This window comes from Campylobacter sp. RM16190, from assembly GCF_012978835.1.
Classification (GTDB): Bacteria; Campylobacterota; Campylobacteria; order Campylobacterales; family Campylobacteraceae; genus Campylobacter_A.
On the sequence record NZ_LIWS01000011.1, the window covers coordinates 1 to 45,103 of the forward strand.

Genomic DNA, 45,103 nt, shown 5'->3' on the forward strand with positions numbered 1-45,103 from the left:
CTTTTATAATCCTTTACAATTCAATAGTTTGGTTTTTTACAAATGCCGATATTATCGCTATTATCTTCTTTTTAGCTTAAGCATAGCTTAATAGAAATGATAATAAACCATTATATATGTATTTTAAAAAACTATATAAATTTTTTAATTTTTTGTGTCATTTTTTGATATTTTCAGAATCACTATAATTAGATGTAATTCAAAAATTACAAGAGGTGAAAAATGAAAAAATTTCAAGAGATCGATCAATGGATCGAAAAACAAAATAACAAGAAAAATATAATTCTGCGTCTACCAATACCCGGATACGACAGATTCAAGCTAGAAATTTCTCCAAAGCAGAAGAAGACGATAAGGCTATACAGGTACGAAAATGAAAAAGTACGCTATATGAAAATAGGTGAATATCCTTATATGAAGTTTGAAACAGCATATAGAAAAGGAATAGAAATTTTAAATCAGCTAGAAGAAACGGGATATATAATAAAGCAAGTGATTACTTTACAAGAAGCTTATAAAAAATTTCTTGTGTATGCTCAAGATATTCTAAAATTCAAAGCCGGCACTTTACGAAGTTATCAAATAAGGGTATCTAAACATATACTACCCTTAGAAATAGCATTAAAACCAATCGATGATATTGAATTAAACGAGCTAAAATTTGATATTTTCAATAAACTTGAGAAATATCCTGCCACAAATGTTAAACTCTTTTACATACTACAAAATATTTTTCTATTCGCCAAAAAGCAAGGATATATCAAAGAAAATATTTTAGAAAATTTTAACTTTTCAAAACACTACGAAACTCCATCCAGAAGAAACTCAAAACATCATCAAAAGATTATAAATCAAGTTAATCTTGAAAATTTTTTAAAATCTGTAGCAAATTCAAAAAACAACATTAGAAAAAAGATACTTATATTTTTTGCGCTTGAGACTGCTTTGAGATCGATGAACCTATTTAATCTTAAATGGTCGGATATAAATTTTGACGATAGTTACATTTATATACCTAAAAATAGAATGAAGACAGAGAAGCGAACTGAAAATTCAAGACAAAACTTTATTTTACCCATCTCTAAAATAATGTTAAAAATTCTCAAAGAATTAAAAAGGCTTCAAAAGCATGAAGGCATATATATATTTTCAGGAATTGCAGATCAGCAGATTAACTATTTTCTAACAAAAATATCAGGTATCACAAAACACGGACTAAGAGGAACCTTTAAAACTTTTGCTATGAAAAAACAAATGGAGCATCGAATTCCAAATTATATTATCGAAATGTACTTGTATCATATTCCAGTAATGACGGATGTAGAAGCTGCATATCTCGAACTTAGATACGACGATCATGAAATTCAAGATATGCTATATGCGCTATGCAATTGGTGGGATCAATATTTAATCTCCTTATATGACTTTTCAAAAATTATATAGGAGATAAAAATAAGAAAGTAATAAACAGAAACTAAAAAGAGTTGGATGTCTTTTAGCACTGGACGCTCAAGAAATCATCAAACAAAATATTTTAAAATAACCCATAAGCTTTGAAAAATTTAGCTGTTTTATAATAAAGATATCTAAAAAGGAGCTAAAAGCCTGAAAACAAGAGTATTAAAAAACTCATTTTGTGAAGCAAAATTAAAACATGGATAATCAAAAATAACGATATAAAAACCACAGATAGTGACAGTGTTCTTTAGTCATAGTAGTTATAATAAATCTTAACTTCAAGACATGGCCACTCTTTGTTCTATATATTAGAGCACTTTTTGGGCCAAGAGACTCTATCGCTCTCAAGCAAGAGACCGCCGCTACACTCATCGCCTTTGGCGATATCGTTGCTCCCCCGCTGGCACTATTGCCTGCTACGCAGCCAAAGTAGCAGGGGCTCGCCGCTGGCTAAATATCGAACTTTTCCCCGTTTCCCTGCCGGGACATCGTAGCGCTTTCTCCAAAAACGATCAAGGGCGTCGCTTTTTTGACAAAAAGCTCGTGGATAGCCTTGCGGCTACCCTTGACATTTTTATCGAGAGCACAACTCGCCCGGTTGCAGGAAACGAGAAAAAATCCGATATATTTCTCTTGCCTTGTGAGCTCAGGGCTTTGATTGGGGTATGTTTTATATCCTTTTGTTTTTTGTGTGTTGAGAGAGAAAGGCCACTCTTGATGGTTAGAGTCATGTTTTGTGTGGAGAAGCTTGATTTCCCAACTCTCTTTCTGTCGCCGGGGTATGGGGTGCAAACCCCATAGATGCCTAGTTGAGCGGACACGTAGTGGCCGTGAGCCTAGAAGCCCATTGTTGGATTGGTTTGTGGAGCTTGCTTTTTCTTGAGAGCTTCTATGCCCATATCTTTCATTTTAGGGGTCATAGAGCGTTCTTTTCTTTCAAGTTGATGTATTGCTCTTGATTAGCCTTCTCAAGCTCTTCTTTTTGTTTTTGAAGCTCAGCTATCTCTCTGAATTTTTGATGCTTTATATGCGGCCTAGTTGAGCCTTTTACACCCTTTACGGCTTTGCCCTTGAAAGCTTCTGCTGCAAGATCTTGAAGGTCTGTACCGTATTTGGCCACTTCTATTTTTGACTTTAATCTTGGGATAGCCTTTTTTTTGAAATCATACCGGATCGATATAACTTGGTAGTGCACTGTGGTTTCATCACGATGACAGGCTACCCAAAAATCATTATTGCCGTATTTGTTCGATAGCATCACAATAAATTTCTCAACTTCGGCCTCATAATCCTTTGAGTTTATGTAGTCGGTTTCCTCTTGGGTTAGATTTCGATCCATATCTTCTCGTTGAATCCCGAAAGAGATCAAGTGTTCCTCAAAAAGAGTGGAATTTCTCCTTGGTGTTTTTTTGGCCTTTTGAGTCGGTTTGGCTCTCATAGCTTTCTTTAATAATATTCACTTTATCGTCGATTAGTCCGTCAGAAAAATTCTTATCAAAATTCGGAAAGGGGTAATCCCTATGATAAGCTTTATTTTCGCTTACGTTTAAATGATAGAATTTGTTAATATCGGGCTTTCTCGTTTTTAGATATTGTATCCTTTGGGTCGATATTGGCTCTCTAAAATTATGGCGCATACGATTTTTTGCTCCTTGTGAAGTGAGCCTCTCTGATCTTACAGAAACAGTGATAATCATGATATACCTCCGAAACTAATTATAGCCGGCCGCCTGCAAGGCCACACAACTTGTCAGCGACAAGTGGTAGTGTGTTTCGCTTTGTGCGAAACATAGCTGCCAAAAACAGCTTAAACTATGCTTACACTATCAAAGGCCTAGCGGGGGTACTCCCTCGCTTGAGCCGGGATGAAATGAGGTTAGACTTATGTTGATATAAGTATTTGGCTATATATATGTTGGCATAAACAATTATATATAGAATGGTGCATATAGATATATGAATAGATGTGTAATGAAATGAATAATTGTGTATAGAATGCTGCGTTTAATTACATAAACATATTTATAATAGTATTAATAGTGGTGTATATGTATATATAATGGTATGTAGGTGTATACAGTAGAGGGAATGGTGCAAAGTTTAAACTTCAAAATAATTTTTACCGCTATTATGTGGCAAATGCACAAAACAGTATCAAGTGCTTTAAACCTTTAAATTTAAGATTTTATTTATAAAAACTTCTGCTTTGTTTTTTAATGTAGTTTACCTGTCTTTTGAATAATTAAATTTTGATAGGAGTGATTTAAATTTGAATATATCATAGCTTAAACCTTTCTAATTAGCTTAAAAAGGTTTAAGCAAAAAATATTCCTTTGGAGTAAGTGTTTATAACAGCATATCCTTTCTGCTTTTTGCAACGGCTTGCAAGATGCCAAATATGCTTTTTCCGTTATCGAATTCACGCTTTATAAATTCATATAGCTCTCTTAGTTCACGTTGAAGCTTTTTAATATCTCTATAGAATTTTTAGCATCTTCATCAGATAACACTACATTAAATCTCTCTTGCAAGGCAAGTTTAGCCCACTGAGCTTTCAACTCATCTATGCTAAGATCAGAGTCAAGCAGTTTTATACTATCGGTGTTTTTAAAATACATATAAGCCAACAATCAACAGATAGTAGTTTTTATTTAACCCTCTTTTGTTGTTTTTGCTTTAATAGGCTGAACATCCAGTTGCTCTTTTGATTCAAAAGAAAAAGACGAAGAATTTTTCACATCATTAAATGTTAAAAATTCCTTAATTTTTACTAAATTATCACGTTTTATGCCAATAAATACTAAAAATAAATCAATAATGCCCCATAAAAATATTATAAAATATAGTATAATCGAGAAGACCTGATATTCCACATCAAGATGTCCTTGCCCAATACCGAAGTAAATTATCCACATGAGAATAAATAGGGAAAGCTTAAGCACTCCTAGCCCCATGTTACCTTTATAGAATCTATCTACGCCCATAAAACCAAACAATAACCCAAAAATCAATCCTATCCATGAAGATTTCAACTTAAGACTATCCATAGATTGACTTAAGTCTTTTATTGCTTTATCAGATGCATCATCTAGCATAACTTTTAGCATATACCTATCTTTTGATGAAATTTTTTCCGACAACCCCATAAATAGCATATTTCTCATTTTTTTCCTTTTTCTTTAGATTGGATTATGCAATTATACCTAAAAATTATTCAAAACGAATAATAAATATTTATTCAACCTGAAAGATTATTAAAAACATAATATTGGCAAAAAAGCTCGTTTTTATTTTTATTACTCAAAGCAACTACAACTAAATAATTTTGCAAAATTTTTAAAGCGCCTAAAAGATTATGTTAGTTACTTAATTATGCATATCCGGACTAAAAGACATCTTTTAAAAATTTTCCAACATAGATGCCTAAATAATTAACTATATTTTTAATTATAAATTAATCCATTAAAAAGATTATTTATTAATAACAAATAATCTTATAATATAATTATGCTATAAGAATAAAAATATATAATTATAGAATAAATTTTAAACAAAAGGAGAATTTATGAGCAGACTTTTTGGCATACTTGCCTTTGTCTTTATAGTTACAGCTACTAGCCTATATGCAGGAAAGGGCAGCTTAATATAGTTGGCAAGACATATCCCTTGTCGGAGATGACGGAAAAAGAAAAAGATGCCATATCGTATCTGGCTATGGATATGGGTAAGAATACACTACAGGCTTATTTTGATATATCAGGTAAGAAAGACTATCTTGTGGACACAGGCGAATGTGCCGTATTTATAGACCGAAATCCAAAAGGCACTACTTCACGAACAGCCCCCTTAACAGCTATTCTGGATGAAGGAGAACATGAAGTATTAGTCGTTTATGTTTTTGACCAATATTTCTATTTAATGGGAGCGCAGAAAGTCTTTGTAGGAGCCGATACTATCTCGACCATAAGCATAAACGCTACAGATCTTATATTGACCGAAAAAGGCAGAGAGAGGCAAAAACAACTAAAATCTCAAAAAGAAAAATCTAACAATGATAACGGCATCTCCAAAAAGCATAAAGCGTATATGTCTAAATTTTATAGGGACGACACTAAAGGCGTAGTCATAGATCCTACCTTTAAACTTATGTGGCAAGATAGAGATAAAGTGCATATCGCCGACTATAAAGGAGCCAAAAGCTACTGCGAAAAGCTATCTTACGCAGGATATTCGGACTGGAGACTACCTACTATAAAAGAGTTGCAAAGCATAGTAGATTACAGCAAGCACAGCCCTGCTTTAAATAGAGCCTTTAAGTATTATAGCGCCGATAATACTTACTGCTGGTCATCTACCATCGACGCCATGGACTCGTCTAACGCGTGGGACATTTACTTTAGTAACGGCAGCGCAGGCGGCGACAGCTTGTCCCTTAACAATTGCGTTCGTTGCGTCCGGCAGATGGATTGATATTTGATTTTTTGGAGTTAGTTTATGAAGTATGAAATTTGCCTATATTTAAAGCGACTATTGAGCTATGCGCATATATAGAAACTATAAGGCTTAGATCTTGGAAACAAAAGTAGAGCTGTATTATATCATATACTGGTAAGAAAACGAGTGATAAACAACTATAAGTTTAAAAAGGCCAAATATCTATCTAGGTATAAAAACCTTAAAGACAAGATGAATATAGAGGAGATAAAGAAATTTTTAGCTATCCAAGCGTCGTTTTTAACTCATATAAAATGGGCGAATTCTTATAATTTAAAAAACAAGGTGGGTTATATAGATGAGTATAGCCCCAAGATAAAAGCCATAACAAGCTTTATAGATATATGAAAGGAAAAGTTATGAAAAAACAAATATGCGCTTTACTATGCTTGGTGGGAGTTTTAAATGCTGCTGAGCCGCTAGAGGCTCAGTGTAGCAGGGATGATAGTAAGGATATAGTAGTATGCAAAGACGTCATACACGGAACTTTGATCTGGCAAGACGGTAACGAAGATATAAAAAAAGAATGGAAGGAGGCTAAGGAGTATTGCAAGAATTTAAATTACGCAGGATATACCGACTGGAGACTGCCTACCAAGACGGAGCTACTGAGTATAGTTGACTACACTAGGCATAGTCCTGCTATAAACAAAGCCTTTAAAAACGGTAAAAGTGGTTGGTGCTGGTCATCCACTCTCGGCGCTTGGGACTCGTCTCGTGCGTGGTTTGTTGACTTTAGTCTCGGCTACTCAGACAGCTTCAGCTTGTCCGCTAGCAGTTGCGTTCGTTGCGTCCGGCAGTAAATTCGGACTTTGGTTTTTTAGTGCTTTGATAAGCTAGTTATTTATATAAAATTGAAAAGGATTTAAGATGAACTTTTCTAAAGAAGAGATAGTAAAGATATATGAAATTTTTAGTAGAGTGGTTGATTGTAACGGAAATTTGAAGGTGTTTAAGAGTATTGATAGTATAGACATGCAAAAACCATTGCTATGCCTAGAATGGTCAGAAGAGAAAAAGCTGATAAAAAGAGCTTGTAATGAGAGTCAAAAAGGTATAAATATAACCTTGGAAGATTGCAGCAATAGCAATAGGACAGGAAAGAAAGATAAAACAAAAAATCCAATACTATCTATTTGCATTAGATACAATAATGAGATGCCAATAAAATGGAATGATTTTAAAATTGCACATAGTGTTCAAGAACCGAAGCTAACGGAATGTATGGAAACACATTTTTCCATTTTACTAAATGAGTATCAAAATTATTTTAATCAAAATGATTTTGAAATTTTATACAAAGCATTTAAAGATATTTTATATGTCGTAAAATATGATTTAGAAATAAATATTAACGATATATATAGCAAAGGCCCAACTATTTTATACTTAAATACATTTAAAAACCTTATAGATTATTTCAAAAAAGGAGAATTGGATTTTATTATAGCGATTAAAAAAGATGAAATAAGACCTATTAGTGACAGTGAAGATAATGGATTAAATGGCAAACTTAAACAATGCTTTGATTTATATAAAAAGTTATGCAGAATTTGTAACGATATCGATATAAAACAATATAAAGAAATTTTAGAAGAAATTGAGAATTCAGAAGAGTTGCAGCAAGATGCTAAAATGCATATAAAATATGCATACGTCTTAAAATCACTTACTCAAAACTGTGCCAAAAATATTATCTACTACGGAACTCCTGGAACAGGGAAGACGAAATTCGTTAAAGATTGCCTTGATATATTAGATCCAAGCAGAGAGAGAACTAAATGGATACAGTTTCATAGCAATTTCGAGTATGAGGACTTTATAGACGGTATTAAGCCTACGGGCGTTTCTCAGAGCGGAAATTTAGTGCTTGAGATGCAAAACGGGGCGTTTAAAGAGTTTTGTATAGAAGTCGCAAAAGAGAACAAAAAAAGAAAAGAAAATAGTCTTGATCTTGAGCCGTATTTCTTTATAGTAGACGAGATAAACAGAGCAAATGTCGCTGCTGTATTTGGCGAGACCCTATCTATGCTTGAAGATAGCTATAGATGCGAAAAAGCCGCTATAAGGATTAAAAATTCTACTTTTATAGAAAATTTAGCCAAAAATAATAGCTCTAAAGCTGATGAGCTAAGTGTAGTTTGGGAAAATAACCAATCAAAATTCTATATCCCTGAAAATATCTACTTCATAGGTATGATGAACGATGTGGATAAAAGCATAGACTGCTTCGACCTCGCACTTAGAAGACGTTTTAAGTGGGCGTTGATGAAATGTGATTATGATAGTTTAAATGATATCGAGGCAAAGTATAGCGGATATAAAGCGAAGTGTGAGAGTTTGAATGACTATATTACTAAAGAAACTTATAAAGATGCTCAAGGCAACTCTAAAAATGACGGCTTGAATCTAGGTAGAGCTTATGAGATAGGACACTCTTATTTTTTAAAAAGAGATAATATGCAAGAAAAAGAAATTTGGGATCACTATATAGAGCCTATTTTAAGAGAGTATATTAGAAGCCGGTTTGGAGAAGACGAGATAGAATCAAAGCTACAAACAGCAGAAAAAATTTATACGGCATAATAAATGTATCAAGATAATAGTTATTATAAACCTGACGAGTCTTGTTTAAAAAAGTCACTTGGGGATAAGAATTTATTAATCCCAAGTGATTTAATCAAAGCTAGATCCGATGTCATATACCTAAACTCGCCTACAGATAAATTTCAAAGTAAAGCAGGCGATAAAGGCGAAGAGAACTATATACTTAAAAAATCCGATGAAGGGTTTTTAACCGGCAATTACATAGGCGAATTTGTTTATAACGCTCAAGAGATAAAGATAGGCTCTAGATACGGTAATGTTCTTTTAAAAGAGATGCTAACAAGCGTTAGCTCGTCTTTGTTTCAAAATATAGAAATTTCATCATCAAGATCTAATCTAAAAGAGTGCTCAGGCTCAAATATAAATATAGAGCAGATACTTTATATAGCTTTTATAAAGTATCTAAAGCGCGCTAAGCTAAATGGATTTCCGAAAATCTATGAAAAAGTAGCACGCAGAAATTCTAGCTTCAGCGGTAGCTTGGATATAAAAAAATTGATAAAAAAAGATCTACCCTTTACAGGCAAAATTTCATCCAAAAAGAGCGGGCAAGTAAGTGAAGGGCTAGTAGGCGACGTGCTATTAAAGGCTTACGGCATAGTTATTAAAAAATATCCTAAGTTTTTATATATGGATATGAGCTTAAACAAATTTTTACTATCAAATTCAAGCGGCAATCCAATCGAAATAAAAGATATAAATAGAACTTTAAACTCAAAGTCTCTTCTAAATCCTATGTACCAAAATTACAAAACAGCCCTAAAGCTAGCTAAAAATATAATCTTGAAAGATAAATTTAGCACTCTTGGCGAGGGTAACAACGAAACAAAAAGCTCGGTAAAAAATTTAAATTTCGGATACTTGCTATATGTCCCCGAACTGTTTGAAAACTATGTGGAAAAATTGATTAAAGAAACGCTTAGCGAGATAAAAGACGAAAAATTTAAACTGCAAACTCAAAAAATTAGCGAATGCGGCAAATACAGGGCTGATTTTATAGTATATCAAAAAGAGACCGATAAAATCGTTTTAGATGCTAAGTATAGACATTTTTACAATGGATACTTAGATAATGAGGACTGTCAAAATTTAAATCAAATAAAACGATATATGAGAACTTATAAAACAAATATAGGGGTCTTGATATACGCTATAAGCAATTTAAAAAATTTAATAAGACCAAATAATAATAAAAAAACTATCTTTATACTAAATATCTTAGATGATAATCTTGAAATAGACGATAGATTTAAAGAAAATTTAAAACACATAATAAATCAACACAAAAAGGAGAAGTTGTGAAAAGATTTACAACAATAGTTTTGGCTTGCTTCATAGCAAGCTCTCATTCGTATGCCGTTAATTTAGGTAAATTAGTAGATGAGGCTTTAGGCTTTATGGATACAGCTGCAAAAGCTGGTGCAAGAACAAAAGATGAATTGAAAAAATTACAAGACCAATATTACCTACCCGAGCCGCTAAAAGGAAGCGAATACAAAAGAGTTTTTAAGCAGTATGATGAGGAATTCGACGATGATGACTGGCAAAACCATAAATTTGAAAAAGTAGCCAATATACAGCTAAAATACTGCAAGATGGGGCTGGCCGATGCTTGCGGGGACTTGGGAGAGGCTTTTATGCTATCTGGAGTCGGAGTAACAAGAGATGCAAATAGGGCTATAAGATATATCGAGTATGCCGTTAAAAACTCTCCCTACGAAGGTATTGGGAACTACTACTTATATACTCTTAAGATAGCAAAAGAGTTAAAAAACTACGATGATGCAAGCACCATAAGATACGTGCAAAATTTATTTAAACAAAAACGCTCAGAGTGCGAATCGGACAAAGCTAGCACCGACTCTTGTTTTGAAGCCATAGTTATTTTAAGAATTCTTCCAAGAGATATGTTCGGACTTACAAAAGAGCAGTCTGTAGATGCAGTTGTGGCGCTAGGCGAGAAAGATATCTTGACAAACGGAACTAAACACTCAAAGTTATTTAAAATGGTTGAAGCTTACGAAGAGCTAAAAAAGTAAATCCGGCATAAAGGAAAATAATGAAGACTTTTATAATAATAGCGGCTTTAGTAGCGGGTGCTTTTATAGCGGATAAAACTACTCCTAGCTACGACAGACATCTTGAGTATATAGGAAGTGTGGTGCTTGCCAATACTAAATCAAAAGATTTAGTTGAGTTTGGCATGAATATACTAGGCACGGGATTTAATGTCGCCAAACACACGGGTTGCGGGCGTGTCGGCTTTGGCCAACTTAATATTTATAGCTATTGTGAATACGATGATGGGAAAATCAAAATTAATACTTTTGGTATATTTGATAAGGTATTTGTAACCAAGTGAGTGTCATGTTTGAATTTTAATAAAATACGATTTTACAATACGAACCGTATCTTATAATTCAAGAGATCAACCATATCAAAAGCAAAACCTCTCGCAAACAAATGGTATTCGTGAGGGGTTTCATAAAACAATACAACAATAATTTTAGTGGTTGCTCTTAGAGCAAAGACATATAACACTATAAGAACCGCAATATGACTTAGATTATTGTTAAAAAATAAAGACATATCAAGTAAAGAATTGCCAAGGGTGAGATGCTTTAAAAAACAAAGCACCTCCGCCCGGTATCAAGATAATATAGACTATAAACTATCGCGGTCGCAAGATAGAGTGTCATAATATATGACAAATTTTATAGGAGAAATTGTCTTGTGTCGGATGAAGTTTAGATTTGCATATCTTAATAGAGTCTAAAAATTATTTTATTTCTTTTACAATCCTATCGACTTAATAGAGTTGATAGTCATCTCTTTATTTTTTTCTAAAGTCTCTATGATTTTTTGTAATAAAGGCGTAGAGGCATATTCGCATAACTCAATTAGCTTAATTACCATATCTTTTTTATCTCCGGATACACTGTCGTCCGATTTTTTTATGAAATTTTTAAAAAATTCAAGACAGTTGTCATCGTCTAAAAACAACTCCTGTTCGCTTACATCAAGAGCTTTTGCCATAGCCGGTATTAAATCAGCCTTTATCTCTCTAGTTCCGTTTAGATAGTTATATATGGTAGGCAAAGAAGGATGAGCGCCCGTGCTTTTTAAGGTCGGCTCGAATTCTATAAATTTGGCTGCAAAGTCTTTCTTTTTCATATTTTTCTGTTTTAAAATTTTATTTATTCTCTCGTGTATAAGCATTTTATTTCCTGGAGGAGTATTTTGAATAGATTATATTAATTAAAATTATGCTTAAAGGATTTAATTATTCTATATAGATAATTAAAGAGAAAAATTATACCAAGGATGTAGTTTATTAAGAGAGCTTGAGAAATTTGATTTTTAATGAGTTGCTAAAAAGCTTATATATTAAACTCTTTGTAAAACAATAAAAAAGAATATTGATTTACAAAGTTGATGCAAGGAGTATGCTGATAAAAATTTATTTTATGATGGTATTTTGATTTTTATTAAAGCTACTATATACAGTAAGAGACAAAAAGATTCAATTAAACCTTTAATTGAATCTTAAAAATTCTCAACAAGTATTATTTTTCAATGGCTATTATAAAATCATCATTTAAATATTGTCTTATTTTACTAAAAGGTAACTCTATATAGTCATCCAAAGACTTTGGAGAGTAATAGTCTATCGAAATCGGATCTATTTTTAAACTATGTTTTTTTACAAGAAATCCATCTTTGATATTATTAAGCTTAAATGGAGGTTTAAATAAACTATCTTCATGAAATTTATGATCTCCGGTTAATAAATATTCCTCTAGAAATTTTAAAAATCCTTTTTTATCTTTCATAATATTATCTATAGTAAGCTTTGTGCCGTTTAAAAAATGAGCATATTTAACATACGGACCGACACTGCCGCCTGTTTCACTAAGCCTATATTCTTCAAAAATGATTACATCGCCTATTATATCACTGAGTAATCTGGTTAATTTGTGTTCGCTAAAAGATGTATATTCACATCCCCCTCCTTGCTGTAAGTTGCGTTCAAAACTATTTAATTTATCTAAACTATATGTATAAAAATTTGGCAAAGGAGTAAAATTACTATCTAAGGCTATTATTTCACTGAGGCTATAACTGCATTGGTCGCTATTAATCTTAGCAATGTGATAATAAACAGGAATATGCACGCTATCATCTAGTGGCACACACTGACTGCTGTTCATATCGTTTAAGCTGTAAAGAATTCCATTTTTTATATTTAGACATATCTTTTGTATTTTTTCATGACTATATGGGATATATGCCATACTGCTACCTTTATCGTTTTTACATACTATTAAGTTTTCTTTTTGTTCTACATTGCACCAATAGCTATTATCCGATATAATAAGCTTATAGTAATCCGATTCAAAGTTTTTCCAGAAAAAATATAAATTTTTAAATTTAGAACTAGTATATATTTGCTGACTACTCTTTTTGGTATCAAATACCATTTCTTTCATATCAAAATTATTTGCAAAAGCAAATCCTATAAAAAATAAAAGCAATAACTTTATTCGCATGTTAATCCTTGTGGTAATTTAATTTTTGTTTTTTAGCGCAATATAAATAATGTATTTATATTTTTGATTATTATACTATATGCATAATAATATTTGCTTTATTTTGAATCGATTTTATGCATTTGATCGATAAGTGCTCCAATCAAAACAAAATTGCAATATATCCTTTGAAATTAATGTTTTTTAATTTAAATTGAATGTGTATAAAGCATTTTCATATACACTTGTTTTTGGCAATATTTCAAAATATGCTTAAAAACTCATTTAAAATAGTTTTTAAGCACCAAAAACGTAAATAATAGAATATAATTAAAAAGTATTAACATACTGCAGCCAAAGATGAGCGTATCTTAAAAGGATAACGGCTCATCATATGCAATAAGCATAGGATGCTTTCCTGTCCTTATTGCTTCTTGTACTCTACGCAACTCAAGGATTAAATACTGCTTTACCGAAAGATTATTTAGGTCTTTTGTGAGCATCTTATCAATAATCCAATCAATTCTTCCGCATATTAAATCATCTATTTGTATTTTTTTCATTTTAAATCCTTTCTATATTTTTATGATTTGCTTTAATGTCTATTAACTAAAGTTTTTATAAATCAGCAGTCGCTGTCAAATGTTATAACTTCTGAATGAAAGCCCGTATTATCTTCTAAAGGATATCCATGAGGGTTACAAATCACTTTTGTTTTTCTATCTAACATATTATAGTTGCATGCCGTATGCACGTGACCATGCGCCCATATATCTGGGAAAATTTTATTTTTAGTTAAATAGCCAGTAAGGTTTGTGCTAAAAAAGTAATCTGAAATATCATACCATGTGTTACTTATAGAGTGGTATATATCGCAGCTTTTCATACTGGGTGCATGATGAGTTATTGCTACGAATTTATAATTACCTGGCTTTGTTAAATATGCTTCTTTTAAGCTTTTCAGGGATTTATAGTGCTCTTTTAGTGCCAACTCGGGGGTTAAACCTTTTGATAACCTATAGTCACTCATAAATCTTAATGCTTCCCTCATAACTACTGGATTTGCACGATTAAAATCTGTCCAAAGAGTAGCTCCCCAAATTCTTACTTTATATTCTTTAATATCAACAAACTCATTTTCAAGAATATGGATATTGTGGCTCTCTTTAAAATAGCTTTTTAATTTAAAAATTGCATCCGGATAACTAGAATTATAAAACTCATGATTACCTACCACTATAAATACAGGCTTTTTAGTATAGGCAAATTTTTGTATAAAACTCTCATATATGTCTTTATTTCTAACTTCGGCAATATCTCCGGGCAGAATAAAAGCATCGTAGAGACTAGGGTCTATTTTTAAATAGCCCAAAGGGTTTTTTATTGCATATTTTCCCCAAAAATCGATATGAAAATCACTACCTATATATAAATTCATTACTTTACCTTTTATATCTTTTGCGTCTTTATAATTATTTTTCTTACTATATTTTGACTGTATAAAGTATTGACAAAAACACTCCAAACACGCACCCACTCACAAATTTTATTAAATCACTTCTTTTTTTATCGTAACTAATTAATTTCATGTAATCAACATTATCTTTTAGTAAATAAACAGATATCAATGCAGTTATAGACATCTTTGTCATTAACTCCATCCTCACGTGATCCCTATAGCTAAAATATTCCAAAAACGCTTCTTCGCTATCAAGTTTTTCTTTATCTACTTTATCCAAATCAATGTATTGCATCATTGCATCATATATATCTTGTGAATTATCAAAAGGTCTCTTGGAATGTAAATTTGAAAAATCTAATTTAGACTCAGCTTTCATTTTATCAACCTTTCTATAAAGAGCATTCTGCTTCTATTTTAAAATATTTTGCTATAAAGTCTATGTTTAAACCAACCTCTTTTATGTTGTTGTTTTCTATATTCAATAGATTTATCCTTCCTATTTCAAGCAAATCAATATCGATTTGAACTATGTGCCCTTTGTACTTCTTTCCAAATAGCCTGTTATGAATATTATTCATATCCTCATACTCCATCTGGGCTTGATTCATCTCTTGCTCACTTATGTATATAGGTGTTAGTTTTACTCTCCCATCATCAGTAATACATTCAAATTTATCAAGCCCTTCGCACTCTATCTCTTTCCCGGCTATAGTGCACTCTACTTTGTTTTTCATAAAGTATCTGTTGGTTAAATTTCCAATCAAAGACTCATACTCATTAATTCCGACAACAGACTTAAGCAAGAACGGATTTTGAAAGGCAAGTATAAGCTCTACTCTGTTTTCTCTTAATATGCTCTCTTCAAGCTCACTATATCTATTGATGATTTTGGCCGCCTCGTCTAGAAATACCGAAATGCTTATTTTTTTATCCTCTTGTTTTCTATTGGTAAGCATAGGCAAAAAGCTTGACAGTATCATATTCAAAGCCCCTTTATCGCAATAACTTGCATCAAAAACCACTATCTTGCCCTTATTTAGCATAGACACTATAGAACCATTACTAGCATTTAATGAAAGATTATTCATGATTGATAAAAAAGGAGTCATCATCATTGAGTAGTTTCTAAAATCACTTTTTAATCTATCTTCCGAACCGCTGTCTTCATATTTAAATCTTTTAACACTATCCAAGAAGTCATTTATCTTTTTTACAAGTATTATAATAAGCCCTTTTATTTCATGATTTGTATTCATATTTGTATTTAGTTTTGATCTCAAAAAGGATATTTCCTCTAGTTTGTCTATAAATTCACGCATGGCGGTAATATCTTGAGACAAATTTAATATAGTTGAAAAAGTGGGCGGATATCTGTTTGAAACATTGTCTAATCTATTTTTAAAGCCAAAGCTAAGTGCATCTCTCATACTTTCTACTCTTAAACTACAAGTATAAATTGCCTTTAACACTTCAAATGTTTTAGTGGCTATATTAGAGCCAAATTCAGCCCAGAAGTTTCCATTTTCACTTTGCATATATGAAATAATTGAATTTTTAAAATCTCTAGACCTCATATCCGCCATTAAATTTATAGGCTCTTCTATTATAGAGCCTATACATACTATATCTTTGATTCTGTCGGCTCTTTTAGCAAGAGCTTTAACTCTTAAATGCTCACATCCCTTATAGTCTATAATAAATATAGAGTGTCCTTTTTGAATACGATCTAATAAATTTGGATATATTAGACCGGTTGTTTTTCCACATCCTGTCTCTCCAATAATAGCAGCGTGCGTAAAATCGCAAGGGATAATAATATTAGCTTGTTTGCTAATTTCATTTATGTTGGATTTATTTAAATCATCTGTTCTAAAAAAGCCTATCGCGTTCATCACATCTCCTTTGTAAATTGATGACGAAATAGTATTTAAATTCTTCAACAACTTTGTTGATACCCAAGATATCGCTACTTTTGTATTTTTAGATATAAAAATTTATGAGATGCTTTTAAAAAAGATACTTAGATTGCGTTAAAAAATTAAATTATGTTTTGATTTTTTATCTGTTGATTGGTTCGAATTAATATTTAGAATCAAGTTTTTTATATATTTCTTAAAGAGGGAATAAACCCTCTTTACAGTAAGCTAAAATGATATATTATCTACAGGAGCTTCTTTTATCGTTTTTTTAAATGATTTAGAAATTTGCTTTATGATTTTATCTTTTTTTCTTTTTGCCTCCATCTTTTTTTCCATCAGTTCAATCTCAGCATCCCTTTCTTTTGCCAAATCTTCATCAATCATATAAATATTGTCTTCTTTATGTTTACATTTATTATTGTCATTGTTGCACTTGCTTGATTCATCAGATGCTTTGTCCGTTTCTCTTTCAGGCCCTATAACCATTACATCTTTTTGTTCAGACATCTCCCTAATGCGATACTTTCTTGAATTTATAGTTTCTAAAAGTAAGGGAGATAAAAGATCCATTACTAAAAGATCACCATTCTCATCATACGCTAAAGCTATTTTTTGTTTTAGTAAAAAAATGATAGTGCTTTGTGGTGAAATAGAAGTTCTTGTGGTGGAGGATACAGATGAAACCAAGCCCATAATATTCTTGTTGATATTAAGAATATTGTCACATTGATCATTCATTTCTTTTTTTAAATCTATAATATATTGTCTAGTATTTTTAACAATATCTAATTCAGACACATCGCTTTCTTGAAAAAACGTATCTATAGAAGCATTAAACAAAGCTATATTCGTATCATTTTTATTTGAGCATATTTTTTTAATTGTATCTCTAGAGTTCTTGTTAAGGTGGCGAAAGATTAAGTATCCAATACCTCCATGCTTAACCATTGCAAAGTAGCCATTTAAAATCCATTTTTTCAGATTTTCATTTCTCATACTTACATCATATACTTTTGGTAAGGTTTGTATTGAATGTGGCGTATTAAGAGTATAATTTTTTATTGCATTGCCTACTTTTTTACTTAAATTTTCTACGGCCTTATCAGGTTCGATGCCTTTTTTAATCTCCTCAAAAAACTCCTCTATCTCTTTTTGATAATCTTTAAAAAAACGATCATTTTCATTTTGTATAAAGATGTTTTGATATAAATCCACATATACTGCTATTAGCATATTCATAGTTTTTTCATGGTATGTTTCCTGCTTGTTCATAATTTCTCCTTTTAATGATTTTTGCTTCCGCTTTAATTATACTAAATTTTCTCAACACCTTTGTTGAGAAAATTTAGTATAAATACGCAAAGCTTTATTTTCAGGCAAATAAAGCTTTTAAAAGCATATTGTTGCCAGTGGTTTTTTTGATATGTGGATGTTAATGATAAGTATAAAATTGTTTGTATTAAAAATAAAAATTTAAGTACACTTTAAATTCTGTAGATGTAGAATCATCTCTACCTTTATATTCCACACAAATAAAACTTCCACAAAGCAATTAGTATTTATATTTTAAAAGGATATTGGATGAACAGCAATATATTCTTTACATCCGATCTACATTTCGGGCATAAGAGCGTATTAAATTTCTGCCCTTGCTTTAGGAATTTTAGGTCGGTCGATGAGATGGATCATAGGCTAATAGAGCTATGGAACTATACTATAGGTGTAAACGATGAAGTTTATAACCTCGGTGATTTCTCTTTTTATAGGGATATTGAAAAGACAATATCTATTTCAAAGAGATTAAACGGTAAGCATACTCTAATTTTAGGCAATCATGATGAGTTAATAAAAGAGAATAGGGATGAGCTTTTAAAGATGAGTAAATTTGACGGCAACAGACTATTTGAGGATATATTGGACTATAAAGAGTTGGCTTTTAAATTTAAAGATGATGGTTATAGGCTAGTGCTGTTTCACTATCCTATATTAGAGTGGAACAAAGGTCATTATGGCTCTATATTGCTTTACGGGCATGTGCATGATAGCATATCGCCTTTAAAAGGTAGAGCTTTAAACGTAGGATATGATTTACATGGCAAGATACTTCATCTAAGAGATATCATATCCTATACAAAAGATCTGCCTCCGTTTGAGCATCAAGCCGATAAGAAGTTGGGTGCTAATGACACAATAGCTAATAGAGAGATAAAAATAAGAGACATATTAAGGGCAAACAACAGATGAGTTTAGGTGTTAAAATAGTTTTAAACGAAGAGAAGATACTTAGAGAAGGCATCTATGATATAAATGAGATGAAAGAGGTGATAGAGAGAAATGCCATTAAGCTAGGCTTTAACAAAATAGGTGAATTAACCTATATGGCTCCAGATGACAATCAGGCTCTTGCAAAAGTAGGATTACTTTGCCATCGCGGTCTAATGAAATGTGATTGGTTTATTCATAACATATCTGAATGGACTCTAATTGATACTAAATATGGCGATATTGATCTAATTAAAAAAATGAAGATGAGAGGAGAGTTATAATGGCTATTAGAGCTCTTAAATTTTTAGCTTAGGGGATTGTAATATGTTTGGTACTAAAATCGTTTTAAATGAAGAAAAGATACTTAGAGAGGGTATCTATGATCTAGATGAGATGAAAGAGGTAATTGAAAGAAATGCCATGCAATTAGGTTTTAATAAAACGGGAGAACTAACATATATGATTCCCGATAGCAGTAAAGCTTTATCAAAAGTAGCCTTATTATGTCACAAAGGCCTAATGGAGTGCGATTGGTTTATTCATAACATATCTGAATGGACTCTAATTGACACAAGAGATGGCAATATTGATCTCATTAAAAAGATGAAGATGAGAGGTCAACTGTGAGTGATAAGCTAAAAATAGAGTATATCGATGAGGATAGATATAAAAGAATATTTGTATTTGGAGATCTACACGGCTCACTGCATCTTTTTGATGAGATGATAAAAAAGATATCATTAAGCAAGGATGATTTAGTAATCATTCTTGGTGATAGCTGTGATAGAGGAGAAAATTCGATAGGTTTATATATGAGATATCTTGAGATGATTAAGAATGGCTATAGCATAAAACATATAAGGGGCAATCACGAGGATATGTTTTTGAAAGGATATTTCTATGATGAGAATTGGACTTATGATTTATGGTGGGAGAATGGAGGTAGAAAGGTACTTGATGAGCTAAAAAAGAAAGGCTATGAGAAAGAGGATACAGAATTCATCCGTGAGTACATAGAGAGTATGCCTCATATCATAAGCTCAAAGAGCTATCTATTTGTGCATGCGTGATATGATTGTGAAATAGATGAAAAAGAGCAAGACCCTGAATGTCTGATGTGGGATCGAAGTAATTTCTGGCTAGCAAACAATACCGGTAAAGAGATATACTACGGGCATACTCCAAGCAGGGATAATAAGATAAAAGTAAGAGAGAATGGCTGCTACGGTATGGATGTGGGGCTGTGTTTTTTGATAACTTAGCGATAATGGAGGTAAAGAGTAAGGAGATAATAGATTTGGAGAGAGAGATAAGGGAGAAGTGTTAAGAATTTGATTATTTATTTTTTCTTAACATTCTCTTTATTTTTTGCCTGATTTATGCAGATACATTTAAAGATAATTTTGCAAGTATATTTACTTGATAGTATAATTTAGTTCACACACTATATCTCTTAATATTTTATATTCTCTCAGTATATAAATAAAAAAGCTTGCATGTCTATTTGTTTATGTAGTAAAAATTACTAAAATGATATTTTTTATAGAAATTTGGGCGGATACTTATTGAGCTATAAAGCATAAGATAAACATAAAAAGCATGCGGATTGTTATTATCCACTTTGCTACAAACTTATTAGTGCAATTTATTGCAGTTGACACAATAGCTTCCGTAAAGTTAGTTATCTATCTACTCCAATTTTCAATAGTTATAAAATCGATATAGTTAAAGTCTTTTTCATTATTTGTAACAAGAGTTAGGTTATTAGCTATTGCAATTGAGGCTATTTGCATATCTATCTCGCCGACTTTTCTATTTTTATCTTTTGCTTGTTTGCGAACTTTTGCGTAAATTTTGGCACACTCATAATCAAAATCCACTATATTAAAATGACCTATAAACTCATTAACAAGAGTTAAATTTTGCTCTTTATAGGTTGAGTTTTCTACTCCGTAAAGCATCTCGGCTACGCTTAAAGATGAGATAAAAACTTTTGATCTGTCTTGCTTTAAAAGATTATCTAGGATATTTTTAAAATAAGGTTCTTTTTGAGATATAAGATAGCTGCAAATATTAGTATCTAGTAAAAACATTATTTAAATCCTAACTCTCGCTCTTGTGGTTCCAATCGCTCCGGTATCTTTAACTTAAGATTACTCTCTTTAATGCTTTTAAGAGTCTTAAGAAGTCCGCTCCACTCATCTTGTTTTAATACTGGTGTTAAAGTAATTTCTTTTTGTGTTTGAGTAATAATAAACTCTTTTATGCCATCTAAATTTATAGATTTTGGTATACGTATAGCCATAGAACCACCACTCTTAAAAATCTTTGCTGTTTGCATTGGCTTTCCTTTAATATATATTTCTAAAAGTATATATATTGTAATATAAAAATTTGATTAAATAGATTAATGATCTTATTTTGCAATGTTAAGTTAAAAAAATAAACACCCAAAGTTAAACCTTGGGTGTTTATTTGCTATGCAGCATTTGAATTAATGGGTTTATACTATTTTCTATTATTCGCTAAGACATTTGCCACTAAAGATATAAGCGTATTTATTTGAATTTCTTGGCAGTGCCAGAAATTTACTAATACAAATAATTAAGGTCATATCTCTTTTTTTATAAAAATTCTTCCATCAAGAACTGATTTATACGCCCCATCTCGTCTCGAATTATTTACGCTTTTGGCTACTTTTCGCAGATTATCGTAGTGTTTTTTATTTTTAGAGAAGATGTTTTAATCCATAAGAGCGATATTTAGAACTCTGTCTTAGTCCATACTACCTATACATATAAATTCGATTATGTTGTCCATTATAGGTTTTCTTTTAAAAATGAAACCATATACTAGCCTTGCCTTGCCATTCTATAGAAGGCTTTATCGGTATCATAAATCTCATCTACCTCTCATTATTCCTCTGCTTTGATTTTTCTAATCAAGGATTAGCCTTACTCTGCGTATTGCAATTTTAGTTAATAGTGAAATAAGAGATAAAAGAGATAACTATTTCCTCTTTTTGCCTCTATTTTTTTGAAAAAGTGGGTCGTTTTCTATCTCTTTTTTGATTCTATTCTCGTATTCGTAGTATTTTTCGGTTTTAGGTATTTTTCCTTGCTTCATCAAAAGTAAGGTTAAGTCGAAATCTTTGTCCTCACTTGTCATCCAGATGAACTCTATTACGTAATCTGTTATTGCTTTTGAGTTAAAGAGAAAGCGATATACGAATCTGCCCATATTAACTAAAGCATCAGGACCATCTTTAAGCCAATAATTTTCACCATCGAAGGTCTTGAAATCAAGTTCTTCTGCTTTATTCTTTATGACTTTCTTTACTTTGTCTAAATCATAAATATCATCTTTGATTAATCTTTCCTCGTCTAAAACAAGCCTTATTCCTCTTTTTGCAGTATAGTTGTTCTCTACGAATTTATTAAATTCTATCTCTTTTTTAATTCTATTCTCGTATTCGTAGTATTTTTCGGTTTTAGGTATCTTTCCTTGCTTCATTAGAAGTAAGGTTAGGTCAAAATCCTTATCCTCACTAGTCATCCAAATAAACTCTTTTACGTAATCCGTTATCGCTTTAGAGCTAAATAAAAAACGATACACGAATCTGCCCATATTAACTAAAGCATCAGGACCATCTTTAAGCCAATAGTTTTCACCATCGAAAGTCTTAAAATCAAGCTCTTCCGCTTTATTCTTTATGACCTTCTTTACTTTAACTAAATCGTAAATGCCTTCCTTAACCAATCTTTCTTCATCTAAAACAAGCCTTACTCCGCGCTTGGCATTGTATTTAGGTACTTCTATTTCATTTTTGTTTTCGGATATACTCATAGTACTTCTCTGTCTTATGCATCTTTCCATACTTCATTAAAAGCAGTGTCAGATCAAAATCTCCATCCTCGCTAGTTAGCCAGACAAACTCTTTAACATTATCTGTAACTGCTTTAAGATTGAATAAGAAGTGGTATACGAATAGTGCCATATCCGCTAAGGCTCGAGGGCTATCCTTAAGCCAATAGGTTTCTCCGTCAAAGGGTTTAAAATTAAGCTCTATTGCTTTTTGATCAATTTCTTTATAAATCTCTTCTAAATCATAGAACCCCTCTTGTTCTATCTTTTTTTCGTCTAGAATAAGCTTTACTCCACGTCTAGCGGTATAATTATTTTTTACGAATTTATCGAATTCTATCTCTTTTTTAATTCTGTTCTCATATTCGTAGTATTTTTCCGTTTTAGGGATTTTTCCTTGCTTCATTAAAAGCAGTGTCAAATCAAAGTCTTTATCTACACTGGTTAGCCATATAAATTCTTTTACGTTGTCGGTAACAGCTTTAAAATTAAACAAGAAGTGATATACAAAGTGTGCCATATCTGCTAAGGCTCGAGGGCTATCAATTAATCTATAAGTTATGTTGTCAAATGTTCTAAAATTAAATTCTTCCGCTTTTTCTTCTATCGCCTCTTGTATTTCATCCCAGTCATAGATACCCTCTCTAAGTATCTTTTCCTTGTCTAGTACTAGCTTAACTCCGCGAGAATCCATTTTAAATCTCCTTGTTGTTCGCAGTGGATTTAAATCTCCGCTTTTGAGGATGATGCCTGATTTTGACTTTGGGGATGCTGAAGCTAGTTTCTATTTTTTAAATACTATACTGCTCGTCATACTCACTGCCTTGGTATTTATTAGTTAATTGTTCTAAACTATTGATTTTTCATAAATTTTTAAAGGATTGTGAAAGTTGTTTTAAGCTTTTAAATTTATTTTTAAAAAAATGCTAAAGAGGGAATGAAATTTTGGCATATTTTAGATAACTAATAAAAGGATTGATTTGTATATTCAATCATCTCTACATTATTCAGGGGGTAAAAGCAAGTTCACTAAATTTGTATCTCACGCACTAAAATCCTATATATTGTGAGTCTTTTGTAGCAGAGTGGACGTAGTCATAATGTAGATAAAGTGGCATTAAACGACTATAGTATGACCATTTACTATTTTGGAAATGCTATCTTAAATAGCACAGAAAATATAGAGTGATTACGCAAAAACGATTATATAAGCTTGGAGCGATACGGCGGAGATAAGAGCGTGCATAACGCTATCTTAACGGCTAAAGGGCTTATAGTGCTTAATCAAACTCCTTCAAATTTAAAAGAGAGCGAAACGATACTAACTAAACTTAAAAAGGCGGTATCCATTTCAAGCGAAGAGGCTATAAAATCGGTTACTAATAGCATATTAAGCCTAGCTGTCGGGGCTTTAAAGTGAAATAACGGCGCGGGTTTTATCTTGTTTTAATTAATAAGTGTGTATATTTATGTGTATAAATAAGGAAATTAAATGGGAAGCTTGGATAAACTTATATCAAAACTAGCGAATAATCCAAAAAATGCAAGCTTTGAAGATTTGCAAAGAATTTTAATAAATTTCGGCTGGGAATTAGAGCATGCAAGAGGCTCGCACCATAAATTTAAAAAAGACAAAGATAGCATAATAATCCCTAGACATAAGCCTATAAAAGAGGTTTACACTCTTGCTGTTTTAGAAAAAATAGGAGCTAAAAAATGAAAAAAGACCTTGAATACTATCTAAATTTGCCTTATACCATAACCGTTAAAAGACTTGATGACGGCGATTATTACGCGCAATATGCCGATTTAGGGCTTACTAAAAACAACCTAATGGCAGGATGGGGAGAGAGTGAAGCGGAGGCGATAAAAGAGCTTAAAGAGGCTTTTGCGTGCTATGTAGAGGGCGCTTTAAAAAGCGGAGAAAGCATATATGAGCCTATAAAAGAAGATGTAAAAGTGCGCATAAATTTAACCATGCCTAAATCAGTTTTAGAGGCAATCGATCGCGTAAGCTCAAACCGCTCTAAATTTTTAACAGATGCGGCAAATTTAAAGCTAGCTAGCATTTAATAGTCGGACTAGTTTAATTACTAGCCCAAGTATATCTATCTCTGAGTTTGTTAAGCTTATAATCTCCAAACTCTATGATTTTATCATGCATTAGTCTTCCTACTACAACAGATGGTAAAACATCTATATTTTTTGCAAATTTCTTAATGTTGTCAGCAGAAAAATCCTGTTCTTTTAAAAAAATTGTATATTCTTTTTTAGGGATTAGAAAATCGCTCGAAAACTCATTAGCTTCCGCTTCTTGTTTTGTATCGTCAACATCATTCTCCAAAAAAATATCTCTTTTTTTATGCAATAAAATATGTCCAACTTCATGGAAAAAGCTAAACCAAAAAATATCACTATAACTTCCTCTTAGAGTCATGGATAATATCGCCTTTTTACCATCATCAACCCAAAATGTAGCCCCATGTATTTTTGTTTTTTTAAAATTAGGAAGCCATACAAAAGCAATCCCGCAAGATGCTAATATATCCTTAATTAAAGACAAAGCCTTATTAATATCCTCTTTAGCCATAATCCCTTTTATTTGAGGCAAGCTGTCCTTTAGTTTTTTCTTATCAAATGGCTCTGTTTTTATTTCTTTAGCTTTTATTGTGCTAGCTTGCATCCAAGAAGCAATTGCTTCAGGAGAGATATTTGAATAATCTTTTGCAACTCTAAAAGCCGGATTATATGTGCTTATACCGTTTATTGCCGATAGTCTTGAAACAGCAAAAAAGTTTTTTAGCTCGGCAACTCTCTCAATCATATTCTTTGTGCCCTTAACAAAACCACTGCTTGCTAAGTCTGAATAAGGAAAATTTTTAACAAGGTTAGTTTCTTTCTCCATTTGTTTTTGCTCTTTTTGCTTTGCTAAAACCATTTGGTATTCACTCTCTAGCCCTAGCCAAATATGAGACGGTATTTTTAATACGTTTTCAAGCTCAACAGCTGTATCCGGAGTTATTGATTTTTTGCCTTTAATGATTTCATTTATAGTTTGTGTCGGTCTGCCTAACCTTTGAGATAACTCTAGTTGTGTCATCCCCATATCTTCTATTACTTCACTCAAAAACTCTCCCGGGTGTATTGCCAAATCTGATATGTAATTATTAGTCGCCATAATGCTTACTCACTTCCTCTATTTTGGCTATATCTACATTACCATCGCCATCATTAGTAATAATCAGCCTATAAAATCCATTTAAATAAATGGAATACTGCCCCTCTCTATTTCCTGTTAGTTGATGAAATCTAAGCGGTGCTATTAAACATAAATCTTCAAAACATTTCGCACTTTTTATAATATTCACTCTCGTAACATAACGCATTGCTACGTCTATACCATACGCTTTAATTGCCTCTTTTGATTGTTCGTATTGTTTTTGTAGTTTTTTTGTTTTAAAGCGTATTTCCAAAATAGCCCTTTTATTATTCACCTTTAGGGTGAATAATAACCTATATTATCTTATTAAAACATAAAATAAATTTTATTATTTTTGATAAGTTTCAGGCATCTTAAGCTCTCTTAGTATCTCTTCAAGCTCGTATATAAGTTTGATTTCAATCTCATCTGAAAAGTTTTGCAGGAATTCAAAGCGATAGAAAATTTCATAAAAGTGCGTAATTTTAGAGACTAAGAACTATTTTGTTTAAAATCAAACTGCCTAAAATTCATTTTACATTATTTTACAAAATTTTACATTACCTTTTACAAGTTTTTAAAAGCCTTTTAGGTGGGTTTTAAATCACATTTTTTAATACTTTACTTATGATACATACTTCAACTTCATTATCTGAACCTTTCATAGTATTTATTGATACTTTTAATATAGAGCACATCGAGCTTGACGACTTTTGAAGCATATTAGCTACAATAGCCCACAAACTTGGCAGTAGCATCAGCTATAATCCAAACCGAGAGTATCGGTAGCTTAAATTTCACACAAAAGGAAGTCAAAAGTGCAAACAGAAGTCAAGCAAAAGGAGTAGCGAAGATAATGAAAAAAGATCGATTAGCTCAGGCGAAAGTAGCCAAGCAGTTAATTTTTTTCATCCTGCAAAAAGTATGAGCCAAAAAGAGCTTTACATTCGAAAGAACGGATTATGGGGTGCATTAATAAAGAGCGAAAAGGATTTAATTTATAATTTGCATCACGACAATACAGGATATGGTTACTATAAAAAGAGGTTTTGTTTTACACTCTTGATTATATGATTGAATTTAGGGGTCTCTTAAAAATAATAGATATACTATAGTTGACTTCTTTATTATTTTTTGATATTATCGTGTTCAAGTTTTTTTGAAAGTATCAAAATATAGAGTTTTGAAGGCATTTTAATAGATTTTGACCTCGGGCATCATATATATTGATTAAAAATCCTTGTTTATAACAACTGCTTCTTTTCATAATAAGCTATTATCTTATTATGTACTAAAAGTGAGATGTATATAACAACTCCGCCGATGATAAGGCGCGCAAGGTCTGCGTCTTTATGCCAAAATACCAAATTCACGATAATGGCAGCAGGTATGAGTGCGTTATTCATTATCGCTAAAGTGCCGCTATCAACCTCGCATGCGCCTTTGTTCCACATAAAGTATCCAAGCCCGCTAGCGCCGATACCAAGCCAAAGAAGCACTAAAGACTGCGTCATATCAAGTGAAATTTTCTCGAAATTTCCAAATACACCAAACGCTACGCCGGTTACCGCGGAAGCGCCTACAAAAAACCAGCCAAAAAGCCCCTTTTGCTCGCTAAATCCCTTGCTTTCAAGCAAAAATTTATACGCACTCTGTCCGACACCAAAGCATAAATTTGCGCCTTGAACCAGCAAAAATCCAAGCCAGAAATTGCTATTTACACCACCGTATTTGATGATAAAAGCACCAAAAACCGCAACCGCAACGCTAAGCAGATAAAGCGGGCGCAAGCGTTTGGCAAAAAGATCATAAACCACGCTTACGTAAAAGGGTGTAAATATCGTAAAAAGCGCTACTTCAGGCACACTTAGATACAAAAACGAGTTGTAGTAAAACATATACATAGCCCCGATTTGAACTGCGCCTATGAGTGCGATCTTGGCGTATATGGCGGTGTTTTTCGCCTGAAATTTCATAAACGGCAAGAAGACAAGAAGCGCCAAAACAACGCGTGAAAATGCAGCAAAATAGCTATCAACCATGCCTGCTAAAAACTCGCCTATCAAACTGAAACTAAAAGCCCAAAGCAACGTTACAAAAATAAGTTTATTCACCGATTATCCTTCATAAAAATTTTAAAATGATAATAAATTAGCCTTAAACCTAGCTTCCAGCTAGCCTTGATCAAATTTCAAAAACTCCCTCATCATGCAGGCTCCGCTAGCTCCGGCGTCTTTTATCTGGCTTAAATTTTTAGCATTTATCCCACCGATAGCGTATGTCTTGATGTTTAAATTCGCACAAACTTCTTTTAAAAACTCAAGTCCTTTAGGAGGTTCGCCTTCGTGGCTTTTGGTTTTAAAGATATGTCCTACTACTACATAGTTTGCACCTAAATTTTGTGCCATAATGGCTTCATCAAGATAGTGAACCGAAACTCCGATAGTTAAATTTGCGCTTTTAGCTAAATCTCGTTTGTTTTTTGACTCATTAAATTTCACAAATTCACCAAAAGGAAGGTGTAAATTTTTAACTCCAAGCCTTAAAGCAACATCTAAATGCGTATGCAAAATGAGCTTAGTCTCAAAATTTCTAGTTATTTTTAGCACCTCTAAGACTAAATTTTCATATTCACACTCGCTTAAGTCCTTTTCTCTAAGGATGATAGCATTTGGCTTTTTTTCGCTAACTATACGCGATAAATCGCCTAAAAAATCACTGCTTAAATGGCGATTTGTGACGCAAATAAGCTCAAACATAGATGTGATTGCTCATCACGGGCTGCAGATTAAGCGCGCGGATATCGGTATAAATTTCATCCACTCCGCGAGTATCGTCTATCTCAAACTGCTCATCGCCCTTTTTAGAGGTATCAGAGTGAGTACCGACTCCAACGCTAACGCCCGCTGAAATTTTACTCGCGGCCACTTTTATGATCCCGTTTCTAAATTTCGCACTTTCGCGCGTTGAGATCGTGATATTAGCAAAAGGAAGAAAAATTCTATAAGCGCAAATCACCTGAAAAAGGCTTCTTTCGTCAACTTCGCCCGCGTTTACTTCGCTTTTATTTTTAGCAGGTCTTAGCCTAGGACAGGATATAGCGATTTCTGCGTGCGGGTATTTTTGCTGGATAAAATTTGCATGAATCGCCGTTGCAAAGGCATCTTTTCTAAAGTCATCAAGCCCAAGCAAAGCCGCAAACCCAACGCTTCTCATACCGCCCATAAGCGCTCTTTCTTGAGCGTTGAAGCGATAAGCAAAGCTCATCTTCTGCCCGCCGATATGAACCTGCGCGTATTTTTCGGGGCTATATGTCTCTTGAAACACTATCACGTAATCCACGCCGCATTCGTGCAAGTAGGCGTATTCATCGGAATTTAGCGGGTAAATTTCAACGCCAACGTTGCTAAAAAGCTTTGAAGCCTCCTTACAAGCCTCGCCTATATAGCTTAGATCACGCTTCTTAGCGCTCTCGCCCGTAAGTATAAGCACATCTTTAAGCCCACTTTTTGCGATATTTTTAAGCTCTGTTTTTACTTCGTCTATCTTTAGTCTTAGGCGCGAAATTTTATTATGCGAGCTAAATCCGCAATAAACGCAGTTGCTATCGCAAAAATTTGAGATATAAAGCGGGGTAAAAAGCTCGATACTGTTACCAAAATACCTCTTCATATCACTTTGAGCGCGAGCCGCCATCTCTTCTAGAAAGTCGCCTGCCGCTGGGCTTAAAAGCGCACGCAAGCCCTCTATATCCACTCGCTGCATCTTTAGCGCTCTTACTACATCAGCCTTGCCGTAGCGCTCGTATTTGTAGCCCTCTCTAAGGCTTAAAACGCGCTGCATCAGGCTTTCATCTATGCGCTGCATGCCCTCCATATAGCTCATCACGTCAAAATTTTTCACATCCTACTCCAAAAATCCGCTCAGCGGACTAGATGCTCTTGCTATTTCGCTCACCTCGCCAAGCCCGGCTAGATAGGCTAGTCTACCCGCTTCAATAGATAGCGCAAAAGCTTTTGCCATAGCACGCACATCACCCGAAGTTGCTATGGCAGTATTTGCCATCACGGCAGCACAACCCATCTGCATCGCCTCGCACGCCTGAGAAGGGCTTCCGATGCCCGCATCAACTATCACAGGCAGATCTATCTCGTCTATTAAAATTTTTATAAACTCGCGAGTGGCAAGCCCTTTGTTCGTGCCAATAGGCGCGCCAAGAGGCATCACGCAAGCAGCGCCTGCATTTACAAGATCGCGCGCTACGTTTAGATCAGGATACATGTAAGGCATCACGACAAAGCCCGAATTTGCAAGCTTTTCCGTCGCTTTTATCGTCTCATAGTTATCAGGCAGCAGATATCTGCTATCTTTTATGCACTCGACCTTAACGAAGTCGCCACAACCAAGCTCGCGCGCAAGTTTTGCGATACGCACGGCTTCATCGGCGTTTCTGGCTCCTGAGGTGTTTGGCAGGATAGTGATATCCTTTGGGATAAAATCAAGTATGTTTTCGCTTCCGCCCTCATTTACTCTGCGAAGTGCGAGAGTAACGATCTGAGCCTTTGCATCCTTTATCGCAGCCTCAAGCAAAGTTAAAGAAAACTTGCCAGAACCCAAGATGAAGCGAGAACTAAATTTATGCCCGCCAAGCTCTAAAAAATCATCATTAATATCCATCATCCACCACCTACAAAGCAAACTATCTCGACTCTATCCCCGTCATTGAATTTAGAGTCAAATTTATCCCTCGGCAAAATCTCACCATTGATTTCCACAGCCATATACTCTTTATTGAATCCTTTTTGACAAGCGAATTCATCGACACTTTTGCCGATGAAGGCACTCTCGTCTTTGCCGTTTATTATTAGCATATTTTTTCTTTTGGGTTAAATTTGCATCAGAAGTAGCGCATCTTCCTACGTCGGCATTATCCGCTTCAGGTTTAAGGGTCTAAGGCCTGCGCCTAATCTCAGCTAACGCTCCCCTGATACATGCGTGATTATACTTATTTTTTCTAAATTTACGCAAGCTTATTTGGCTGTCTTGACTCCATCTTCACGCTTAAAATACTAGCCACCAATGCGTAAAAAGCTATACTTAAACTAACGCAGAGTCCAAATAGACTTATGGCGTTTGTCGAACTAAAAAAGAGCATAAAGAACGATATAAAGCTGGTTAGCGATGCAGTAAGAATCCCAAAAATACGCTCGTTGCTCATTAAATCTTGATTCATCGCAAATATCATATAATCAATTCCAACAGCGCTTGCCAATATGAACCCAAATACGACAAATATGTTTATATGAAAACCAAATATAATAAATGCGCACAAAATTATAAGTACGCCAAGAGTAATAAGGCTCATTACAATAAAAGCTTTGGTAAAACTAAAAAATAACCATAAAACCATAAAGGCTAGGCAAAATGCGGCTATCTTTAATATCACCGCAGAGTATTTTGCTTCGGTAAAATTTTGATTTAGAGCATCTACAAAATTAACACTAAAGGCATTATATTTAGCTAAAATCTCGTTACTTTGATTATTTTTTATAAATCCATCGGCATATATTACGCTGCTTTTATTCTCTAGCATAAATTTTTTAAATTCTCTTGCTAAATCGCTACTTAAAATTTCATCTATACTTAGCGTATTTAGATTAACAATCTTCTCAAATTCGGCCCGTAATAGCTCCTCATCAATGCCTAAGCTTTGATAAAAACCGGATATTTTACTATCGGTTTTAGCTTTTTTAAATAGCTCTTTTATACTGTCTTGTTCCGTTTTGCTTAAAAATATTTTTGAAATTGACGAGTAATCTTGAATCAATTTTGCATATTCAAGCTCTTTTATCAAAGCTCTTTCTTTAGCTATTATGTCCTCGTCCTCTCTAACGACTATCATTGAATTTGAGACGTTTGTGCCTGTTATATGTGCGATTTTTACGGAATCATCAAGCAAATTTTGCGGAGAATTAGAATAATCTCTAATATTATCACTCACAATTATTTTAGAAAAATTTATCATCAAAAACGAAGAAGAGATAATAAATAGTAATATTAAAAATTTAAATCCTATTTTCTTTGACAATAAAATGCAAAAACTATGAAACCATATCAAAATTTTACTAAATCCAATACTCTGTGAAAAAATTTTGCCTTCCAGCAATAAAGGCAAGCAAAAATATGTGAATAAAAACGCCCCAAGCAATGTAAAAAATGAAAACACCGCAACCTGTCTTAATAATTCAAGAGGAGCCAATATAAATACCACATATCCACTCATAGTGATAAAAAGACCTAGTAAAAAAATTTTTAGCATACTTTTTATACTGTGGCTTTGTATCTTTTGATTTTTAAATTTACCAAGCCAGTGAAGTGCGAAATCAAACATAAGCCCAACAAGACTCGTGCTAATAATAACCACCATAACATGAAGCTGATCAAACAATAAAAGTGAAGTGCAAAATCCGCAATCAAATCCAAAAATAGCTATAAAAACGATATTAAAAATTGAGAAATTTCTAAAGGCAAGCAGTAAAAATAGACTAGTAAGAGCCAAAGAAATAAGACTCATATATAAGCTCTCTTTATCGGCATCCATCTTTGCAAAAGCCCCATAAAGCGCACCGGAGCTTATATATGTTTTATAATTTTTAATACTAGATTGCGCTTTTAACTCTTGATAAAATTTAATAAGTTCTTTTGGATCGTAATTTGGTTTCAAACGTGCTTTTACGAGAAAAAAATTGCCATCTTCGCTCTTAATCTCAAGCATCATATCGCTTATATTCAATCTTATTTTTTCATCAAACATACTTGAGTGAGTCGCAAGTGCGAAAAAATCATCCCTTGCGCTTAAAGGCCTAAATATAAATTGATTTAAAAAACTTTCTGCACTCTCTTTAAAAAACTCATCAGTCTTATTTATAATTTTATCTACGGCAGATCTATTTAATAGAGCTAATTTTAAACGTCCAAGGTCATCTAAATATTTTTTTGTATCGATATCAACAGTAGCGCTAAATTTTTCAAAAAGTCCGGTTTTATTAGCCAAAATTTCCGTGCTTTTCATAAACCCTTTCGAGTCTGAAACAAGTAAAAATTCATTTGACAAATCATCTTGCATAGATTTTAATACAAGCTGTTCATTTTGATTATCTTTAAAATTTATAAGAGAAAAAATATCGGTTTCAAGTCGGTTTATATTCACAAAAATATAAAAAACGGATACTAAAAAAATAGAAGCAAACAGTATAAAAATCGAGATTTTTTTCATCTTATGTCATAAAATTCATTTATCGTCTTATCACCGCTAACCTCAGCCAATTCGATTTTTTCTACAAATTTATCTCCAAATACTGATATATAAGAAAAAATTTGCCTAAATAAAATATTTTTTGGCTTTAGATCTATTTTCCAGCCATTTTGAAGGCTTAAAATTTGGATATCAAACTCTTTTTTAAGCTCATCCAGATCAAGTTTAACGATTGACAAAAAGAGCTTTTTATCAAAATTTTGTCCTATTTTTACTAAACCCTCACCTCTTTGCTCAAAAATTCCATCCTCTCCTATGATAACTTTTGCATTAATAGGCTTTAAAGTGTGCCAGATAAGCTCGCTCTCTTTCAAAGAAAAATTTCCATAGCTCTTAAAAGCATTAGGAAATCCGACTAAAATCTTAGTTTGAGTGAAATTTCCATCTATATTTTGAGTTTTTATATTAGCCCTTATATCCTCAGCGCTTATAGCAAAAAGGCTGATTGTAGTAGTCAAAATAGCTAATAAAATTTTCATTCCGAACTCCTTTTAAGGTACTTTTCGACAGCTTCCTTAAAGCTATCCGGCATAATAGTACAAGTCTCTTTATTTATCATATCTATAGCGATTTGTGAGGTGTTTGCAACGCTTATCTTCTCTTTGGTCTTATGATTTTTAATTAGATAAGATATCTTTAAAAAGCTTTCAAAATCCACCAATCTAGCTTCCACCTCAATCTCATCTGCGAAAAATACAGGCCTTACATATTTGATATCAAGTTTTACGATAGGAAAGGCAAAGCCATCTTTTTTCATGTTTTCGTAGTTATAGCCTATCTCGTCTAGCAGCTCGCAGCGTGCAGTCTCTAAGTATTTTACATAATTGCCGTGCCATACGACATTCATAGAATCCACATCAAAAAATTGAGCTTTTATTATAGTTGTTTTTGAGATTTGCACTACTGCCTCCAAAAATCATAAAAGTTAAACCACTGCTCGGGAGTCTGCTTGCAGCGATGCTCTAGCTCGCTTACATAATTTTGCAAATAAGGCTTAACGCTAGTTGCTTTATCCCTCGAAAGCTTTATCCCATCTGCTATCTTAGTAAATTCTATCCTAAATTTATCGTTTATCTTTTGGCACCAAAGAGAGCTTATTTTTACTCCCAGAATACCGGCTATTATATATGGGCCGTGATTAAATTTAGCCTCTTTTCCCAAAAAGCTTATATTTGTAAACTTATCTCCGTTTATCGGCACGCGATCTCCCATTATACCTATATGAGTTCCGCTATCTACAATGGTTTTAAGCTCTAGCATAGCTCTTACGTCAAGCTCGTTTACAAGCAGTATTCGTATCTTTTCCCCACTTATCTCGTTTATGATATCGTTAAATTTTCTAACATTCTCGTCATATGCCAAAATAACCATTTCAAAGCCATCCACACCAGCAGCTATTTTTTTACAAATTTCGATATTGCCAAGATGGGCGGTTAATAAAATTTGACCTCTTTTTGCCCCTATTAGCTCGGTTTTTATATATTCTAAATTTACAATATCAAGCTCTTGAAAGCCTATTTTACCCTTCCATGCGCGAAATTTATCGCAAATTGCAACACCGAATTGATAAAAATTTCCAAATACGCTTGTATTTTTTAGCACATTTTCACCCGCAAAATTTGCTAAATTTAGCCTAAATTCTTCTATGCTATCACGCTCTTTTTTAGAAGTAAGATAGTAAAAAAGCACAACTATCTTGATCACAAAATTTAGTAAAAATGCCGGCAGATATTGAGTTAAAATCAATGTGAGCCTTAAAAAAAAGCTATTTGACTTCTCGTTCTTCTTCCACCACAGCTCACTATTGTTTTTAGAAACAAATCTCTGAAAGATAAATTTAGGCAGAGAAAAAAATCCTCTAGCATGCATAAGACTTATCATTGCATTATCTCTAAGCATTTTAAAATGAGATATTCCACCTTCTTCATAGCTCACTTTTATATCTATCCACTGAGTTTTTAGCCCGCATCTATGTGCGTTTACAAGGATTTCTATATCAAATTCCATCCTGTTTGTCTTGCTTCTTCTTACAGCCTCTTCTATCTCTTTAAGCGGATAGATTCTAAAGCCACACATCGCATCTTTTATCTCAAGACTTAGTGTATTTATAGCCACCCAAAAATTTGTGATCTTTCTTCCATAAACCCTTGACTTTGGAGCAGTATTGTCATAGACGGGGTTTGCACATATTATATCTTTAGGAAATTTCTTACTAACCTCTAAAAATTCATCTATCATGCTTACATCATGTTGAAAATCGGCATCAACCTGAAGCACGTGAGTAAAGCCATTATAAATAGCGAATCCAAACCCATCTTTCATAGCAGCACCCTTGCCGCCATTACTCTTACGCTCCAATAGCAATATATCTTTAATCCCTTTTAAAACCTCTTTGCTTGCTTCATCTGAGCCATCATCCACGATAATAATATCAAGCTTATAAGCTTTTAGAGCCTCTATTAACTCATTGATGCGCTCTGGATGATTATAAAATGGTATCAAAAAGGCGTATTTGCTCATCCAAATTTCCTAATAAACAACTCTGCCCATAGAACATTTTTCATCATTGCAAAAGATTTCAAAATATACTCTATTCTCTTTTTTCTCTATAAATATATCAAGTCTATCGTTTGGACGAACAAATTTGATAAATTTTAGATTCTCTATCTTTGACGCACCGCTTAAATCTATGCCTATTGACCTTGCAAGCTCGAAAACAAAATCAAGCTGCATAAAACCAGGAATTAGAGGTAAATTTGGAAAATGATGAGTGAAAATTTCAAGCTCCACACTCATAATAGAGCTAAATTTACTCTTGCCGTCTTCTAATATCTTATGCTCCCACTTTGGACAAATACTTCTAAACAAAACATTTGCAAACTCATGTTTTGCAAATTTACCTTGAGAATTTCTAGGTAGGCTATCAACTATCTTAAAATACCTAACGCTATTTTTAAACTCATTTTTAAGGATATTTGAAAGCTCTGCTACTACACCCTTTTTACCATGTCGTCTAAATTTATGTATCCCGTTTTCATTTAATACCAAAAGTGCAGCTAGACGCTTAAAATTTGGATGTATTTCGCAGTAGCAATCGCTTAAAAGTCCGCTTTCAAAGAGTTTTTTTTCTATACTCTCAAGGCTTACACGCTTATCGTTTAGTTTTACTATACGATCTATCCTTCCTTTTAATACAAGTCTATTTCCGTTAACCTCTGCCCAGTCATTGCTTTGAAAAAACTTACACCAAGGAGAGCTGATGCCAAGGGCTTCGCGCTCATCAAATTTAGTCTTAACCGCATCAAACAATCTAAGTCCGTCGCCAAAATTTCTAGCCACTACGCCTGTTTCGGTACTACCGTATATATCGACTACCTTTGCATCACAAAGCCTATATAGTTCATCTCTAAGAGTTTTTTTTAGCTCAGATCCCGCGCTTATTATCCACTTTAGCTCTCTTATCTCGCTTGATCTTGGGCTTTGGATAAGCGCTTGAAGTAGTACCGGACTGGTAATAAATATATGATTTTTAAGATTTAGTTCAAGTATTCTCTCGGGATAGTTCATCTCTTTAGAAACAACTTTTGCACCAAGAATGATTGGCAAAAAGACCTTATATGTAAGCCCAAACATATGCTGGTGAGAGACGCTTGAGAAAAATATACCATCACTCTCAAAGCCAAATTCTTTAGCCAAATAATTTGATTCTGCTATCATATCGGATAGTTTTTTTTCTATCCTTTTACTCTCTCCGCTTGAGCCAGAAGTCTTTAGAAAAAACTTACAATCCTCGTTAAGTAAAAAATCTTCACTGCAATCACCATTAATATAGCTACCAAAATTCTCACTATCTACATGGCTCTTATCACCGCTAAAAATTGGCTTTGGTAAAATATCCGGCGAAAGTCCCGCCATCATAGAGCCGAAAAAGGCTACGCAAAATTTAAAGGTATCGCTTAGATAAATTTCAATCTCATTTATATCTTTTTCTTTTATATTTTTTGCAAATTTTAAGGCATTTAGATATACGCTCCTATCGTCATCCTCAAATCTGAAATTTTGCAGCTTACTACTAAATTCTCTCATACTTTTAAAACAATCTTTCTATATAAAATTTCACCGCCAAATAGCACTCCCATTATCATATAAGATACAACTCCGCTATAAAGACTCCAATAAATTTTATTCTCCATTAATGATAATAAATATGCGATTAGAGCGTTTACCACAAAAAATCCACACCAAATTTTAGTTAGTTTTCTTGTGTATATTACGCCATTTTGATCCAAACTTGGCTCTTTTAGCCTTGCTATATTTGTTATTATGGCCTCGTTTCTTAGGCTATTTGCAAAGATGGCCAAAAACAAAAGACTCATTAAAACAGGGTATAAAAATGCTAGATCACTCCCCCTAAAAATCATACAAAGCATAAAAAAAACGGCTATAAAAAAGCAGATATATTTAAATTTTCCACCTTCAAAAATTCCCCTAATCGCCCATAAAATCGCAAGCAGACCCAAGATCCATATACTTAAATCCCTTGCGAAAAAAAGAGCAAAGGGATAAATAACGCTAAATATCGTAAGGATAAATTTAAGCGCCCTAAGCTTCAAATTTCTTAGCCACCGCTTTTACAATATCATCAAGGGTTTTTACATTCTTAAAATCCTCGGGCATAAGCCTATATCCGGTCTTTCTCTTGATATAATCAATCATATCTATAGCATCTATGCTATCTATCTGCAAATCTTCGTATATGAGCGTCTCTGGCTTTATTCTGTCCTCTTCTATTTCGAAAAGTTCGGTCAAAGCATCTTTTAAAATTTGAAAAATATCATCTCTTGTCATCTTTATTTCCTATTTTCAAAAATATATTTCGTAAGCGTCTCAACGCTATAAAAAATCTCTTTTAAATTTGCCGTTTTAGAGTCAAGTATAAGCCCATATCTCTTTTGAACCGCAAGTCCAAGCTCCAAAGCATCGACACTATCAAGGCCTAGACCATCATTAAAAAGTGGTGCACTCTCATCTATATCGCTAGGCTTCATATCCTCTAAATTTAAGCTATCTATAATCAGCTCTTTGATCTCATTGATTAAATTTTGCATCTTTAAATTCCTCCTTGTAAATTTCACTCATATATAAATGCAACTCCCTAGCCCTTATTGGATCTGGTTTTTGACTTTTAAAATCCTCCAAATTCAGGCTAAAAAGCTCCTTAAACTCATATTTTATCACAACATCTGGTGTCTTATACCAAGGCTCTTTTTTTCTAAGACTTCTTGGATACATATTTATAGCTATCGCAACGATCTTTTTAGATCCTTTTACAGCTATATAGGCCGCCGCCTTATGAAAAACTATCTCGTCTTTTGTTCTGGTTCCCTCTGGAAATATTATCAGGCTTTCGCCATTTTTCAGAGCATCTACGGCTTTTTGCAAAAGCTCTTCATTTTGGGTATTTGGTATATAGTTGCAAGCCTTTATAGCGGCAAACAAAAATATATTTTTGCCAAGCTCTCCTTTAACAACACAATTTGCGCGCCTAACTCTAGATATCAAAAATACTACATCTAAAAGCGAAGGATGATTCGCTATTATCATCTGGGCATTTTTTCCGAGCTTAGTTTTTATCTTATATTTATAATCAAGATAGCCAAATACTCTCGTAATCTCTATAAAAATCTTCCACGAGAACCAAACTGTATCGCGGGCAAAATTTTGAATAAACTTGAGCTTATTCAATTTAAAAACCACAATTGGTATAAAAAGCATATTTCCAAGCATGCATATAAGCCCAAAAATAGCAAATAGCGTGCCGGTAATTAGCTGCTTAAAAAGGCGCTTAAGGTTCATAGTCCCATTGCCAAGTCGAACTATTATCACTACTTTGCCAAGATGATTTTTTAGATGGATCAAAATTTTGTAAAAATCTGATCAGTAAATTTTCATCATTTTTACTCTGTTTTTCTAGTTTAGCCAGTCTTAAATTTTCACCCTTACTAACTATAAGTGCCGCCATACAAGAGGCTGAATTCTCCATATAATAACTTTGCTTGATAGCTTCATGATATGCTATTACAAGCACTTTATCGACACCTTCGTTAAAGTACAAACTAGCTTCAATTAAAGCATATTCAAGAGGTGCAAAGGCTGAGATGGCCGAAATTTCACTATTGTTTTTCATGCTTATACTAAGCAGTGAAGAAAGCGCGTTATGAACCGACAAAGAAAAAGATGTAGGGGACATAAGCTCATTTGCGGCAAGAGTTTTTTCTAGCTCAAAGCATCTATTTATCTCTCCTGCGTATGAGCTAAAAACTACCGGAATATCAAGAGTTTTAAACTCCTTCGTCAGATCAAATGCACATTTTGCAGCCTTACTTAATCTGCGTCTTTCAAGTGGAGGAATATGTGAAATTTCAAAACCCCTATTATATCTTAAAAGAGTAGTATCTTCAAAATCATCAAAAACAATAGCGTCAAAAAAATTTATACCAAAGCTTAAATTCATTACTTAGCTATATCACCTCTTAAAGTTACTCCTGCCATCAAAGCGCCGGCACCACACTGAAACTGAGTTTTTGAATCAAAAGGCTGTTTTTTATAATATCCTGTAATATTTATCACCTTAGTTCCACCCTCTCTTACAGCTCTTTCCTGAAAAGTTTTAAGAGCTGATAAAAACGCCCACTCACAAGCCTCTTGATCGCTTTTATTAAAAGCATTTGTCTTTTTGTTAGACATTAAATCTTTTTGCAATATTTGCCCCTTGCTTCCTGAGCCAAAACTAAGTTTTATATTAGGATTTAGTACTTTGATAGCTTTTGGTGAAGTTAAAAGATTATCTATAGAAAAATAAAGCACTTCATCGCGGGCGCTCAAACTAACCCCCAGTGCCAAAACGGCAATTGCTGTAAAAAATTTATTCATATTATCTCCTAAGTTTAGTTTTTCAAATCGGCTTTTAAAGCAACAGTAGTCTTTGTTCCACCTACTGCACATTGAAATTTATCTTTGCTATCATAAATTTCATCTTTAAAATTTCCTTGTATATTTACTATATTTTTAGATCCGTTTTTTTCGGCTACCTTTTGTAAATTTCTTAACGCAGCCAAAAATGCATAGTGGCAAGACTTGGTATAATCGATTTTTTCTTCTTCCTCTTTATAGTTGTTACTTGACATCTGATCAGGTTTATCTCTAAATCTTATCGTAGAACCATTAGCCTTAATAGATTTAAACTCCCCATGATACTGCTTAGAAAACTCCATTACAAAATCCGCCCTTACATACTCCGAAGCTCTTTTTAAATTTAAAGCATCAGCTATATTGTGATAAAAGATCTGATCCTTTCCAAGTGCGAACACGCTAAATACCGCTAAAATAACAAGCTTTTTCATAGACATCTCCTTTTAATTGATTCTTTTAAATATCAAAGAGGTATTAACCCCGCCAAATGCAAAGTTATTACTCATCACGAAATTCGTTTTGATAGAGGTTTGCTCTTTTAAATAATTAAGCTTAGCACACTCGCTATCTACGTTTTTTAAATTGATAGTAGGAAAAAAATGCTCCTCATTCATCATCATTATGCTAAATATAGCTTCAAGTCCACCGCAAGCGCCAAGAGTATGGCCTAGATAGCTTTTTAAAGAACTGATTGCTATTTTATCCCCAAAAAGCTCATTTGTGGCGTAGCTTTCCGCTATATCTCCATGCTTTGTAGCAGTGGCGTGAGCATTTATATAACCAATTTTTTCAGGATTTAAATTCGCATCCTTTAGTGCAAGTATCATCGCACCCTTCATAGTTTCGCTTTGAGGACGAGTTACATGTGTACCATCGCAATTTGAACCAAACCCGACAACTTCTGCATAAATTTTTGCCCCTCGTTTTAATGCACTCTCTTCACTCTCCAATAAGAGCATTCCGGCACCCTCACCCAATACAAGCCCATCTCTATCCCTATCAAAAGGAGATGGAGACAGCTCAGGAGTTTGATTTTTAACACTTGTAGCGTAAAGAGTATCAAACACATAAGCCTCGCTAGGACAAAGCTCCTCCGCACCACCCGCTAGCATCATATCTATCATTCCATATTTTATACTCTCATAAGCATATCCGATCGCGTGAGAGCCGCTAGTACAAGCTGATGAGGTAGGTATAATTCGGCCCTTTAAAGAGTAAAACAAAGCAATATTGGCAGCCGTGGTATGCGGCATCATTTTTATATAGGTGTTTGCATTGCAATCGCTTGATCCATCTATCAAAAGCTGAGCCATAGACCTTATAGAGTCAGTCGATCCTGTCGAGCTACCACAAGCCACTCCCAACCTGCCATCTTTTATACTCTCATCATCGATTAATCCCGCATCTTTTAGCACTGCCCCTGCCGCCTCTACACTATATCTTGATACGGTTCCCAGGCTTCTTAACTGCTTTCTATCCCACTCTTTTGGATGCTTGTAGTTTATAATAGGGGCGGCTAGTCTAGTGTTTAAATCGACAAATTTATCCCACTCTTTCATATACATTACGGCATTTTTTTCGGCTTGAAATTTTTGCTTTATCTCACTCCAACTCTTGCCAAATGCGCTTACCATTCCTATTCCGGTTACAAAAACCCGTCTCAACACAATCCTCCATTTACTCCAATAACCTGCCTAGTTATATATGCCGCATCTTCGCTTAGCAAAAATTCTATCAAAGGCGCTACTTCACTAGCCTTACCAGCCCTTTTTGCAGGAATCATTTTTAAAATTTCATCCATAGGCAAATTTTCATCTGTCATATCAGTTTCTATTAGTCCTGGGGCTACGCAATTAACGGTGATATTTCTTGATGCAAGCTCTGTGGCTAAAGCCTTTATTGCACCTATTATACCAGCCTTACTTGCAGAGTAACTAACCTGCCCACGGTTACCTATGATGCCTGAAACAGAGCTAATAGCCACTATACGGGCCGGCTTTCTTGTGCGAACCATAGGCAAAATAATTGGCTTTAATACATTATAAAAGCTGTTTAGATTAGTATCTATCACATCAAACCAATCATCTTCCTCAATTGCCGCAAAGGTATTATCCCTTGTAATTCCGGCATTTAAAACCACACCATAATAAACCCCATTAGCCTCGATATCTTTTTCAATACTTGACCTAGCGGCCTTAGTATCGCTGACATCAAAAACTAGGCTCTTTAAATTTAACTCATTTTGCAAATTTATCAATTTCTCGCTCTTGCTTCGGCCATGTAAAACCACATCATATCCAGCTTTTTTAAGCCTTCTTGCTACTGCTTCGCCAATGCCTCTACTAGAGCCTGTAACCAATACTCTCTTATTCATCCAAAAACCTTTTGCAAAAAATCATCATCAGGACTTATGACATTTAAACTAGCCCTTGAGCCAAGTATTCCATTTACATAAAGCTCACAATCATAAACGCCAAAGCCGCTATCATCTTGAATCGAGCAAACAGATGTGATCTCAATCTCATCTCCAATGCTTAAGAAAGGGATAAACATCTCAAATTTTCTACTTCCAAGCAAAAAACCAAGCCCTGATTTTTGACCCACTGCTTCACGGGTTTTAGAGTCATATATACCAAGAGCTTGAGCCATAATCTCAATAGCCTTATACATTTCGATCTTACCATCTCTTAAAAAAATATTATCCTCTTTAATAACACTTCTTGTCTTAATTTTTCCTGGTCCAAATTCAACCACTTCATCTATCATAACAATTTTTGAAGCGTGAGGAAGGTGATCTGATATACTCAATTTACTCTCCTAAAAACTATAGCGGCATTATCTCCACCAAATGCAAAAGATAATGACATTGCAGATTTGACTACTGCTTTTTGTCCAAATTTTACTAGATTTATTGGACAAATGCTATCATCATAATTTCCATCATAAATATGAGGTGGCAAAATACTCTCATCATTTTGACAAAGCATAACACAAACGGCACTCTCTATCGCACCTGCAGCGCCCAATGTATGTCCTATAGATGGCTTTATAGAGCTTGAAAATACATTTGGCATTATGTCATGCACGACTTTAGCCTCGACTTGATCATTGGCTATAGTGCCGGTACCATGCAGATTTATATAATCCACACTTGATAATTTAGCTCTATCAAGTGCACTTTTAACGCAAATAGTCTGCATTTTAGCACTAAAATCCGGCTGTGTAGTATGAAATGCATCACAGTTTGAATACTCAGAAGCTACTATGACATTTGAAATTTCATCTCTACTTACCAAAAAAAGAGCTGCACCCTCTCCTATATTTATACCGTCACGATTTTTTGAAAACGGATTGGTCTCCTTGTCGCTTAAAATTCCAAGCGAATCAAAGCCATTTATCGTAAGAGTATTTAAGCTATCCACACCACCGCAAATCACCGCATCGCAAATATTAGCCTCTATAAGCCTTTTTGCTTGCATTATAGCCTTAACTCCGGATGTGCAAGCAGTAGATATTGAAAATATAACAGAATTTAAGCCATAGTAATAAGCTATAAACTCGGATGGATTCACAAGTGTATTACGACTAATATTAAATTTCTTAGCATCAAAGAATCCTGTCTTCGCATACTCTTTAAAAGTCTCGTAATTTTCTTCGACTCCACTAGTCGTAGCACCTACAACTACACCAATTCTATTTTTACCATATTTTTTAATAGCTCTTAATATAATATCGTTTATGTCGTCAAGAGCAGTTAATATCAACGAATTTGTACGTGTTTTAAAATGTTCTGGCGTATCTTTATTAAAATTTGCAAGAGAAGTAGTAACCATACCTAAAATAAATTTTTTGTCCTCTCTATAACTACTGCTCACATTTAAAAATCTCTTACCGCTTTGTAAATTTGCTATATTTTCATCGCTATCTTTACCTGCCGCACTAATTATAGAGGGTCTACTTATATATATCAACTACTCTCACCTTAAAAATTTCATTATCTATTAAAATTATAGACTCGGTATTATTAAATTTTATCATATCGAGCACTTTAACAAAAAGCTCGTTATAGGCTTTTTTTGGTGGTAAAAAACCTATACTTTCAAATTTACCATCATATTTTAAGACACGCCTTGCAAGAGGTGTTCCCAATGAATCCAACATGGTAAAATTATAATCCTCATCAATATGAGATACATAAAGCTTATTTAATCCACTTTCAGCAACTATCTCAAACATTACACTATCAAATTTTGGCAAATTAGGACTTCTAAATTTATCAACACATCCAATAAAAAATATACACAGAGTAAAAAATATAATATTTTTTATTTTAGAATATATGTATATTTTCATCTATAATAAGTCCTCTATAAATAATTTTTAACTATATAAATTTTAAGATTATATCTTTTTTACCTTTAAAAACAATAGAGATAATATACTTATTACTAATTAAAAAACTCTTACATATATAGCTTTTATAATTTAAAGAATTAATCAATCTTAGCTCTGAAAAACCTAAATTTTCAGCCTTTAGTATGGCTTCTTTTACTGTATAAATTTGATAAAAAGTATTAGTATTTTCTGATTTTTTATATATATTTAGCTCATCTTCTGTAAAACAAAACTCACAAATAGAGCTAAAATTTCTTTGTTTTATCTCTTCTATATCGAGTCCGAATTTTCCTTTTCCAAAAAGCACTCCTACACATCCATCCTTATGACTTATACAAAATTTTGAACGCTTCTTAAATCTACTAATTATCATACGCGAAATAATAAATTGATTTGATATTTTTATATTAAAATATCTTTTGGCCTTTCTTATACTCTTTCTATCCGTAAGCTTTAAAACAGGCTTAGTATAATTTTGCAACGATATACATAAAGTTAATGCATTTTTCATTAAAGTTATTAGATCTACCTCGTTTTTTAAGCCATAATCATACAGAAAATGATTTCAAATATTTATTGTTTTATATTTTATCCAAATTTTCCCTTATAACCTGATTTATCTTC

At 33.4% G+C, this 45,103-nt stretch carries 57 protein-coding genes and 1 riboswitch; of the genes, 17 read left to right on the forward strand and 40 right to left on the reverse strand.

Features of this window, described 5'->3' with window-relative positions:
* Positions 1-222: 222 nt before the first annotated feature.
* Positions 223-1,443 carry a tyrosine-type recombinase/integrase gene (locus tag CDOM16190_RS09275; protein WP_170020365.1) on the forward strand — a complete coding sequence of 407 codons (1,221 nt, stop codon included), beginning with the start codon at positions 223-225 and terminating at the stop codon, positions 1,441-1,443.
* A gap of 931 nt (positions 1,444-2,374) precedes the next feature.
* Here the strand turns inward: CDOM16190_RS09275 and CDOM16190_RS09280 are convergent.
* From CDOM16190_RS09280 to CDOM16190_RS09295, 4 genes are all read right to left on the reverse strand, one after another.
* Positions 2,375-2,797, reverse strand: a complete 423-nt coding sequence (locus tag CDOM16190_RS09280; protein ID WP_170020367.1) for a hypothetical protein — start codon at positions 2,795-2,797, stop codon at positions 2,375-2,377.
* Positions 2,798-2,834: 37 nt separating this feature from the next.
* On the reverse strand, positions 2,835-3,095 hold the full coding sequence (locus tag CDOM16190_RS09285; protein ID WP_170020369.1) for a hypothetical protein: 261 nt from the start codon (positions 3,093-3,095) through the stop codon (positions 2,835-2,837).
* Positions 3,096-3,905: 810 nt separating this feature from the next.
* The gene (locus tag CDOM16190_RS09290; RefSeq protein ID WP_170020371.1) at positions 3,906-4,076 is read right to left on the reverse strand and encodes a hypothetical protein; all 171 of its coding nucleotides are present in this window, start codon (positions 4,074-4,076) and stop codon (positions 3,906-3,908) included.
* Between the two features lie 33 nt (positions 4,077-4,109).
* On the reverse strand, positions 4,110-4,622 hold the full coding sequence (locus tag CDOM16190_RS09295) for a TM2 domain-containing protein (protein ID WP_170020373.1): 513 nt from the start codon (positions 4,620-4,622) through the stop codon (positions 4,110-4,112).
* Between the two features lie 511 nt (positions 4,623-5,133).
* Here CDOM16190_RS09295 and CDOM16190_RS09300 point away from each other — a divergent pair.
* From CDOM16190_RS09300 to CDOM16190_RS09330, 7 genes are all read left to right on the forward strand, one after another.
* Positions 5,134-5,928, forward strand: coding sequence for an Lcl C-terminal domain-containing protein (locus tag CDOM16190_RS09300; RefSeq protein WP_170020375.1), 795 nt, complete (start codon positions 5,134-5,136; stop codon positions 5,926-5,928).
* Between the two features lie 150 nt (positions 5,929-6,078).
* Positions 6,079-6,300 (forward strand): hypothetical protein, encoded by a 222-nt coding sequence (locus CDOM16190_RS09305; protein WP_170020377.1) that lies wholly within the window; start codon positions 6,079-6,081, stop codon positions 6,298-6,300.
* An 11-nt stretch (positions 6,301-6,311) separates the two neighbouring features.
* Positions 6,312-6,755 carry an Lcl C-terminal domain-containing protein gene (locus tag CDOM16190_RS09310; RefSeq protein ID WP_170020379.1) on the forward strand — a complete coding sequence of 148 codons (444 nt, stop codon included), beginning with the start codon at positions 6,312-6,314 and terminating at the stop codon, positions 6,753-6,755.
* A gap of 67 nt (positions 6,756-6,822) precedes the next feature.
* Entirely contained in the window at positions 6,823-8,538 is a 1,716-nt protein-coding gene (locus CDOM16190_RS09315; RefSeq protein ID WP_170020381.1) for an McrB family protein, read from the forward strand.
* Positions 8,539-8,541: 3 nt separating this feature from the next.
* Entirely contained in the window at positions 8,542-9,861 is a 1,320-nt protein-coding gene (locus CDOM16190_RS09320; RefSeq protein WP_170020383.1) for a 5-methylcytosine restriction system specificity protein McrC, read from the forward strand.
* A complete protein-coding gene (locus CDOM16190_RS09325) occupies positions 9,858-10,598 on the forward strand; it encodes a hypothetical protein (protein ID WP_170020385.1) in 741 nt (246 codons plus the stop codon). Before CDOM16190_RS09320 ends, CDOM16190_RS09325 begins: the two co-directional genes overlap by 4 nt.
* A 20-nt stretch (positions 10,599-10,618) precedes the next feature.
* Positions 10,619-10,921 (forward strand): hypothetical protein, encoded by a 303-nt coding sequence (locus CDOM16190_RS09330; protein WP_170020387.1) that lies wholly within the window; start codon positions 10,619-10,621, stop codon positions 10,919-10,921.
* Between the two features lie 431 nt (positions 10,922-11,352).
* Here the strand turns inward: CDOM16190_RS09330 and CDOM16190_RS09335 are convergent, their stop codons facing one another.
* From CDOM16190_RS09335 to CDOM16190_RS09365, 7 genes are all read right to left on the reverse strand, one after another.
* On the reverse strand, positions 11,353-11,778 hold the full coding sequence (locus CDOM16190_RS09335) for a helix-turn-helix domain-containing protein (protein ID WP_170020389.1): 426 nt from the start codon (positions 11,776-11,778) through the stop codon (positions 11,353-11,355).
* Between the two features lie 347 nt (positions 11,779-12,125).
* On the reverse strand, positions 12,126-13,109 hold the full coding sequence (locus CDOM16190_RS09340) for an uL30 family ribosomal protein (protein WP_170020391.1): 984 nt from the start codon (positions 13,107-13,109) through the stop codon (positions 12,126-12,128).
* A gap of 350 nt (positions 13,110-13,459) precedes the next feature.
* Entirely contained in the window at positions 13,460-13,651 is a 192-nt protein-coding gene (locus CDOM16190_RS09345; protein ID WP_170020393.1) for a hypothetical protein, read from the reverse strand.
* A 62-nt stretch (positions 13,652-13,713) separates the two neighbouring features.
* Complete coding sequence (locus CDOM16190_RS09350; RefSeq protein ID WP_170020395.1) at positions 13,714-14,526, reverse strand: metallophosphoesterase; 813 nt, start codon at positions 14,524-14,526, stop codon at positions 13,714-13,716.
* Positions 14,527-14,572: 46 nt separating this feature from the next.
* The gene (locus tag CDOM16190_RS09355) at positions 14,573-14,926 is read right to left on the reverse strand and encodes a hypothetical protein (RefSeq protein ID WP_170020396.1); all 354 of its coding nucleotides are present in this window, start codon (positions 14,924-14,926) and stop codon (positions 14,573-14,575) included.
* 13 nt (positions 14,927-14,939) lie between these two features.
* Positions 14,940-16,442, reverse strand: coding sequence for a type IV secretory system conjugative DNA transfer family protein (locus CDOM16190_RS09360; RefSeq protein ID WP_170020398.1), 1,503 nt, complete (start codon positions 16,440-16,442; stop codon positions 14,940-14,942).
* Between the two features lie 252 nt (positions 16,443-16,694).
* A complete protein-coding gene (locus CDOM16190_RS09365) occupies positions 16,695-17,741 on the reverse strand; it encodes a hypothetical protein (RefSeq protein ID WP_170020400.1) in 1,047 nt (348 codons plus the stop codon).
* 309 nt (positions 17,742-18,050) lie between these two features.
* Here CDOM16190_RS09365 and CDOM16190_RS09370 point away from each other — a divergent pair, with 309 nt between their 5' ends.
* From CDOM16190_RS09370 to CDOM16190_RS10760, 5 genes are read left to right on the forward strand one after another with little or no spacing between them, the layout of a single operon-like run.
* Positions 18,051-18,713 carry a phosphoesterase gene (locus CDOM16190_RS09370; protein ID WP_170020402.1) on the forward strand — a complete coding sequence of 221 codons (663 nt, stop codon included), beginning with the start codon at positions 18,051-18,053 and terminating at the stop codon, positions 18,711-18,713.
* Entirely contained in the window at positions 18,710-19,015 is a 306-nt protein-coding gene (locus CDOM16190_RS09375) for a hypothetical protein (protein ID WP_170020404.1), read from the forward strand. The genes CDOM16190_RS09370 and CDOM16190_RS09375 overlap by 4 nt, the downstream gene beginning before the upstream one ends.
* Positions 19,016-19,058: 43 nt before the next feature.
* Positions 19,059-19,361 carry a hypothetical protein gene (locus tag CDOM16190_RS09380; protein WP_170020406.1) on the forward strand — a complete coding sequence of 101 codons (303 nt, stop codon included), beginning with the start codon at positions 19,059-19,061 and terminating at the stop codon, positions 19,359-19,361.
* Entirely contained in the window at positions 19,358-19,804 is a 447-nt protein-coding gene (locus tag CDOM16190_RS10755) for a metallophosphoesterase (RefSeq protein WP_349644391.1), read from the forward strand. The genes CDOM16190_RS09380 and CDOM16190_RS10755 overlap by 4 nt, the downstream gene beginning before the upstream one ends.
* Before the next feature lie 45 nt (positions 19,805-19,849).
* Entirely contained in the window at positions 19,850-19,996 is a 147-nt protein-coding gene (locus CDOM16190_RS10760; protein WP_249934163.1) for a hypothetical protein, read from the forward strand.
* A 423-nt stretch (positions 19,997-20,419) separates the two neighbouring features.
* Here CDOM16190_RS10760 and CDOM16190_RS09390 read toward each other — a convergent pair whose 3' ends face one another.
* The 4 genes from CDOM16190_RS09390 to CDOM16190_RS09405 form a co-directional block, all read right to left on the reverse strand.
* Positions 20,420-20,827 (reverse strand): type II toxin-antitoxin system VapC family toxin, encoded by a 408-nt coding sequence (locus CDOM16190_RS09390; RefSeq protein WP_170020408.1) that lies wholly within the window; start codon positions 20,825-20,827, stop codon positions 20,420-20,422.
* Positions 20,827-21,075 carry an antitoxin gene (locus tag CDOM16190_RS09395; RefSeq protein ID WP_170020410.1) on the reverse strand — a complete coding sequence of 83 codons (249 nt, stop codon included), beginning with the start codon at positions 21,073-21,075 and terminating at the stop codon, positions 20,827-20,829. The genes CDOM16190_RS09390 and CDOM16190_RS09395 overlap by 1 nt, the downstream gene beginning before the upstream one ends.
* A 668-nt stretch (positions 21,076-21,743) precedes the next feature.
* Entirely contained in the window at positions 21,744-22,580 is an 837-nt protein-coding gene (locus tag CDOM16190_RS09400; RefSeq protein WP_170020412.1) for a hypothetical protein, read from the reverse strand.
* Positions 22,555-23,292, reverse strand: coding sequence for a hypothetical protein (locus CDOM16190_RS09405; RefSeq protein ID WP_170020414.1), 738 nt, complete (start codon positions 23,290-23,292; stop codon positions 22,555-22,557). Before CDOM16190_RS09405 ends, CDOM16190_RS09400 begins: the two co-directional genes overlap by 26 nt.
* Positions 23,293-23,811: 519 nt before the next feature.
* Here CDOM16190_RS09405 and CDOM16190_RS09410 point away from each other — a divergent pair.
* The 3 genes from CDOM16190_RS09410 (at position 23,812) to CDOM16190_RS09420 (ending at position 24,671) form a co-directional block, all read left to right on the forward strand.
* The gene (locus CDOM16190_RS09410; RefSeq protein WP_170020416.1) at positions 23,812-24,018 is read left to right on the forward strand and encodes a hypothetical protein; all 207 of its coding nucleotides are present in this window, start codon (positions 23,812-23,814) and stop codon (positions 24,016-24,018) included.
* A gap of 72 nt (positions 24,019-24,090) precedes the next feature.
* Positions 24,091-24,318, forward strand: a complete 228-nt coding sequence (locus CDOM16190_RS09415) for a type II toxin-antitoxin system HicA family toxin (protein WP_169976153.1) — start codon at positions 24,091-24,093, stop codon at positions 24,316-24,318.
* A complete protein-coding gene (locus CDOM16190_RS09420; protein WP_170020418.1) occupies positions 24,315-24,671 on the forward strand; it encodes a type II toxin-antitoxin system HicB family antitoxin in 357 nt (118 codons plus the stop codon). Before CDOM16190_RS09415 ends, CDOM16190_RS09420 begins: the two co-directional genes overlap by 4 nt.
* A 13-nt stretch (positions 24,672-24,684) precedes the next feature.
* Here the strand turns inward: CDOM16190_RS09420 and CDOM16190_RS09425 are convergent, their stop codons facing one another.
* Entirely contained in the window at positions 24,685-25,776 is a 1,092-nt protein-coding gene (locus tag CDOM16190_RS09425; protein ID WP_170020420.1) for a HigA family addiction module antitoxin, read from the reverse strand.
* Positions 25,766-26,071, reverse strand: coding sequence for a type II toxin-antitoxin system RelE/ParE family toxin (locus tag CDOM16190_RS09430; RefSeq protein ID WP_170020422.1), 306 nt, complete (start codon positions 26,069-26,071; stop codon positions 25,766-25,768). Before CDOM16190_RS09430 ends, CDOM16190_RS09425 begins: the two co-directional genes overlap by 11 nt.
* Before the next feature lie 471 nt (positions 26,072-26,542).
* Between CDOM16190_RS09430 and CDOM16190_RS09435 the strand changes: the two genes are divergently transcribed.
* Entirely contained in the window at positions 26,543-26,725 is a 183-nt protein-coding gene (locus CDOM16190_RS09435) for a hypothetical protein (protein WP_169976145.1), read from the forward strand.
* Positions 26,726-27,041: 316 nt separating this feature from the next.
* Here the strand turns inward: CDOM16190_RS09435 and CDOM16190_RS09440 are convergent, their stop codons facing one another.
* The 23 genes from CDOM16190_RS09440 to CDOM16190_RS09550 all read right to left on the reverse strand — a co-directional run bounded on the left by CDOM16190_RS09440 (position 27,042) and on the right by CDOM16190_RS09550 (position 44,960).
* Positions 27,042-27,911: an EamA/DMT transporter family protein gene (locus tag CDOM16190_RS09440; RefSeq protein ID WP_170020424.1), complete on the reverse strand. Its 870-nt coding sequence runs from the start codon at positions 27,909-27,911 to the stop codon at positions 27,042-27,044.
* A gap of 60 nt (positions 27,912-27,971) precedes the next feature.
* Positions 27,972-28,556, reverse strand: a complete 585-nt coding sequence (locus tag CDOM16190_RS09445) for a thiamine phosphate synthase (protein ID WP_170020426.1) — start codon at positions 28,554-28,556, stop codon at positions 27,972-27,974.
* On the reverse strand, positions 28,549-29,682 hold the full coding sequence (gene thiH / locus CDOM16190_RS09450; RefSeq protein WP_502707528.1) for a 2-iminoacetate synthase ThiH: 1,134 nt from the start codon (positions 29,680-29,682) through the stop codon (positions 28,549-28,551). Before thiH ends, CDOM16190_RS09445 begins: the two co-directional genes overlap by 8 nt.
* 21 nt (positions 29,683-29,703) lie before the next feature.
* Entirely contained in the window at positions 29,704-30,477 is a 774-nt protein-coding gene (locus CDOM16190_RS09455; protein ID WP_170020428.1) for a thiazole synthase, read from the reverse strand.
* The gene (gene thiS, locus CDOM16190_RS09460; protein ID WP_169976137.1) at positions 30,474-30,668 is read right to left on the reverse strand and encodes a sulfur carrier protein ThiS; all 195 of its coding nucleotides are present in this window, start codon (positions 30,666-30,668) and stop codon (positions 30,474-30,476) included. The genes CDOM16190_RS09455 and thiS overlap by 4 nt, the downstream gene beginning before the upstream one ends.
* A gap of 25 nt (positions 30,669-30,693) precedes the next feature.
* Positions 30,694-30,793: riboswitch (TPP riboswitch) on the reverse strand.
* 24 nt (positions 30,794-30,817) lie between these two features.
* A complete protein-coding gene (locus CDOM16190_RS09465; RefSeq protein WP_170020430.1) occupies positions 30,818-33,073 on the reverse strand; it encodes an MMPL family transporter in 2,256 nt (751 codons plus the stop codon).
* The gene (locus tag CDOM16190_RS09470; RefSeq protein WP_170020432.1) at positions 33,070-33,591 is read right to left on the reverse strand and encodes a LolA family protein; all 522 of its coding nucleotides are present in this window, start codon (positions 33,589-33,591) and stop codon (positions 33,070-33,072) included. Before CDOM16190_RS09470 ends, CDOM16190_RS09465 begins: the two co-directional genes overlap by 4 nt.
* Positions 33,588-34,013 carry an acyl-CoA thioesterase gene (locus CDOM16190_RS09475; RefSeq protein WP_170020434.1) on the reverse strand — a complete coding sequence of 142 codons (426 nt, stop codon included), beginning with the start codon at positions 34,011-34,013 and terminating at the stop codon, positions 33,588-33,590. Before CDOM16190_RS09475 ends, CDOM16190_RS09470 begins: the two co-directional genes overlap by 4 nt.
* Entirely contained in the window at positions 34,013-35,632 is a 1,620-nt protein-coding gene (locus tag CDOM16190_RS09480) for a glycosyltransferase family 2 protein (protein ID WP_170020436.1), read from the reverse strand. Before CDOM16190_RS09480 ends, CDOM16190_RS09475 begins: the two co-directional genes overlap by 1 nt.
* 9 nt (positions 35,633-35,641) lie before the next feature.
* Complete coding sequence (locus CDOM16190_RS09485; protein WP_170020438.1) at positions 35,642-37,198, reverse strand: AMP-binding protein; 1,557 nt, start codon at positions 37,196-37,198, stop codon at positions 35,642-35,644.
* Positions 37,195-37,725 carry a COG4648 family protein gene (locus CDOM16190_RS09490; RefSeq protein WP_170020440.1) on the reverse strand — a complete coding sequence of 177 codons (531 nt, stop codon included), beginning with the start codon at positions 37,723-37,725 and terminating at the stop codon, positions 37,195-37,197. The genes CDOM16190_RS09485 and CDOM16190_RS09490 overlap by 4 nt, the downstream gene beginning before the upstream one ends.
* A complete protein-coding gene (locus tag CDOM16190_RS09495) occupies positions 37,715-37,960 on the reverse strand; it encodes an acyl carrier protein (protein WP_170020442.1) in 246 nt (81 codons plus the stop codon). Before CDOM16190_RS09495 ends, CDOM16190_RS09490 begins: the two co-directional genes overlap by 11 nt.
* A gap of 2 nt (positions 37,961-37,962) precedes the next feature.
* Positions 37,963-38,220: a phosphopantetheine-binding protein gene (locus CDOM16190_RS09500; RefSeq protein WP_170020444.1), complete on the reverse strand. Its 258-nt coding sequence runs from the start codon at positions 38,218-38,220 to the stop codon at positions 37,963-37,965.
* A complete protein-coding gene (locus CDOM16190_RS09505) occupies positions 38,201-38,998 on the reverse strand; it encodes a lysophospholipid acyltransferase family protein (RefSeq protein WP_349644393.1) in 798 nt (265 codons plus the stop codon). Before CDOM16190_RS09505 ends, CDOM16190_RS09500 begins: the two co-directional genes overlap by 20 nt.
* Positions 38,958-39,626, reverse strand: a complete 669-nt coding sequence (locus CDOM16190_RS09510) for a beta-ketoacyl synthase chain length factor (protein WP_170020446.1) — start codon at positions 39,624-39,626, stop codon at positions 38,958-38,960. Before CDOM16190_RS09510 ends, CDOM16190_RS09505 begins: the two co-directional genes overlap by 41 nt.
* A complete protein-coding gene (locus CDOM16190_RS09515; protein WP_170020448.1) occupies positions 39,626-40,045 on the reverse strand; it encodes an excinuclease ABC subunit A in 420 nt (139 codons plus the stop codon). The genes CDOM16190_RS09510 and CDOM16190_RS09515 overlap by 1 nt, the downstream gene beginning before the upstream one ends.
* 14 nt (positions 40,046-40,059) lie before the next feature.
* A complete protein-coding gene (locus CDOM16190_RS09520; RefSeq protein WP_170020449.1) occupies positions 40,060-40,515 on the reverse strand; it encodes a hypothetical protein in 456 nt (151 codons plus the stop codon).
* A 12-nt stretch (positions 40,516-40,527) separates the two neighbouring features.
* On the reverse strand, positions 40,528-41,751 hold the full coding sequence (locus CDOM16190_RS09525) for a beta-ketoacyl-ACP synthase (protein ID WP_170020451.1): 1,224 nt from the start codon (positions 41,749-41,751) through the stop codon (positions 40,528-40,530).
* Positions 41,745-42,458 (reverse strand): 3-oxoacyl-ACP reductase FabG, encoded by a 714-nt coding sequence (gene fabG / locus CDOM16190_RS09530; RefSeq protein WP_170020453.1) that lies wholly within the window; start codon positions 42,456-42,458, stop codon positions 41,745-41,747. Before fabG ends, CDOM16190_RS09525 begins: the two co-directional genes overlap by 7 nt.
* Positions 42,455-42,892 carry a hotdog family protein gene (locus CDOM16190_RS09535; RefSeq protein ID WP_170020455.1) on the reverse strand — a complete coding sequence of 146 codons (438 nt, stop codon included), beginning with the start codon at positions 42,890-42,892 and terminating at the stop codon, positions 42,455-42,457. Before CDOM16190_RS09535 ends, fabG begins: the two co-directional genes overlap by 4 nt.
* Positions 42,889-44,055 carry a beta-ketoacyl synthase N-terminal-like domain-containing protein gene (locus CDOM16190_RS09540; protein ID WP_170020457.1) on the reverse strand — a complete coding sequence of 389 codons (1,167 nt, stop codon included), beginning with the start codon at positions 44,053-44,055 and terminating at the stop codon, positions 42,889-42,891. The genes CDOM16190_RS09535 and CDOM16190_RS09540 overlap by 4 nt, the downstream gene beginning before the upstream one ends.
* Positions 44,039-44,437 carry a hypothetical protein gene (locus CDOM16190_RS09545; protein ID WP_170020459.1) on the reverse strand — a complete coding sequence of 133 codons (399 nt, stop codon included), beginning with the start codon at positions 44,435-44,437 and terminating at the stop codon, positions 44,039-44,041. Before CDOM16190_RS09545 ends, CDOM16190_RS09540 begins: the two co-directional genes overlap by 17 nt.
* A gap of 31 nt (positions 44,438-44,468) precedes the next feature.
* A complete protein-coding gene (locus tag CDOM16190_RS09550; RefSeq protein WP_170020461.1) occupies positions 44,469-44,960 on the reverse strand; it encodes a 4'-phosphopantetheinyl transferase family protein in 492 nt (163 codons plus the stop codon).
* Positions 44,961-45,103: the final 143 nt, after the last annotated feature.

What these genes read in the sequence shown, in the direction of transcription:
- CDOM16190_RS09275 (WP_170020365.1), top strand. Translation starts at nt 223, where the DNA reads ATGAAAAAATTTCAAGAGATCGATCAATGGATCGAAAAACAAAATAAC.
- CDOM16190_RS09280 (WP_170020367.1), bottom strand. Translation starts at nt 2,797, where the DNA reads ATGGATCGAAATCTAACCCAAGAGGAAACCGACTACATAAACTCAAAG.
- CDOM16190_RS09285 (WP_170020369.1), bottom strand. Translation starts at nt 3,095, where the DNA reads ATGCGCCATAATTTTAGAGAGCCAATATCGACCCAAAGGATACAATAT.
- CDOM16190_RS09290 (WP_170020371.1), bottom strand. Translation starts at nt 4,076, where the DNA reads ATGTATTTTAAAAACACCGATAGTATAAAACTGCTTGACTCTGATCTT.
- CDOM16190_RS09295 (WP_170020373.1), bottom strand. Translation starts at nt 4,622, where the DNA reads ATGAGAAATATGCTATTTATGGGGTTGTCGGAAAAAATTTCATCAAAA.
- CDOM16190_RS09300 (WP_170020375.1), top strand. Translation starts at nt 5,134, where the DNA reads ATGACGGAAAAAGAAAAAGATGCCATATCGTATCTGGCTATGGATATG.
- CDOM16190_RS09310 (WP_170020379.1), top strand. Translation starts at nt 6,312, where the DNA reads ATGAAAAAACAAATATGCGCTTTACTATGCTTGGTGGGAGTTTTAAAT.
- CDOM16190_RS09315 (WP_170020381.1), top strand. Translation starts at nt 6,823, where the DNA reads ATGAACTTTTCTAAAGAAGAGATAGTAAAGATATATGAAATTTTTAGT.
- CDOM16190_RS09320 (WP_170020383.1), top strand. Translation starts at nt 8,542, where the DNA reads ATGTATCAAGATAATAGTTATTATAAACCTGACGAGTCTTGTTTAAAA.
- CDOM16190_RS09330 (WP_170020387.1), top strand. Translation starts at nt 10,619, where the DNA reads ATGAAGACTTTTATAATAATAGCGGCTTTAGTAGCGGGTGCTTTTATA.
- CDOM16190_RS09335 (WP_170020389.1), bottom strand. Translation starts at nt 11,778, where the DNA reads ATGCTTATACACGAGAGAATAAATAAAATTTTAAAACAGAAAAATATG.
- CDOM16190_RS09340 (WP_170020391.1), bottom strand. Translation starts at nt 13,109, where the DNA reads ATGCGAATAAAGTTATTGCTTTTATTTTTTATAGGATTTGCTTTTGCA.
- CDOM16190_RS09345 (WP_170020393.1), bottom strand. Translation starts at nt 13,651, where the DNA reads ATGAAAAAAATACAAATAGATGATTTAATATGCGGAAGAATTGATTGG.
- CDOM16190_RS09350 (WP_170020395.1), bottom strand. Translation starts at nt 14,526, where the DNA reads ATGAATTTATATATAGGTAGTGATTTTCATATCGATTTTTGGGGAAAA.
- CDOM16190_RS09355 (WP_170020396.1), bottom strand. Translation starts at nt 14,926, where the DNA reads ATGAAAGCTGAGTCTAAATTAGATTTTTCAAATTTACATTCCAAGAGA.
- CDOM16190_RS09360 (WP_170020398.1), bottom strand. Translation starts at nt 16,442, where the DNA reads ATGAACGCGATAGGCTTTTTTAGAACAGATGATTTAAATAAATCCAAC.
- CDOM16190_RS09365 (WP_170020400.1), bottom strand. Translation starts at nt 17,741, where the DNA reads ATGAACAAGCAGGAAACATACCATGAAAAAACTATGAATATGCTAATA.
- CDOM16190_RS09370 (WP_170020402.1), top strand. Translation starts at nt 18,051, where the DNA reads ATGAACAGCAATATATTCTTTACATCCGATCTACATTTCGGGCATAAG.
- CDOM16190_RS09375 (WP_170020404.1), top strand. Translation starts at nt 18,710, where the DNA reads ATGAGTTTAGGTGTTAAAATAGTTTTAAACGAAGAGAAGATACTTAGA.
- CDOM16190_RS09380 (WP_170020406.1), top strand. Translation starts at nt 19,059, where the DNA reads ATGTTTGGTACTAAAATCGTTTTAAATGAAGAAAAGATACTTAGAGAG.
- CDOM16190_RS10760 (WP_249934163.1), top strand. Translation starts at nt 19,850, where the DNA reads ATGTGGGATCGAAGTAATTTCTGGCTAGCAAACAATACCGGTAAAGAG.
- CDOM16190_RS09390 (WP_170020408.1), bottom strand. Translation starts at nt 20,827, where the DNA reads ATGTTTTTACTAGATACTAATATTTGCAGCTATCTTATATCTCAAAAA.
- CDOM16190_RS09395 (WP_170020410.1), bottom strand. Translation starts at nt 21,075, where the DNA reads ATGCAAACAGCAAAGATTTTTAAGAGTGGTGGTTCTATGGCTATACGT.
- CDOM16190_RS09400 (WP_170020412.1), bottom strand. Translation starts at nt 22,580, where the DNA reads ATGAGTATATCCGAAAACAAAAATGAAATAGAAGTACCTAAATACAAT.
- CDOM16190_RS09405 (WP_170020414.1), bottom strand. Translation starts at nt 23,292, where the DNA reads ATGGATTCTCGCGGAGTTAAGCTAGTACTAGACAAGGAAAAGATACTT.
- CDOM16190_RS09415 (WP_169976153.1), top strand. Translation starts at nt 24,091, where the DNA reads ATGGGAAGCTTGGATAAACTTATATCAAAACTAGCGAATAATCCAAAA.
- CDOM16190_RS09420 (WP_170020418.1), top strand. Translation starts at nt 24,315, where the DNA reads ATGAAAAAAGACCTTGAATACTATCTAAATTTGCCTTATACCATAACC.
- CDOM16190_RS09425 (WP_170020420.1), bottom strand. Translation starts at nt 25,776, where the DNA reads ATGGCGACTAATAATTACATATCAGATTTGGCAATACACCCGGGAGAG.
- CDOM16190_RS09445 (WP_170020426.1), bottom strand. Translation starts at nt 28,556, where the DNA reads ATGTTTGAGCTTATTTGCGTCACAAATCGCCATTTAAGCAGTGATTTT.
- thiH (WP_502707528.1), bottom strand. Translation starts at nt 29,682, where the DNA reads ATGAGCTATATGGAGGGCATGCAGCGCATAGATGAAAGCCTGATGCAG.
- CDOM16190_RS09455 (WP_170020428.1), bottom strand. Translation starts at nt 30,477, where the DNA reads ATGATGGATATTAATGATGATTTTTTAGAGCTTGGCGGGCATAAATTT.
- thiS (WP_169976137.1), bottom strand. Translation starts at nt 30,668, where the DNA reads ATGCTAATAATAAACGGCAAAGACGAGAGTGCCTTCATCGGCAAAAGT.
- CDOM16190_RS09465 (WP_170020430.1), bottom strand. Translation starts at nt 33,073, where the DNA reads ATGAAAAAAATCTCGATTTTTATACTGTTTGCTTCTATTTTTTTAGTA.
- CDOM16190_RS09470 (WP_170020432.1), bottom strand. Translation starts at nt 33,591, where the DNA reads ATGAAAATTTTATTAGCTATTTTGACTACTACAATCAGCCTTTTTGCT.
- CDOM16190_RS09480 (WP_170020436.1), bottom strand. Translation starts at nt 35,632, where the DNA reads ATGAGCAAATACGCCTTTTTGATACCATTTTATAATCATCCAGAGCGC.
- CDOM16190_RS09485 (WP_170020438.1), bottom strand. Translation starts at nt 37,198, where the DNA reads ATGAGAGAATTTAGTAGTAAGCTGCAAAATTTCAGATTTGAGGATGAC.
- CDOM16190_RS09495 (WP_170020442.1), bottom strand. Translation starts at nt 37,960, where the DNA reads ATGACAAGAGATGATATTTTTCAAATTTTAAAAGATGCTTTGACCGAA.
- CDOM16190_RS09500 (WP_170020444.1), bottom strand. Translation starts at nt 38,220, where the DNA reads ATGCAAAATTTAATCAATGAGATCAAAGAGCTGATTATAGATAGCTTA.
- CDOM16190_RS09510 (WP_170020446.1), bottom strand. Translation starts at nt 39,626, where the DNA reads ATGAATTTAAGCTTTGGTATAAATTTTTTTGACGCTATTGTTTTTGAT.
- CDOM16190_RS09515 (WP_170020448.1), bottom strand. Translation starts at nt 40,045, where the DNA reads ATGAATAAATTTTTTACAGCAATTGCCGTTTTGGCACTGGGGGTTAGT.
- CDOM16190_RS09520 (WP_170020449.1), bottom strand. Translation starts at nt 40,515, where the DNA reads ATGAAAAAGCTTGTTATTTTAGCGGTATTTAGCGTGTTCGCACTTGGA.
- fabG (WP_170020453.1), bottom strand. Translation starts at nt 42,458, where the DNA reads ATGAATAAGAGAGTATTGGTTACAGGCTCTAGTAGAGGCATTGGCGAA.
- CDOM16190_RS09545 (WP_170020459.1), bottom strand. Translation starts at nt 44,437, where the DNA reads ATGAAAATATACATATATTCTAAAATAAAAAATATTATATTTTTTACT.